Source organism: Paludibacter sp. 221, assembly GCF_010501035.1.
Taxonomy (GTDB): domain Bacteria; phylum Bacteroidota; class Bacteroidia; order Bacteroidales; family Paludibacteraceae; genus QVMH01.
This window is the reverse complement of sequence record NZ_QVMH01000036.1, coordinates 1-52,052: the sequence shown is the minus strand read 5'-3', so window position 1 is coordinate 52,052 and position 52,052 is coordinate 1. Positions and strand designations below refer to the sequence as shown.

42 protein-coding genes are annotated in these 52,052 nt (G+C 39.3%); 29 read left to right on the top strand and 13 right to left on the bottom strand.

What is annotated here, in order from left to right; all coding sequences use genetic code 11:
- The first annotated feature begins 333 nt into the window (after window positions 1-333).
- Window positions 334-1,047 (top strand): YebC/PmpR family DNA-binding transcriptional regulator, encoded by a 714-nt coding sequence (locus D0T49_RS08655; RefSeq protein WP_163630386.1) that lies wholly within the window; start codon window positions 334-336, stop codon window positions 1,045-1,047.
- 83 nt (window positions 1,048-1,130) lie between these two features.
- Here D0T49_RS08655 and D0T49_RS08650 read toward each other — a convergent pair whose 3' ends face one another.
- A complete protein-coding gene (locus D0T49_RS08650; RefSeq protein WP_163630384.1) occupies window positions 1,131-1,868 on the bottom strand; it encodes a prohibitin family protein in 738 nt (245 codons plus the stop codon).
- Between the two features lie 239 nt (window positions 1,869-2,107).
- On the opposite strand from D0T49_RS08650, the gene D0T49_RS08645 reads away from it, so the two are divergent.
- From D0T49_RS08645 to D0T49_RS08635, 3 genes are all read left to right on the top strand, one after another.
- Complete coding sequence (locus D0T49_RS08645) at window positions 2,108-2,731, top strand: LysE family translocator (RefSeq protein WP_163630382.1); 624 nt, start codon at window positions 2,108-2,110, stop codon at window positions 2,729-2,731.
- Window positions 2,732-2,808: 77 nt separating this feature from the next.
- Window positions 2,809-3,330, top strand: coding sequence for a DUF5004 domain-containing protein (locus D0T49_RS08640; protein WP_163630380.1), 522 nt, complete (start codon window positions 2,809-2,811; stop codon window positions 3,328-3,330).
- A 286-nt stretch (window positions 3,331-3,616) separates the two neighbouring features.
- On the top strand, window positions 3,617-4,420 hold the full coding sequence (locus tag D0T49_RS08635) for an aldo/keto reductase (RefSeq protein ID WP_163630396.1): 804 nt from the start codon (window positions 3,617-3,619) through the stop codon (window positions 4,418-4,420).
- A 103-nt stretch (window positions 4,421-4,523) separates the two neighbouring features.
- Here D0T49_RS08635 and D0T49_RS08630 read toward each other — a convergent pair whose 3' ends face one another.
- Both D0T49_RS08630 and rlmH read right to left on the bottom strand, forming a co-directional pair.
- Window positions 4,524-5,777 (bottom strand): competence/damage-inducible protein A, encoded by a 1,254-nt coding sequence (locus tag D0T49_RS08630; protein ID WP_203583455.1) that lies wholly within the window; start codon window positions 5,775-5,777, stop codon window positions 4,524-4,526.
- Between the two features lie 377 nt (window positions 5,778-6,154).
- Window positions 6,155-6,628, bottom strand: a complete 474-nt coding sequence (gene rlmH, locus D0T49_RS08625) for a 23S rRNA (pseudouridine(1915)-N(3))-methyltransferase RlmH (protein WP_163630378.1) — start codon at window positions 6,626-6,628, stop codon at window positions 6,155-6,157.
- A 262-nt stretch (window positions 6,629-6,890) separates the two neighbouring features.
- Between rlmH and D0T49_RS08620 the strand changes: the two genes are divergently transcribed.
- The 7 genes from D0T49_RS08620 to D0T49_RS08590 all read left to right on the top strand — a co-directional run bounded on the left by D0T49_RS08620 (window position 6,891) and on the right by D0T49_RS08590 (window position 15,727).
- A complete protein-coding gene (locus D0T49_RS08620) occupies window positions 6,891-7,292 on the top strand; it encodes a DUF4783 domain-containing protein (protein WP_163630376.1) in 402 nt (133 codons plus the stop codon).
- Window positions 7,285-8,127 (top strand): carboxylating nicotinate-nucleotide diphosphorylase, encoded by an 843-nt coding sequence (gene nadC, locus D0T49_RS08615; protein WP_163630374.1) that lies wholly within the window; start codon window positions 7,285-7,287, stop codon window positions 8,125-8,127. Before D0T49_RS08620 ends, nadC begins: the two co-directional genes overlap by 8 nt.
- Window positions 8,128-8,388: 261 nt before the next feature.
- A complete protein-coding gene (locus tag D0T49_RS08610; RefSeq protein ID WP_163630372.1) occupies window positions 8,389-9,465 on the top strand; it encodes a phosphotransferase enzyme family protein in 1,077 nt (358 codons plus the stop codon).
- A gap of 253 nt (window positions 9,466-9,718) precedes the next feature.
- Window positions 9,719-10,843 carry a glycoside hydrolase family 43 protein gene (locus D0T49_RS08605; protein WP_163630370.1) on the top strand — a complete coding sequence of 375 codons (1,125 nt, stop codon included), beginning with the start codon at window positions 9,719-9,721 and terminating at the stop codon, window positions 10,841-10,843.
- Window positions 10,844-10,904: 61 nt separating this feature from the next.
- Window positions 10,905-12,143 carry a DUF2264 domain-containing protein gene (locus D0T49_RS08600; RefSeq protein WP_163630368.1) on the top strand — a complete coding sequence of 413 codons (1,239 nt, stop codon included), beginning with the start codon at window positions 10,905-10,907 and terminating at the stop codon, window positions 12,141-12,143.
- A gap of 4 nt (window positions 12,144-12,147) precedes the next feature.
- Window positions 12,148-13,386, top strand: a complete 1,239-nt coding sequence (locus D0T49_RS08595; RefSeq protein ID WP_239057047.1) for a glycoside hydrolase family 88 protein — start codon at window positions 12,148-12,150, stop codon at window positions 13,384-13,386.
- 19 nt (window positions 13,387-13,405) lie between these two features.
- Entirely contained in the window at window positions 13,406-15,727 is a 2,322-nt protein-coding gene (locus tag D0T49_RS08590) for a CotH kinase family protein (protein WP_163630365.1), read from the top strand.
- A 112-nt stretch (window positions 15,728-15,839) separates the two neighbouring features.
- On the opposite strand, the gene D0T49_RS08585 is transcribed toward D0T49_RS08590, so the two are convergent.
- From D0T49_RS08585 to D0T49_RS08555, 7 genes are all read right to left on the bottom strand, one after another.
- A complete protein-coding gene (locus D0T49_RS08585; protein WP_163630363.1) occupies window positions 15,840-17,189 on the bottom strand; it encodes a 1-acyl-sn-glycerol-3-phosphate acyltransferase in 1,350 nt (449 codons plus the stop codon).
- Between the two features lie 167 nt (window positions 17,190-17,356).
- Entirely contained in the window at window positions 17,357-17,818 is a 462-nt protein-coding gene (locus D0T49_RS08580; RefSeq protein ID WP_163630361.1) for a regulatory protein RecX, read from the bottom strand.
- 5 nt (window positions 17,819-17,823) lie between these two features.
- Window positions 17,824-19,020, bottom strand: coding sequence for a 3-phosphoshikimate 1-carboxyvinyltransferase (locus D0T49_RS08575; protein ID WP_163630359.1), 1,197 nt, complete (start codon window positions 19,018-19,020; stop codon window positions 17,824-17,826).
- A 128-nt stretch (window positions 19,021-19,148) separates the two neighbouring features.
- Complete coding sequence (locus D0T49_RS08570; protein WP_163630357.1) at window positions 19,149-19,649, bottom strand: flavin reductase; 501 nt, start codon at window positions 19,647-19,649, stop codon at window positions 19,149-19,151.
- A 444-nt stretch (window positions 19,650-20,093) separates the two neighbouring features.
- Entirely contained in the window at window positions 20,094-22,079 is a 1,986-nt protein-coding gene (locus D0T49_RS08565; protein ID WP_163630355.1) for a DUF4954 family protein, read from the bottom strand.
- A gap of 39 nt (window positions 22,080-22,118) precedes the next feature.
- Window positions 22,119-23,330 (bottom strand): GTPase HflX, encoded by a 1,212-nt coding sequence (gene hflX / locus D0T49_RS08560; protein WP_163630353.1) that lies wholly within the window; start codon window positions 23,328-23,330, stop codon window positions 22,119-22,121.
- A gap of 173 nt (window positions 23,331-23,503) precedes the next feature.
- Window positions 23,504-24,187, bottom strand: coding sequence for an energy transducer TonB (locus D0T49_RS08555; RefSeq protein ID WP_163630351.1), 684 nt, complete (start codon window positions 24,185-24,187; stop codon window positions 23,504-23,506).
- Between the two features lie 289 nt (window positions 24,188-24,476).
- Here D0T49_RS08555 and porQ point away from each other — a divergent pair, with 289 nt between their 5' ends.
- From porQ to D0T49_RS08505, 10 genes are all read left to right on the top strand, one after another.
- Entirely contained in the window at window positions 24,477-25,553 is a 1,077-nt protein-coding gene (gene porQ / locus D0T49_RS08550; protein WP_163630349.1) for a type IX secretion system protein PorQ, read from the top strand.
- Window positions 25,554-25,740: 187 nt separating this feature from the next.
- Window positions 25,741-26,439 carry a (d)CMP kinase gene (gene cmk, locus D0T49_RS08545; protein WP_163630346.1) on the top strand — a complete coding sequence of 233 codons (699 nt, stop codon included), beginning with the start codon at window positions 25,741-25,743 and terminating at the stop codon, window positions 26,437-26,439.
- Between the two features lie 79 nt (window positions 26,440-26,518).
- Entirely contained in the window at window positions 26,519-27,382 is an 864-nt protein-coding gene (locus tag D0T49_RS08540) for a 4-hydroxy-3-methylbut-2-enyl diphosphate reductase (protein ID WP_163630344.1), read from the top strand.
- A gap of 3 nt (window positions 27,383-27,385) precedes the next feature.
- Window positions 27,386-28,369 (top strand): 6-phosphofructokinase, encoded by a 984-nt coding sequence (gene pfkA / locus D0T49_RS08535; RefSeq protein WP_163630342.1) that lies wholly within the window; start codon window positions 27,386-27,388, stop codon window positions 28,367-28,369.
- A gap of 674 nt (window positions 28,370-29,043) precedes the next feature.
- Window positions 29,044-29,514: a low molecular weight protein-tyrosine-phosphatase gene (locus D0T49_RS08530; RefSeq protein ID WP_163630340.1), complete on the top strand. Its 471-nt coding sequence runs from the start codon at window positions 29,044-29,046 to the stop codon at window positions 29,512-29,514.
- Between the two features lie 458 nt (window positions 29,515-29,972).
- Window positions 29,973-30,566, top strand: coding sequence for a glycosyltransferase family 32 protein (locus D0T49_RS08525; protein ID WP_203583454.1), 594 nt, complete (start codon window positions 29,973-29,975; stop codon window positions 30,564-30,566).
- Window positions 30,567-30,640: 74 nt separating this feature from the next.
- The gene (locus D0T49_RS08520) at window positions 30,641-31,606 is read left to right on the top strand and encodes a glycosyl transferase family 90 (protein ID WP_163630390.1); all 966 of its coding nucleotides are present in this window, start codon (window positions 30,641-30,643) and stop codon (window positions 31,604-31,606) included.
- A 46-nt stretch (window positions 31,607-31,652) separates the two neighbouring features.
- Window positions 31,653-32,846, top strand: coding sequence for a S41 family peptidase (locus tag D0T49_RS08515; protein WP_163630338.1), 1,194 nt, complete (start codon window positions 31,653-31,655; stop codon window positions 32,844-32,846).
- A 180-nt stretch (window positions 32,847-33,026) separates the two neighbouring features.
- Complete coding sequence (gene uvrA, locus D0T49_RS08510; protein ID WP_163630388.1) at window positions 33,027-35,858, top strand: excinuclease ABC subunit UvrA; 2,832 nt, start codon at window positions 33,027-33,029, stop codon at window positions 35,856-35,858.
- A gap of 59 nt (window positions 35,859-35,917) precedes the next feature.
- Window positions 35,918-36,625: an outer membrane beta-barrel protein gene (locus D0T49_RS08505; RefSeq protein WP_163630336.1), complete on the top strand. Its 708-nt coding sequence runs from the start codon at window positions 35,918-35,920 to the stop codon at window positions 36,623-36,625.
- 921 nt (window positions 36,626-37,546) lie between these two features.
- Here the strand turns inward: D0T49_RS08505 and D0T49_RS08500 are convergent.
- Genes D0T49_RS08500 through D0T49_RS08490 form a run of 3 tightly spaced genes read right to left on the bottom strand, consistent with a single transcriptional unit; the run spans window position 37,547 to window position 42,255 of the window.
- Complete coding sequence (locus D0T49_RS08500) at window positions 37,547-37,822, bottom strand: hypothetical protein (protein ID WP_163630335.1); 276 nt, start codon at window positions 37,820-37,822, stop codon at window positions 37,547-37,549.
- 53 nt (window positions 37,823-37,875) lie between these two features.
- On the bottom strand, window positions 37,876-39,270 hold the full coding sequence (locus D0T49_RS08495; protein WP_163630334.1) for a DUF5723 family protein: 1,395 nt from the start codon (window positions 39,268-39,270) through the stop codon (window positions 37,876-37,878).
- Window positions 39,271-39,300: 30 nt separating this feature from the next.
- Window positions 39,301-42,255 (bottom strand): hypothetical protein, encoded by a 2,955-nt coding sequence (locus D0T49_RS08490; protein WP_163630332.1) that lies wholly within the window; start codon window positions 42,253-42,255, stop codon window positions 39,301-39,303.
- 301 nt (window positions 42,256-42,556) lie between these two features.
- Here D0T49_RS08490 and D0T49_RS08485 point away from each other — a divergent pair, with 301 nt between their 5' ends.
- The 8 genes from D0T49_RS08485 to D0T49_RS08450 all read left to right on the top strand — a co-directional run bounded on the left by D0T49_RS08485 (window position 42,557) and on the right by D0T49_RS08450 (window position 51,766).
- Window positions 42,557-44,083, top strand: a complete 1,527-nt coding sequence (locus D0T49_RS08485; RefSeq protein WP_163630329.1) for a right-handed parallel beta-helix repeat-containing protein — start codon at window positions 42,557-42,559, stop codon at window positions 44,081-44,083.
- A 125-nt stretch (window positions 44,084-44,208) separates the two neighbouring features.
- Window positions 44,209-45,636 (top strand): RNase adapter RapZ, encoded by a 1,428-nt coding sequence (locus tag D0T49_RS08480; protein WP_163630327.1) that lies wholly within the window; start codon window positions 44,209-44,211, stop codon window positions 45,634-45,636.
- A 51-nt stretch (window positions 45,637-45,687) separates the two neighbouring features.
- Window positions 45,688-46,053 carry a four helix bundle protein gene (locus D0T49_RS08475; protein ID WP_163630324.1) on the top strand — a complete coding sequence of 122 codons (366 nt, stop codon included), beginning with the start codon at window positions 45,688-45,690 and terminating at the stop codon, window positions 46,051-46,053.
- A 123-nt stretch (window positions 46,054-46,176) separates the two neighbouring features.
- Complete coding sequence (locus D0T49_RS08470; RefSeq protein ID WP_163630322.1) at window positions 46,177-46,911, top strand: nucleotidyltransferase family protein; 735 nt, start codon at window positions 46,177-46,179, stop codon at window positions 46,909-46,911.
- 234 nt (window positions 46,912-47,145) lie between these two features.
- Window positions 47,146-47,643 carry a DUF4199 domain-containing protein gene (locus D0T49_RS08465; protein ID WP_163630320.1) on the top strand — a complete coding sequence of 166 codons (498 nt, stop codon included), beginning with the start codon at window positions 47,146-47,148 and terminating at the stop codon, window positions 47,641-47,643.
- A 9-nt stretch (window positions 47,644-47,652) separates the two neighbouring features.
- Window positions 47,653-48,606: a glycosyltransferase family 2 protein gene (locus tag D0T49_RS08460; protein WP_163630318.1), complete on the top strand. Its 954-nt coding sequence runs from the start codon at window positions 47,653-47,655 to the stop codon at window positions 48,604-48,606.
- Window positions 48,607-48,631: 25 nt separating this feature from the next.
- Window positions 48,632-49,906 (top strand): DUF2851 family protein, encoded by a 1,275-nt coding sequence (locus D0T49_RS08455; RefSeq protein WP_163630316.1) that lies wholly within the window; start codon window positions 48,632-48,634, stop codon window positions 49,904-49,906.
- Window positions 49,907-49,942: 36 nt separating this feature from the next.
- Window positions 49,943-51,766 carry an Ig-like domain-containing domain gene (locus tag D0T49_RS08450; protein ID WP_163630314.1) on the top strand — a complete coding sequence of 608 codons (1,824 nt, stop codon included), beginning with the start codon at window positions 49,943-49,945 and terminating at the stop codon, window positions 51,764-51,766.
- The last annotated feature ends 286 nt before the right edge of the window (window positions 51,767-52,052 follow it).

Sequence of the window (52,052 nt, the reverse complement as noted above, 5' to 3'; positions counted from 1 at the left end):
ATTTTTTACTCCGCAAAGATATAACCTTTTATCTGCTTCAAGAAAATTTTTAAGAAAATAATTGCTCATAAAAGAAAAATTTCTTTTCCGAACAGTACAATTAACACTTAGAACGGACACATCGAAAGAAATTTAATCCTGATTTTATTAATCAAACTCTGTAGTTTTTAGCAAAAAAAACGCAATTAATACCATATACTATAGCATCAAATAAATGGTATATAGTATATGAGTTTATTTTTTTATCTAAAATGACTGTTTTTACACTTGTTTTTAATAATTTTGCATCCTGAATTTTATTTATAAAACCTCTTTTGAATAGAATAAGTTACAATGGGAAGAGCATTTGAATATAGAAAGGCAACAAAGCTTAAACGCTGGGGCAACATGGCCCGTGTATTTACAAAGTTAGGTAAACAAATAACTATAGCAGTAAAAGAAGGTGGTCCTGAGCCAGAGTCAAATCCACGTTTGCGTGTATTAATGCAACAGGCAAAAAAGGAAAACATGCCAAAGGAAAACGTTGAGCGTGCCATAAAGAAAGCAACTTCGAAGGACGAGGCCGATTATAAAGAAATGGTATACGAGGGGTACGGACCTAATGGCATTGCAATTGTAATAGAAACGGCAACTGACAACCCTACCAGGACAGTTGCCAATATCCGTAGTTATTTTAATCGTCATGGAGGCTCTTTGGGAACATCCGGCTCGCTGCAATTTTTATTCGACCACAAGTGTGTTTTTAAAATTGCGCCAAAAGAAGGGGTTACCTTAGATGATTTGGAATTGGAGTTGATTGATTATGGTGTAGACGAAGTGGGGGAAGATGATGGCAACGTAATACTATATGGCGATTTTCCATCATACTCGACAATACAAAAATACTTGGAAGAAAACGGATTTGAGATATTCAGCGCCGAGTTTGAACGTATCCCTAACGATATGAAAGAGCTTGATGAAGAACAAAAAGCACAAGTAAACAAACTAATTGAGAAAATAGAAGATGACGAAGATGTGCAAAATGTTTTTCATAACATGATGGAATAACACAGACATAATATGAAACACAAAAATGGCCGGAAGATTTTTTCTTCCGGCCATTTTTGTATAATACTATTTTCAATATAACCTTATTTAATTGTAATGAAAGGCAAATTGGCACCGCTGAAATATTGAGGCATTTTTCCATCCCATTTGTTTATTGCCATTTCCTGCAATACCATATCCGACAAAGATGCTTGTTTTATCTTTTGCGCCTCGGCTTCCAGTTTCATCCTCTCTAAGGTAAATTTTGCTGCCAAAGCTCCCTGCTCAGCAATCTTTTTATCCTCAATAGCTTTATTAAACTCGTCGCTAAAATCGTGGTTTGTTATCAATAGGCTTTTTACCATAATTCCACTCCCTGCTACCTGAGCAGCAAATGTATTGTTTATCCGGTTTGATATTTCAGCACGTTTCTCAACAAAAGCCTCGATAGGATACTCCGCAATCACCGCGTTTATTTTTTCGGACAATGTAGGACGGATAAGCGTATTTTCAATATTGGTTCCATAAGTCTGGAATACACGGTCGACCTGCTTGGGGTCTAAAGAATAAACCAATCCTACCTCCACTGCGATGGTCTGAATATCGCTGGACGACACTTCCGACCGCATGGTAAGATTATGATCCCGTATCGACATTTTTTTCACTTCATCAATAAATGGTACTTTTATATTCAACCCTTCGTCTGCAATAGCGGTCAAACGGCCAAATCTTAATACAACTCCCCTCTCGCCGGTATCAATTGTATAAAAACTATTGAATAAAAAAACTACCAGCACAAAAGCCACTACAATAAGAATAACATGTTTTGCATTTATTTTCATCTTCTATTTTTTAATTATTTAGATACAATGATATGAAAATATTTATACACAATCAAAAGTAAGCTGATTTTTTAAGAAAAAGAAATAATCTGCAACTCATTAAATAAAATATATTACCAGCCTCCAACATAATAGTTTTAGAATATGTTAATTTCTATATAGAAATGCTTCAACAACAAGTAATACGCAAAATAGTACTAAAGAAAAAGACTATATTTGCAAAATAAATTAGGTAATAAATGCTGGATTTAATTATTAAAGGTATAATCATCGGGCTATGCATTTCAGTTCCTCTGGGACCTATTGGGATGCTCTGCGTACAAAGAACTCTTAACAGGGGGCGTAAATATGGAATTGCCACAGGCTTGGGAGCAACTACTTCCGATTTGGTTTACACTGTAGTCATGCTGTTTTTTCTACAATTCGTAATTGGGTTTATCGAGGAGCACCGCATGGTTTTTCAGATTATCGGAACTGTAATTGTTATAATTTTTGGGTATTTCATATTCAAAAGCCACCCGTCGGCACAACCCCACCCCAACGAGCGTTCCAAAGGCAATATATTCAGCGATTACATTACGGCTTTCGGGCTGACTTTTTCCAACCCATTGATTCTTTTTGTGCTGATGGCATTATTTGCCCGTTTCAGCTTCATACCCGAAAACAGCCCTTTATCAACTTATATCATTGGAATATCATCTATTCTTTTAGGTGCTTTCGCATGGTGGTGTTTACTGACTTATATAGTAAGTCATTTCAGAGATAAACTAACCATAAGGGGGCTACGGACTATTAATATAATCACAGGTTGCATAATCATGACTATCGGATGCGTAGGCCTGATTGCGAGTTTTATAAAATAATTGCAGAAAAGTTACAACTACTAAAAAAAACATCACTGCTTTCTATATTGTTTCTAACAATTTAAATACCTCTCATCATGAAACTTAAAAACCTGATTTTTATCGCCATAGCTTTCTCGCTCTGTTTTGCATCGTGCAAAAAAGAGGATACTGAAATTATTATAGGCAAATGGGCTTACTCCCAATCAACAGCATCTATCGACCCCAAAAATGATATTGTAAACGGCATGCTTAATGGCGCACTGTCACAATATAAGCCGGACCAGTTGTCAATCACTTTCAATAAGGACAATACTTACATCATTGTAATGGCATTCGGAGGCGAAAATCCGATTACGTTTTCCGGAATATATACACTCGAAAACGGCAAAATTAACATAGCCCTTTATCAAGACACCAAGATTGGCGTGAACTATTCTTTGTCTAAAAAGGAAATGACTCTGACATATATTGTGAATACAAACGATATTGTAGGATTGTATGATATGATAAAAGAATTTTTGGACGAAGAATCTGTTGTCAGCTTGGATAATATCATTAAACGACTGAACGGCATCAACTCCATAACCCTGACTTCTGATTTTAATAAAGAAAAATAAAGCAAGAAAATCTTAACTATATAAGCAATGGAATCAAAAACTTTATCATTCAAGAATGGGGATAAAATTCCCTTATTCGGATTAGGTACCTGGTTATCAAAACCATTGGAAGTATACAATGCTGTTTTGGAAGCACTTGAGATTGGATACAGGCATATCGACTGTGCCTATATTTATGGTCATTAGTGTCCCATTAAAAATGGAAATTACCTCTTCAAGCGATTGAAATATAGTTNGCTATGTTTATTTAATTAAACTTTAATCGTTTTATTTTAATGGGACACTACTGATTTATGGTAATGAAGCTGAAATTGGGAAAGCACTTAACGAAGCCTTTTCTTCGGGGCTGGTAGCAAGAGAAGACCTGTTTATTACATCTAAACTCTGGAACAGCTATCATGACCCTGAACATGTAGAAAAAGCCATCCAGCAATCACTACAGGATTTACAAATTGATTACCTCGATTTGTATCTAATGCATTGGCCTATTGCATTCCGTACCGGATATGACCAAGCCGAAAATGCTTCTGAACTTGTTTCGCTTGATGAACAGCCGTTATCTACCACTTGGGAGGCAATGGCAAAACTACAAGAGAAAGGCCTGACAAAGCATATAGGAGTTTCTAATTTCAATATCCCGAAAATACAAAAGCTGATAAATGACACCTCAATCGTTCCCGAAATGAACCAGATTGAGATACATCCTTATTTTCAGCAAAATGAATTAGTCACTTTCTGTCAAAAGAATGAAATCTTAGTAACAGCATACTCGCCTTTAGGAAGCAGGAAGTTAACAAGCACAGGAAAAGGCCCAGACAAAGAAGATATAATTCTCAGCATTGCCAAAGAACACAACGCAACACCTGCTCAGGTAATGCTTGCCTGGGGCATGGAAAGAAATACCATTGTAATACCAAAATCGGTAAATAAAGAACGGATTAAAGAGAATTTCGGCTCGGTAAATGTGAAACTAAATGACGAAGATATGGCGAAGATAGCAACCCTCGACCGCAATCAGCGTCTTTCTACCGGAGCATTCGCCGTTTTTGCAGACGGGCCATACACGCCGGAAAGCATTTGGGAGGAATAAAAATTATTTTGGACACATTAGGACACATAGAAAAGCATTTACAATCTATGTGTTCCTATGTGTAAATTAACTACCCTCATGTGGCATAGTCTGAAAAGACTTTTCAGACCTCTTCTCCAAGAATTTCGCGAACCATTAACAACGCTGCTTGTGTTGCTCTTTCTATATTCTGTTCGCGTTGGTTATTGAACTGAAATTTGCGACTGATTACTTTCCCGTTGTAGCAAGCCGCAATCCAAACCGTACCTACCGGTTTTTCGTCAGTACCACCATCAGGCCCCATTATTCCCGAAGTAGCTACTGCTACATCTGTACTCAGCAACTGCTGAACTCCCTGCACCATCTGCTCCACCACTTCTTTACTTACAGCTCCACACTCCTCAATATCATTGGCTGAGACTCCTAAAACCTTCGTTTTCACTTCGTTGGCATAAGACACAACCGAACCTTTAAAATAAGCCGAACTTCCAGAAATAGTAGTTATTAGATGGGCTATATTTCCTCCGGTACAACTCTCGGCTGTAGCAAGGGTTAAGTCCTTCTTTTTAAGTATTTTTCCCACCAATTCTTCTACTGAAACATCCTCGTCGCTCACTACAGCATCGCCCAGTATTTCTTTTACCTTGTCTATTTGCTGGTTCATCATCAATTCCAACGTAAGAACATCATCAGAAACGCCACTCAATCTTAAGCGGATAATACCATAGTGGGGTAAATAAGCCAAATGTAAATTTGAGAGTAAAGCGTCCTCCCAATCGGCAATTTTTATAGCTAAAGCAGATTCAGGATATCCGTATATCAACAAGGTTTTATGCAACAACACTGAGGCTTCAAACTTTTCTTTCAGACGGGGGATAATATCAAAGTTCATGGTTTGCTTCATTTCATACGGCACTCCGGGCATAGAAACTACTACTTTGCCATCTTTCTCAAACCACGTTATAGGAGCTGTCCCTGCCTTATTCTGAATCACCGTAGCCGATTGGGGAACCATAGCCTGCGCTTTGGTCAATTCATTCATAACGCCCTTGCGGTTTACCAACAACCGTTCGATATTGTGGTATACCGACTCGTCGAAAACCAGTTTAGTACCGAAAAATTCGCACAAGGTTTGTTTTGTAATATCATCTTTAGTAGGCCCTATTCCGCCTGTAATCAAAACAATATCAGCCCGTTCCAGAGCATTCCCTAACGAGGTGAGTATTTGTTCCCTATCATCATGAATGGATGTGATTTGCACTATATCAAATCCGGCTTTATTCAGTTCTGCCGACATCCATGCCGAATTGGTATCAACAATCTGACCTATTAGTATTTCATCACCAATTGTTATTATCTCAACTTGAATATTTTTCATATCTCAAATAGTTTTTAGGAAAAAGGGAAAAGGAGAAAGTACCTTACATTTTCATCTCTTATCACTTACCTGTTACTTTTACCTTTATACTTTACACTTTTTACCTCAGTACATGACAAAAAATGTCGAATATTTTTGCAATCTGTTAATAGGAACTCTTTTGACCTTGTCCGGTGAGCCGAAAGATAAGAGCAGTCGGCGTTAAAAAATCTTCCCTGTTTGAGCGACGTGAGGAGCGAGTTTGGAAGATTNTTTGTTCCTTTTGCATCAAGGCAAAAGGAAGTAGATAACTTAAACAAAATCATTTAATGTCAGCAAAATACTGATTGCTATTCAGTTTTTTGTCATGTAACTAAAACTTTTTACCTTTTACCTTATTATTCGTGATGATATGGCTCGCCTTTTAATATTGTCATGGCACGGTAAAGCTGTTCCACAAAAATCAAGCGTACCATTTGGTGTGAGAAAGTCATCTTCGAAAGTGAAATTAATTGGTTAGCACGTTTGTACACACCATCGGAAAAGCCATAAGGCCCTCCAACCACAAATACAATACGTTTTACAGACGATAACATTTTCCGCTCCACCTGTTCCGAAAAAGCGACAGACGTAAACTCTTTTCCTTTTTCATCCAACAGAATCAGTTCATCACCATTTTCGATTTGTTTCAAAATCAGCTCCCCCTCTTTCTCCTTTTGTTCGGCAACGGATAAATGCTTTGTGTTTTTAAGCTCAGGAATAACCTGCATGCTGAAAGAAACGTAATGAGCAAGCCGCCCCTGATACTCATCTATCAATTTCAGTAAATATTTATCGGTAGTTTTACCTAACACTAAGAAATTAATTTTCATCTGTTTACAATTTATTTTTAGTCTTTTGGTTTCATCCGTTTACAAAACCATAACAATTAAATATCCGTAAATAGTTTGCAGCAAACAATGATTTAATTTATATTTGTAGAATATAGGATGCGCCTTAGCATAGCTCCAATATGCGTTCGGCTTTCACTATATTTGCTCGATTATAAGACCTTAATTTTAAAAATGCAAAGATGGCATTTTTTAGCCAAAAAACATTTTCAAAAAATTATTTTTGGAACAAACATAATAATTTATGAAAAAATCACTCTCATTATTATTTTCACTTTTTATCATAGCAGGCACCCTTACAGCCTATTCCAGAACAATGGATGTTCCATCCGAGATTATTAATGCTTTAGGCAAAGGTGATGCGTCAACTATTTCGACATACCTAAATACTAACGTAGAACTGGTGATTGATAATAAAAACGACATCTTTAGCAAGCAGCAGGCCGAAAGTATTATTACTGATTTCTTTCGCCGGAGCCCGGTAAAGAAATTCGACCTTATACATAAGGGAGAAAAGGAATCTGCCAGCTTTGCAATAGGAACATTGAGAACTACGAATGGAAACTTCCGGGTATATGTGCTTACCCGCAAAAACGGAAGCAAAGACGCGATACAACAATTAAGAATTGAACCATCCAATGACTAGAGACGATTATAAACAATTTATCCCCATGTGGTTTGCCGAAGATATAGGCGATGGCGACCATACTACCCTATCAAGTATTCCCGAAACAGCTGTTGGCAAGTCGCAATTAATCGTGAAAGAAAACGGTGTTTTGGCCGGAGTAGAAGTGGCAAGGGAAATTTTCAAATCTTTCGACCCTACCCTTAAAATGACCGTATTCATCGAAGATGGCACCGAAGTTAAAGTAGGCGATATAGCTTTTGTTGTCGAAGGTAAAACCCAGTCATTATTACAAACCGAACGCCTGATGCTCAACATCATGCAACGTATGAGTGGAATTGCAACCACTACCCGGAAGTATGTAAAAGCATTGGAGGGAACTAAAACACGTGTATTGGACACGCGAAAAACCACACCCGGACTTCGCCTGTTAGAGAAAGAAGCAGTACGCATCGGCGGAGGTGTAAATCACCGTATAGGGTTATTCGATATGATTCTGCTTAAAGACAACCATGTGGATTTTGCGGGCGGAATAGAACAGGCAATTCGGGGAGCACAAAAATACCTTAAGGAAAAAGGCAAAGACCTGAAAATAGAAATAGAAGTACGTAACTTTGACGAACTGGAGCAAGTAATGAGAACAGGCGGCGTAGACCGCATTATGCTTGATAACTTCACTCCCGAAAATACGTGCAAAGCCGTGAAAATGATTAACGGCAAGTATGAAATAGAATCGTCGGGCGGAATAACATTCGACACATTGCGCGATTATGCCGAATGTGGTGTTGATTTCATTTCGGTAGGGGCATTAACCCACTCCGTCAAAAGTTTGGATATGAGCTTCAAAGCTGTTTGATTATTTCAAAAAAACACAAGAGACTAACTGTAGGTTTCCTATCGTAAAAGACCACTAATTATTATAAAATGCCTGTTGTTTTATCGAAACACAACAGGCATTTGTTATTTAAACATATTCCGGCTATCCGATATCCTTTCGTATACATAAGATTTTACTACCTTTATTATAGTTAAAATATTCTTTTTTCGATTCCAGGTTATCTCATTTTTTACTAACTTAGCAAACTCTTAGAAAAAATATAATCTATAAATAAAAATCATGGAAAATATCGTAAAAAAATTTGACATCAGTACTGAAACTGGCAACATTCGTCCATTAAAAATTGGTCATATCAATGACTCATTCATTATCGAAAGTAAAAATCCGGGAGAACCTTCTTATTTTTTACAAAAGATAAACCACCATATCTTTAAAGATGTGGAAGGATTGCAACGTAACATTCAGTTGGTAACCGACCATTTACGCAAAAAATTATCTGAACGTGGAGAAACTGACCTGGACAATAAAGTACTGCGCCTTGTTCCTACTAAAGACGGCAAATTATATTACAAAGATGAAAAAGGCGAATATTGGCGTATATATATCAATATAGAAAACACCCATAGTTACGATGTTATCAATCCAGAGTTAGCATACAAAGCAGGTGTTGCTTTTGGCGATTTCCAGTGTATGCTGTCCGATATTGACACAAAACAACTTATTGAAACTATTCCTGATTTCCATAACATGGAGTTCCGCCTGCAACAGTTCCGCGATGCCGTAAAAGACAATGCTGCGGGGCGCCTGGCCGAAACTCAATGGATGGCCGACGAAATAGAAAAACGTGCTGAGGAAATGTGTGCACCCGAAAGGCTTTACCGCGAAGGTAAATTGGTAAAACGTATCAACCACTGCGACACTAAGGTAAACAACATGCTGTTCGACAAAAACGATAACGTTACCGCTATTGTTGACTTAGATACCGTTATGCCGGGATTCGTTTTGTCCGACTTTGGTGATTTCATGCGCACAGGAGCTAATACAGGTGCCGAAGACGATGCAAACCTGGATAATATAGGCATCAATCTCGACATTTTTGAAGCATATACAAAAGGGTATTTGGCAAAAGCTACTTTCCTAAGCCCTATTGAACTGGAATATCTGGCTTTTGGTGCTAAACTGTTGAGCTATATGCAAACCGTGCGTTTCTATACCGACTATCTGAATGGAGACACCTACTACAAAATAGGATTCCCTGAGCACAACTGGCAACGTACAAAAGCACAGTTCAAACTATTGCAAAGCCAAGAAGAAAACTTTGGCAAGATGCAAGCAATCGTTCTGAAATATAAATAAGTTTTTTTATTTATTGGGGATGTAGCCTCTATGGCTATATTCCCAATTTTTATTTTTTTGCGAAAAATACCTTAAATACATAATACACATGGGAAAAGACAGCATCTGTGTTCGTCCTACCCTTATTTTTATATCCATATTATTTTTCTTTGAGCTTATTTAAATAGATGCCAAATCAATAAAATTATATGATTTGACACAATATAATGCGCTCAATGCCTTGTGTATAAATAATACAGACTTAAATACACTTATGAAAAACAAACTTTTTTCACTCCTTATTGCGGCTATTATATTACTGTCATGCGACAATAGTAACAAAATCAGATCTTTCGAACCGGGAGAAATATGGCCCGACAATAATGGAATACATATAAACGCACACGGTGGAGGAATCCTGTTTCATAAAGGCAAATACTATTGGTTTGGCGAACATAAGACAGAGGGAAATACAGGAAATGTAGCCAATGTAGGGGTACATTGCTATTCGTCGAAAGACCTATACAACTGGCAAGACGAGGGAATCGCACTCGCTGTAATGCCCGAAGGCTCCGGCTCGCCAATCGAAAAAGGCTGTATTCTGGAACGCCCTAAAGTCATTTATAACAAAAAGAACAACAATTATGTCATGTGGTTTCATCTGGAGCCTAAAGGCGGCGGCTACACAGGAGCTTTAAGCGGAGTGGCAGTAAGCGATAATATTACAGGGCCGTATGCTTTTTTACGAGCAGCGCGCCCTAACGCAGGTCATTGGCCGCTTAACGCTTCGGAGCAAATGAAATCCGGAGCAATACCCTCAGAAGGAAAGTATTACGGTGGGGGCAGTTTACCGGCCCATCCGGACAGCCTTAACCTGGTAGCCCGCGATTTCGGAGGTGGACAAATGGCACGGGATATGACCCTTTTTGTAGATGACGACCAAAAAGCATATCACATATATTCATCTGAAGACAATAGTACACTACATATTGCTTTGCTGAATGACGACTATACAGACCATACCGGAATATATACACGTCAGTTTTTAGGACGTTTTATGGAAGCTCCCGCCATGTTCAAAAAAGATAGCAAATACTACCTGATGATGTCGGGCTGTACAGGGTGGGCACCAAATCAGGCACGGTCGGCTGTAGCAGATGATATTTTAGGAGAATGGACTGAACTGGGCGACCCATGTATTGGCGACAATGATAAAAAAACGTTTCACTCACAAAGTACTTTTATATTACCCGTTCAAGGCCGAAAGAACCAATATATTTATATGGGTGACCGCTGGACTCCGAAAAATGCTATCGACGGACGTTATATATGGTTGCCATTAGAGTTCGAAGGAGATAAATTCTTCATACGCCAGCACAACGAATGGAGCTTAAAATAATATCGGCACAGCTTCTATATCTTACTTGAAAAACAAAATAATAACGCATACAAATTTAATTATGAAAAAGAAAACTCTTTTATTGGTGATTGCCTTTTTTATGGTAATACCTTTATCTACTTACGCAAAAAACAAAAAAAACAAAACACAGACCGACCGCGAATACTGGGTAGAAATAGCAACCCGGATATCAACTCCTATCCTAAGCAATATGAGCAAAGGCGAGTTGAAACAAAACATGACCATAGAGTTAAGCCCCACGTGGGATGGCCGCAACAAAGATGTTACTTACATGGAAGCCTTTGGGCGTTTGATGGCCGGAATAGCTCCTTGGCTAGCATTGCCCGACGATGACACAAAAGAAGGAATAATCCGCAAACAAACAAGAGAATGGGCATTGGCAAGTTATAAAAATGCTGTCGACCCTGCAAGCCCCGATTATTTGTTGTGGAAAGGGTCGAGTCAGGTTTTGGTAGACGCCTCGTACATCGCACAAAGCTTTATCCGTGCTCCCAAAGCATTGTGGGAACCACTGGACAACGAAACTAAAGAAAGATATATAAATGAATTTAAACGATTAAGGAAGATACGGACTCCTTATAACAACTGGGTGCTTTTTCGGGCTACTATCGAAACTTTTTTCCTGTTTGTAGGAGAAGGATATGATGGTTATGCACTGGATGTTGCCATCCGAAAAATCGAAGAATGGTATTTGGCTGATGGCTGGTATAGTGATGGTCCCGAATTTTCATTAGACTATTACAACAGTTATGTAATACACCCTATGCTGGTAGAAATACTGGAAGTGATGAGGGATAAAAAAGTAGGGGCACCTATCGGATTCGATTTAGCATTCAAGCGTATGCAGCGTTACAATGAATTGCTGGAACGGTTGATTTCGCCTGAAGGCACATTCCCTGCTATGGGACGTTCGATGACATACCGGATGGGAGCTTTTCAGACTTTAGCCTTATCGGCTTGGAAGTATGAATTGCCTCAAAGCATATCCAACGGACAATTAAGAGCTGCCCTGACCGCCGTTATGAAACGTATGTTCTCGATGGAGGGTAACTTTAACAAGGAAGGCTTTTTACAACTGGGATTTGTAGGGCATCAATCGAATCTGGCTGATTATTATACAAATAACGGAAGCCTTTATATCACATCGCTGGTATTTTTACCGTTAGGTTTGGATGCCAATCACGAGTTTTGGACATCGCCAGCCGAGAAATGGACATCGCAAAAAGCATGGGGAGGAGAATCTTTTCCAAAAGATTATCATAGATCTGTAAAAAAGTAAATATATGAAAAATTTAGTCGAGAAGCTTATTTTATTAAACATTGTATGTATGTTCTTCGCTTTTTCGTCGTGCGATAGCGGAAAACAAAAATTTATCGAAGAAAATATCAATTTTGCTACCGGTCAAACTAATATACTATTAGATAACGTAGGAGAAGCTACCGGAAAAAATTACCCACGCACCACAAGAAGCGATGGCAGATTATCAGTAACAAGCATGTACGACTGGACTCCGGGATTTTTCCCCGGTTCACTATGGTACTTATACGAGCTGACAAACGATGAGTACTGGAAAAACGAAGCCGCTAAATGGACTGAAAGCCTTGAACCGCTGAAAACATTTACAGGACATCACGACTTAGGTTTTATGATGTATTGCAGCTATGGAAATGCAGAGCGCTTAGCACCTAAAGCAGGATATAAAGATATTTTGATAGAAAGTGCTAACTCGCTTGCCACACGCTTCAGCGATACTACAAAGACCATCAAATCGTGGAACTATCGTAAAGCATGGAACGGTGTCGACGAGTGGTTCTACCCTGTCATTATCGACAATTTGATGAATCTGGAATTGTTGTTTTATGGAGCTAAAGCCAGTGGCGACGAGAGACTTTACAACATAGCAGTTACCCACGCCGAATCGACACTGAAAAACCACTTCAGAAACGATTACAGCACATACCATGTGGTAAATTATGACATTGAGACAGGGGATGTATTACATCAACAAACATGTCAGGGCTTTAGCGACAACTCCACATGGTCGCGCGGGCAAGCATGGGCTATATATGGATTTACAATGGTGTATCGCGAAACCGGAGATGAAAAATATCTGGATGCAGCCGTTAAGGCAACCGATTTTTATTTAAGCAAATTAAGCGACAACGACTTAATTCCTCTTTGGGATTTTAATGTAGCAGAAGAAGGATATGCCCCGGAGGGAAAATCGTATGCAGTACAGTTTCAGGAAAAGCTAAAAGATGCTTCGGCTGGTGCTATTGTTTGCTCAGCCCTGTTTGAGTTAGGCGAGTATACAAAAAACAAAGAATATACCGATATAGCTATTAAAATGCTTCAAGAATTGGCATCTCCTAAATACAGAGCCGTAATGGGTCAAAATGCGGGATTCTTGTTGGAACATTCGGTAGGCAGTATTCCGCATCATGTAGAAATAGATGTACCGCTGGTATATGCCGACTATTATTTCTTAGAAGCTATGGTACGCTACAAAAACCTGCAATAAAATCACATAAATTCATTTTATGAGAACAAAACTAACTTTTATATTTCTTCTGTTTCTTCCGTTCGTCTCTTGGGCAGGTTTGTTCGACCCTCAGGAAACGTACATGATTGCCTGCTACAACACAGGCAAAGGAGGAGTAGAACAAGCCTCATCGGGTACATATCCGCTCATATATAATGCAAGTGCCAATGGTACTACCACCCGTGCACTTTGGATTATAACGGAGGAAAAAACAGGAAAATACTCTTTCAAAAACGCATCGACAGGACAATATATTAAACACGACTTAAGTGGTGTAAAATATGTAAAGATGGTAGATGCTATTGATGGAGATTTCTGTCTCTTTACACTAACAGAGGAATATAAAAATGGCGACCCTTATTATGTGGTTACCTCGGTTGGAAATCCGACTCATGTATTTAACAAAAGAAGCGATAACTCATTTGGCACATACGCCACTACAGGCACCAGCGACAACGAGTTGTTCTATTTTGTAAGCCAAGACGCAATCATTTCCTCCAATGGAAAATTATATACATATTTAAACTCATTTACCATTGGAGGAAAACCCGTTATTACAGACAAGCGAAAGAATGAATACTATTATTCGGTACCCATCGATATGATGAATACCGATATACAAAGAACCATTGCTTTCGAGCCTAAAAATTCGGATTACAAGGTAAAAATAAGCAAACAGGAAGTTGCATCCGGTACTGATTTTACTTTCGAAAATGTAACTGCGAATAAAACATATGTCATTGAGATATTGCAAGGAACAAATAGTCTTACTACTGAAAAATTGATATTTACAGGGCTCCCGATAGTGCAGTTATACAGCAATGGAAACACGTTGAGCAGCACATTTAGTTCCGGTAAAATATGCGTTCACGAGCCGGAAAAAATAATAACAGGCGAGTTGCTTAATTCAGATATAAGATATAGAGGCGCAAGCGCTCTTGGATTCGATAAAAAATCGTTTGCTGTTAAACTTAAGGATGAAGCAGGACTGAAAATTGAAAGAAGTTATTTTGGACTGCGCAACGACAACTACTGGGTATTGGATGCAATGGCTGTAGATAAAAGCCGCATGAGAAACAGGCTCAGTACCGACTTATGGAACGATTTTTCGAGCGACCCACATTACAAATCACTTGAAAAAAACCTGATAAACGGTACCAGAGGACTATTTGTTGAAGTGTTTTTAGACGATGAATACTGGGGATTATATTGTATGACGGAAAGAATTGACAGAAAACAACTGAAACTAAAAAAATATGATGACACATACGATGTTATTAACGGAGTATTATATAAAGCAACCGGATGGAGTTATTCTGTTTTGATGGGTTATGTACCCAACCAAGGACCAAATCCATATTACAGCATACCTGCGTATAGCAACCTATGGAATACATGGGAGAACTACGAAATGAAATATCCGGATATAGAAGACGGGCAAGTTATAGACTGGGAACCGTTGTATGATGTTGTATCAATGGTTGCTGCAAGTAGCGACAACACTTTTAAAAACTCTGTTTCGCAGCAAATAGACTTACCTGTTTGGCTCGACTACTACCTGTTTTCCGAGTTGATATTAGCTACCGATAATCATGGTAAAAATGCTTATTTCAGCATGTACAATATCAATCTGGATAAAAAATTAGGCATTACCCCTTGGGATTTAGACGGAGTTTTAGGTCGCCGTTGGGATGGTACCGAAGTAGAAGCCGCGCAAGATTTCACTGAATTTATTGTTAAGAACGAACATGGCGAACATAATCTCTACCGTCGTTTAAAAGCTACAAATGCAGCTGATTTCAATACGCTTCTGAAAAGACGATATGATCAGATACGCTCTAATTATTTCTCGGCCGAAAGCCTACAGACACGTGTCAATACATATAAGGAGACTTTTGACAGGAGTGGTGCCGGCAATCGTGAGGAAGCACGATGGAGTGGAAACAACCGCGTATCACTAAACTTTGACAATGAAACAGTTTACTTAATCAACTGGATAAAAGACCGGATAGATTATTTGAATGGTGAATATGGAGAACCTATTTTGACCGACTCGAACAATACTTTACAAGCAAATATAAGCATCTTTCCCAATCCTGCAAGCGACTATGCTTATATGACATTAGCAGGTATCCAAAACGAATATGTAAATCTGGTTATATATGATTTGGCTGGTAAACATGTATATAGCGAAAATGTATACGTATCAGGAAATCAGGGAATAACCATAAATGTAAAAGATATTGAACCCGGAGTTCATTTCGTTTTCGTAAAAACAAATACGGGTGAAAGCCTAAAAGGTAAGCTGATAGTAAAATAAATAAGAATAAAAGATTACACACAGAATCCCAAAAACAATTGTTTTTGGGATTCTGTGCTTTAAGAAAAATATTTTTATAACAGAGCAATTAAACCTCTGAAACAATATCTTATTACTTCAAATTCACATACGATATAATCTGATTCCTCAAAGTTTGTAATTCATTTATCATCTTTGACTTACTAACCTTCAACCAAGCGTAACGCAGTTTATTAAAATACTTACTTGCCGACTTAGCCCAACAAAAAGCCCAAGTGCCCAAAATATATTGCGCTACCGCAAAGATGGGAACTACCCACCACGGAGTAGGAGAAAAAACAGCAAAGAGAACAGTCTGTAGCAGATAAAAAATAGGGAAAGTAATAATAGCCCCCAGCACAAAATCAAAAGAACTAAAAAATCCCCGATATTTAACTCCCATTTTTTTACGGATGATTCCGGGCAAAAAGAAAGGAAACATATTTAGAAGAAAGCCGGCGATAAATACAGGCAAAGTAACCAGCAAGCCCAAAGTCTTTACCAAAAAACCTCCAAAATTCATAGGCTTCTCCAAAGTTTGGGTTGTCAGCTTTGATTTTTCTTTCAAGTCTTTATATTCTGCACAGATATTATCCAATCTCTCTACCTTTTCCGGCTCGGTAGCTTCCAGCTCTACTAAATAATTTCCCGTTTTCTGACGGGCATAAAAACGGGAAACCGTATTGTTTTTCATTCCAAGCTGTGCTACCGCAGCAGTATTAGCTGTGTAGGCAGTGGTTTCAAAACAATCATAATATTTTTCGGTAGCAAGGTCTACCGTCAGTCCATGCAGCTCCTCACTCAATCGGCTTCTTAACTGATTCATTGCAAGAGCAGGATTCTCCTGAAAAAGAGGCATATACTCATTTACATATATCGGTTTCCCAAAATTAACTATCACCTCTTCTCCAAAACGGGTAATATCGCTATAGTCGAGCCCTACAGGTACTATTTTTACCTCGTCTTTATCGCCAATTTGCTCCTGCGAACTGAATGCAATACGGAATATGCCTTTCACCATGGGGCGTAACTTACGCTGCTCTCCCTGATTGCCCTCAGGCATAATACCTAAGGCATTTTTTTGCTCAAGCACCTCCCTTGCTTCGTCAAATGTCTGGTCGTTTTTACCCAGATTTTCATATCCATCACGAATACGGAAGGCAGGAAGAATCTTTAAAAAACGAAGCGCCTTGGCGGCAAACTTATTTTTAAATATATCCGAACGGGCAATGAATACATCCGAGTACTTACGTGGAGTTGATAGCAAAACCACCAAGGCATCCATCAAAGCATTGAGATGGTTAGGTGCAAAAATAACAGGCCCTTCGGATGGGATATTTTCTTTTCCTAAAACTATGAATTTTGAGTAAAAACGTTTGAATGCAAAATTCACATACCTACGACCGGCCCTATACGAAGGTGTCAAATCATATATCTTAGACATATTATAAAGATTAAATTTATATTTATTTGAACAAAATTGATAAAGATAGAACAAAGTTGAGCAAAAGATATAAAAAGAATAAACCAGATGTCTCTTTCATCCATTTTCTTCCTTTGTTCTCTTTTTTTTATTTCTTTTATTCCATTTTGTTCCTTTTATTCATAAAATCACATATTACGCAAAACACATTCTATCACATTGTTTTCAAATCCGCGGCTTTGCGCAAAACGATAGAGTTTTCCTTGTTTTTCGTATTCGAAATTATACTTAAGGGATGATAATTTTGTTTTCAGAATGGCTGACAACATTTCTTCATACTCACCTTCGTCAATAATACTGAGTGCTTCTGAAATTACCACATCATCCACTCTTTTAGCTTTCAGTGCCAACGATATTTTTATCTTACCCCATTTATTAAAGCGGAATTTATCTTTCACAAAGGCCTTCGCATACCTCTCTTCGTTTATAAAATCCTCGGAAACCATGCGGTTTATAATTTTCTCCCTGTCGGCAAAGGAGACCTCCCATTTCTGTAATTTCTCATCCACTTCAGAAATACAATGCTCCGATATCGAACAGTATGAAGCCACCTTATGCAACAGCTCTTCAAACGAGTATTCCTTTTTCATAATCATTAAGGTTTTATTTTTCCAAAATCATTCCAAAAACTTGGATATGACTTGCTCACTACTTCAGGATGCTGTATTTCTATTTCTCTCGTCAACGCAACAGGAGCAAAAGCCATAGCCATGCGATGGTCTTCGTAAGTTAGTATACTAATTATCTTCTCTGCTTCTACCCTCTCCCCATTCCACGAAAGACCACCATTTTCTGATTCTTCCAACACATAGCCCAATTTACGCAGTTCGCAAATCAATGCTGCAATACGGTCTGTTTCCTTTATCTTAAGACTTTGTAAGCCCGTGAAAATAAAAGGAATACCTTTCAGACAACAAGTAACTGCAAAGGTTTGAGCCAAATCCGGCTCATTAATAAAATCATATTCCATTTTCGAAGCCTGCTGCCCATTAGCAGTAAGCACAGCTCCATCCGGCTGATATTCAGTAGTTACTCCTAAGTTTTCAAACAATTCAGCTACCTTGCTATCACCCTGATAACTATTTTGCCTTAGTCCTTTCAAAAAAACCTGCCCTTGTCCTGTAATGGAAAGAATCTCATACCAATACGATGCAGCCGACCAGTCAGATTCTACCGTAAACCGAACAGGCTTATATACCTGCGGCTTAATATCAATCACATTGCCCGAAAAATCAACGTCCACCCCAAAGTCCTTCATCATCCCCAAAGTCATATATATATAAGGCTTGGAAATTATAGTACCTTCGAGTGTAATTTTCAACCCATTCTGCATATAGGGCGCAATCATCATCAGTGCTGAAATATACTGGCTGCTCACTCCCCCATTCAAACTGATATTGCCACCCATCAACGCGCTTCCATAAATCCGCAAGGGAGGGAAACCTTCTTTTTCGATATACTCTATCTTAGCTCCTAAGCTATTGAGTGCATCTACCAGTATTTTTATAGGACGCTGTTTCATCCGTTCGCTACCGGTTATAGTCCATTCTCCCAGCGTTTTCGAAAGAAAGGCCGTCAGGAAACGCATCGAAGTGCCTGCTGCACCAATATCAAAATCCCTACTATTGGAGTCTAAAGCTGCATACAATACTTTAGTATCGTCGCTATCCGAAAGGTTAGCAACCTCGTAAGGGCTATACGACAAAGCATTCAGAATCAAAGCACGATTGCTGATGCTTTTCGACGCAGGAAGCGAAATATTTATGTTTATATCTTTTACAGGTAAATACATTGCCCAAAATTATTTTTCAACTAATTTATTATTCGGTTTATTATGTATAATATTCTAATATCACATCGCGCCACCCTGACACTCACACAACAAGGCTTGTAACTCGTAACTAAATACTTGTAACTACTTTATTGTTTTATCAATACTTTATCTATTTCCGCAATATAAAGCACATGAAAGTCTTTTTGAGAATACCAGTTTTCTATCACTTTCTTATCAATGAAAGAGTCTTCAGTTATTGGCTGGGCAAACAGTTTTTTTGCAACAACAACCGTTTCCGCCTCATCAAAATACGGAATACCCTTATCCATAACAACAGTCAAACCTACTTTTTCTATTTTATTTTCATCCCTACCGGAAGTGCTGCCCAAATAACTCAACTGTTTTTTATATTCATCTCCGAAAAAAGACAGCGAAAAGCTATCAGCACTATCAACAAACTCTTTGGTATAACGCTGAGGACGGATAACCACAAAAGCAACTTCCTTGTTCCACATAATGCCAAACCCGCCCCAACTGGCAGTCATAGTATTAACTTTACCATCTTTTTCGGCCGTTATCAACATCCATTTGTTTTTCAACTCAAAAACCGGAAACGGGATTTCACTCGCCTTTATTTGTTTAAACATAATAAGTTCTGATAATAATTTAAAAATATTTCTTTAAAAAAACAGGGTGTGTTTTACAAAGCATGCTTCTGCCTGAAAGGCAGTATTTATGGGTTATTCTCTTCCGCAGGTCGTTGACCTGCAGTTATGAAAATCCGACTTTTCAAGTCAGCATACTTTGTAAAACACTTTCAAAAAATATACTGTTATAAGTATTTAACAATAAATACAAAAACCTTATTTCTGTATTATTACACCTTAGTAACAAATGATAGAAATCAATATTTCTAACCTTATTACCTTATTTCTCTGTTATTCAATAAGCTAATAAGGTGTAGCTTATTGAAGTATTGAAGTTACTAAGGTTCACTTCTGAAAATAAGGTTTTATTGGCAGGCTAATGGTGCTAATACACATAAAACACCTACAATTTTCAGAAAAAAACACACTTGTAACTATTCGTATCTATTTAACTCTCTCAAGTTGTTTAATAACGTTATTTCCTAAATTAGTTTTACGTTCGATATGATTCAAAACCTCCACAACAAACGGGTTACTGTCAAAAGAACCCCGCACACACTCAAAATCACGATGTTTCTGTTCCTCGTCACCATCTACGCCAAAACCTGTTTTTGAGTTCAGGTTAAATTCCTTTTTGGCATCATCATAAATCATCCGGTCGAGCTTTACTACAGAATCTTTCCACAGCTCAATCATCTTCACAATATCGTCATAAGTAAGCTCACTCAGAGGCTTACTCCAATGCTCTTCCAACTTATCCGCAGCCCATGTCCACTCGTAATCGTAGTAATCAGCATGAATTTTTTGTAATCTTTTCTGGATTCCTTGTAAATCAATTTTGCCGGCCTCTATATCCTCCAACAAACTTTCTATCTCACTTTTCGGAGCAATCAATCCCGAAAGGTCAATCCACTCTCCCAGTCCTGCTTTTACAGTAGGTTTCAGTCGGTCGCGAACTTCATCTATACTGGTATATTCCTTATTTCCCAAGCGGCTTATCAGCGAGTTTCCCAGAAATTTGTAAATAGCTATATTGTAAAGATTAATACCTTTAACGAGAGAAGAACGCTTTATCTTACAACTCTGATAAGTATAAACATCAGTCGTCTCGCCCGCAATACTCTGCAATTTCTTCAAAATCTCTACCCCTTTCATCATCTTATGAATGGTATAAGGGCTTAACAAGTTGAAATTTATGGGGTCTAACTTCCGGCTGTCTTTGCGCCCATCGCGCTTAGGCCACTTCTGTGCATCACGTATTGTACCCACGCTTCGCAGGTTTATGGCAGGCACTAAATAACTTTCAGTCGCATTCTCTATAAGATAAGAAAACGGCAAATCGGAAGTATCCGAATGTTTTGTGTGCCGCCCCATCACAAGCGTAAAAGCCCCTATCTTAGCCGGCCACAGCAGGTACGAATTACTTGTAGTTTTAGCTCCCCGCTCGGCAATACCCTGATGGATAGGCCCTAATTTATACATGTGGTTGCTCTGGTTCGAGCCGCTCCCCGCATTGAGGAAAGAGAACATCCCGGCAATCAGAAGGCTTGATTTATGATGCGAAACGGTATAAGGCCCAGCAAAAATAGCTGTAGCCTCGCCGTGCATCCCCTGACAATTAGAGAAAAACAGGGAATCCAAAGCCGAATAATGTTTTCCCAAAATACAGCCCTGCCCTATAAAGCATCTCGAAACAAGGGTAGAATCGGTTACTGAAACTCCCGAACTTAGTATAAAGTCGTTACACTTTACCCCCGACCCTATTTCCACAGGAGCTTCTATATTACTGTTTATTGAACCATTTTCAAGAATTGATGCTCCCCGCAAAGTAGCATAATCACCAACACGTACATTCTTTACTGTTCCGCAGTTTACAATCTGTACTTCTTTGCCAATATAGCCCATGTCCGATTCTTGTTCCCACACGTATTTATCAATCAGGGTATGTAATTGCCGGATAAGCTCAGGACGATGGCGGTACAGCGTCAATATATAAGCTAAAGGTGCCGACAGATAATCAAAAATAGGAATATCACGCCCACCTCCCTCATTCATCACAGGCACCGTTACCCCATTGCCAAAGAATGATTTTCCATCTACAAGAATCAAATTTACATTCTCTATGTATGTATCGTCACCTATACTGTAGTTTGCTATATAATTATGCACCTTGTCGATAAAGACATTATTGCCGATATTGCAATTATGAATACAACAACCATTAAGCCCCGAATGCCGCCTCAGCCCTCCCGGAAGCTCATATATCTTCTCGAAAAAGCCCAGTGTTACATTTCCCGAAAAATGAACATCTGATACAAAATCCGGCTTAAATTCATCTGCTACCTTCACTTTCTTCCAGTCTTCGGCACTACAGCCATATACCATTAAGGTTGCAATTTCTTTCTCTGTAAGATTCCGGACGTTTCCCATCTGCAAATAATTAATATTTTTAGTTTTTAAACCAAAAGTCTATTCTTCATCGTAATTCTGGAACAAAAAGTCATTGTACGGATAACGCTCCACATGTATCTCTTTCACTTTTTCGTACACCAACTCTTTCAATTCCTCTATATTTTGCTTCTCCTTGGCCGAAATGAAAATACAGTTGTCATGCATCTTTGCCATCCATGTTTTTTTCAATTCCTCCAGACTTATATTTTCACGCTTAACAGGCGACAGGTCATCCTCATCTTTCGGAACATACGAAAAAGCGTCTATCTTATTAAAAACCAAAATAGTAGGTTTTTCTTGCGGGTCTATTTCTTTCAAAGTCTGTGTTACCACCTCTAGCTGTTCCTCGAAGTTAGGGTGCGAAATATCCACCACATGCAACAGCAAATCCGCTTCACGTACCTCGTCCAAAGTAGATTTGAAAGACTCTACCAAATGGTGTGGAAGTTTACGGATAAACCCCACCGTATCCGACAACAGAAACGGCAAATTATGAATAATCACCTTGCGCACTGTAGTATCAAGCGTGGCAAACAATTTATTCTCGGCAAACACTTCGGACTTACTCAATAAGTTCATCAGTGTAGATTTACCCACATTGGTGTAACCAACCAACGCTACACGCACCATCTTTCCCCTGTTTTTACGTTGGGTAGCCATTTGCTTATCAATCGACTTTAGTTCCTCTTTAAGCAACGATATTTTGCGGGTAATGATACGGCGGTCGGTCTCTATCTGCGTCTCACCGGGTCCGCGCATACCAATAATACCCCCTTGCTGGCGTTCCAGGTGAGTCCACATACGTGTCAGCCTTGGCAATAGATACTGATACTGCGCCAGTTCCACCTGCGTTTTAGCATTAGCTGTTTGTGCCCTTTTTGCAAAAATATCCAGAATCAGATTGGTACGGTCAAGGATTTTCACATTCAGCTCACGCTCAATATTCCTCAACTGGCTTGGCGAAAGTTCATCATCAAATATCACCAATCCTATTTCATTATCTATAATAAAAGCCTTAATTTCATCCAGTTTCCCTGAGCCAACATACGTTTTAGGATTGGGATAATCCAACCGTTGAAAAAACAACTTTTCGGGGCTTGCCCCGGCTGTATCAGCCAGAAAAGCAAGCTCATCAAGGTATTCTTTTGCCTTATCCTCGTTCTGTTCCGGTGTAATAAGCCCTACCAAAACAGCTCTTTCCTCATATATTTCAGTTACTTCTATCTTCATACTCAAATTTAAATTCTACAAACAGATTTTTTTCATATTATTTTCGTTTCAGGTCTCCTTTTTCCAAACAGTAAAAAAGCCGTTTGGTTACTTCCAAACGGCTTTTATATTCTTTAGCATGGTTCAATTTATACTATTTATAACGTTAAGCAGTTTGATGAACCAGTAAGTTTTTATTGTAATTTAAAATTAACGGGCAAAGTATATTTCACACGCACCGACTTTCCACGTTGCTGGCCGGGATTCCATTTTGGCATCGACTGGATTACACGGATTGCCTCCTTATCCAAACTTGGGTCAATACTTTTCACTACCACAATATCAACGATAGAGCCGTCACGATTCACCACAAACTGGCATATTACACGCCCCTGAATACCGTTTTCCTGTGCAATAACAGGGTAACGCATATTTTTATTCAAGTATTCAAACAATGCTTGCGGTCCGCCCGGAAATTCGGGCATTTTTTCTACCACCTGAAAAATAACTTCCTCTTCTTCTTCTACAATAGGAGCAGCAACAGGAATTTCAATCACAATTTCTTCATTCTTATCATCTTCTGAGGTAAAGTCAATATCTTCAACTTCTTCAGTATCGTCTACAACATTCAGTACCTCAACAACAACCGGTGCCGGTGGTGGAGGTGGTGGAGGTGGAGGTGTCTCTGCTGTTTGAATAATATCTAACTCTTCTTCAAAAACAAATTCAGTATCAGCTACCTCGTACACTGTTACTTCCCTGTCTGTCCATTCAAACGCAACATATACGAATGAAAGGGCAACAATAAATCCCATCAAAAGATAAATGAATTTTTTATCTTCCAACGAGGCTTTTGGTGATTTTTTTACGTCTAACATAATTATATAATGCTTTTCATTTTTCAGTTTGGCAAATGTAGTATAATTTTTTTAAAGTTCATTTGCCGAAACTAAAAAAATTATTTTTTTTACGATTTACTTTACCAATTTATACTTTTTGTAATTAATAAACGTTTTACTCTAAAATAAATTGTGTTGCCCGCTTTAGTCATTATAAAAATCAGCGTATCTTTGAATACTTTTTCAGGATAAAGAATAAACCGTTTTTCAATAAGTAAGCAGTACAAAAATAATACCCAAGTTTATTCTTTTTGCATAAAAACCAAATATGATAAAAAACCGAATACTCTTATCAATACTAATTTTTCTGCCTTTCATAGCCTTTTCTCAGGCCGGAAAAGGCGTATATAATTTTCTCGACCTCCCTGCCTCCTCGCGATTGGCGGCGTTAGGCGGAAGCAATGTATCCATCTCCGACCACGATATAAACTTTGTATTCCGCAACCCCGCATTACTTACCGAACAAACAAACAAGGTAGTAAGTCTGAACTATGCCAATTACCTTGCCGATATAAATTTTGGAAGCGCAGTGTACGGAATGACGTTTGGCGAAAAAAATCACATGTCGTTCGGCATACAATATATTGACTATGGCAAATTTCTGGAAAAAACAGAAACAAACGAAAATCCAAGCGGCGACCCCAATGTAAACACCTATTTCAATGCAAAAGATTTAGGCATATACATATCCTATGCACGCCCCCTGTCCGACCGGTTTACCGTAGGAGGCACTTTTAAGCCTATATTTTCATCTTACGAACGGTACAATAGTTTTGGCTTTGCCATAGACGCAGGAGTAAGCTATACCAACAAAGACATACTTTTTTCAGCAGGCCTTGTGTTGAGAAATATGGGTACACAACTAAAAGGATATTACTCTGACGAGGAAGGCCAACATTACGAGCCGCTTCCCTTCGACATACAGCTGGGAGCAACGCAAAAATTAAGACATGCACCTTTCCGCTTCTCCTTAACATTGCACAATCTGCATAAGTGGAATTTGAAATACCAGTCCACCAACCAGAAAAGCACTACAATATCGTCGGTGGACGAAGATACAAGTAAGAAGAAAGACGAGCCCGGATTTTTCGACATGGCGTTCAGGCACACCATTATAGGAGTAGAGTTCGTTCCCAACAATAATTTTTATGTAGCTGTAAGTTACAATCATCGCCGCAGGCAGGAACTGAGCATGAACGGATTCAAAAGCCTGGCGGGGTTTGCGTTCGGAGCAGGAATAAAAGTATACAAATTTCACGTAGGCTTCGGAATGACCCAGTTTCAGGTGGGGCTTAACTCTTATCAGTTTTCTATAGCCACTTCATTAAACGAATTTAGATTATAAGATTTATTATTTGTAAATTTGTAACTTCAGTATTTTTGCTCACACAGGGCACACACGAAAACACATAGAACACAATAGAAATTACTGATAAGCTATATGTACCTATGTGGGAACTAAATGAACCTATGTGGCTAAAAACAAAAACTAATTAAGAGCTTGTACTTATAGTTTAAAACGCCTAATTCAAATGAAAAAAATTATAGTTGCAATAGATGGATTTTCCTCAAGCGGTAAAAGTACTATGGCAAAGGAGCTTGCCCGCACAGCAAACTACATATACGTAGACACAGGAGCCATGTACAGGGCTGTAGCATTACATGCTATTCGCAACGGTTGGATGACTGAAAATGAGATTGACACCATTGCCTTAGAAAAGCACCTGCACGAAATCTCAATAAAATTCAGGACTAATACCGAAGGAAAAACCGAAACCTACCTAAACAATAAGAATGTAGAAAAAGAAATACGGACGTTAGAAGTAGGCAACGCGGCAAGCCGCATAAGCACTCTCCCTTTCGTTCGCCGCGAACTGGTACGCCAGCAGCAGGAAATGGGTAAAAACAAAGGCATAGTGATGGACGGGCGCGATATAGGAACAGTTGTTTTTCCCGGTGCCGAATTAAAACTATTCGTAACAGCATCGCCCGAAGTGCGTGCCAAACGCCGGCTGCTCGAACTGGAAGAAAAAGGCACAAAAGATAGCTATGCTGAAGTGTTGGCAAACATCGTTGAGCGGGATGAGCGGGACGTAAACAGGGACGAAAGCCCTTTACGAAAAGCGGATGATGCCATTGAAATAGACAACTCCAACCTAACACCCGAAGAACAACGGGAATTATTGTGGAAACTCTTTTCCGAAAAAGCGATAATCACAAACAACGATTAATTAACCGAAAACCACAGACCCAAAGCATAAAACTTAACACCTCAATCTTCATTTTTCAATTTTCATTCTTACTCACTAAATGCCGAATATAAAAATAGATAAAAATTCAGGTTTCTGTATGGGCGTGGTAAAAGCCATACAAAAAGCCGAAGTCGAATTGCAGAATGGTGAAACCCTCTACTGCCTGGGCGATATAGTCCACAATGGGCAGGAAATGGAGCGGCTTGCCAAAATGGGATTAATCACCATTAACCACGAAGAATTTGAAAAACTGCACAACGTAAAGGTATTGTTACGTGCGCACGGTGAGCCTCCCAGTACTTATGAGATTGCAAAAAAAAATAATATAACCCTTATTGATGCCTCTTGTCCGGTAGTGCTGGCACTCCAGAGAAGAATAAAAAAGGCTTACGAAGAATCTCCAAATAAAACACAAATTGTAATATACGGCAAAAAAGGACATGCCGAAGTGAATGGGCTTGTAGGTCAAACCCACGACGAAGCCATTGTAATAGAAAATGAAGATGACCTAAACAAGCTGGATTTTTCAAAAGACATTTTCTTCTTTTCGCAAACAACAAAATCACTCGACGGATTTAAAGATTTAGTACAGAAAATATCCGCCAAAATGGAAGACGGGGCAACCTTTAAATATTCAGATACAATTTGTCACCACGTATCGAAAAGAATGCCGAATATTATTAAATTTGCAAGCGAGAATGATATTATCCTTTTCGTCAGCGGCAAGAAAAGTTCAAACGGAAAAGAACTGTATGAAAAATGCCGGATGAAAAATCCAAACACGTTTTTCATATCAGCCCCTGGCGACATGGATGATTTAAAACTTGACTTAACACAAAAGATAGGTATTTGCGGTGCTACTTCAACGCCTGCGTGGCTTATGGAAGCTGTTGCCGAAAAAATAAAGGAAAAAAAAGATTGAGTTATGCAGTACAAAATTAAATGTATCGGGCTGCTTACTTCCGGAGGCGATGCTCCGGGTATGAATGCAGCAATACGCGCGGTAACAAGAACCGCCATCTTTAACAACATCCGTGTAAAAGCAATATACCGCGGATATAAAGGGCTTATTGCTGATGAAATTGTAGATTTCCAGACACAGCATGTCAGCAACATTATCCAACAAGGAGGAACTATACTGAAAACGGCCCGAAGCCAGGAATTCAAAACAATAGAAGGAAGGCAAAAAGCCTACGAAAACATGCAAAAGCATGGCATTGATGCTTTAGTAGTCATTGGAGGAGACGGTACGTTTACGGGAGCACGTATTTTCGCTCAGGAATTTAATATCCCTATCATTGGCCTTCCGGGTACTATCGACAATGATTTGTGCGGAACAGACTCTACCATCGGGTACGATACTGCATTAAATACAATTATCGAAGCCGTAGACAAGATACGCGATACAGCATCTTCACACGAACGTCTTTTTTTCATCGAGGTGATGGGACGCGATGCAGGGTTTTTAGCGCTCAACAGTGCATTGGCATCGGGAGCAGAAGCAGCTATAGTTCCCGAACTGGAAACGAAAGAAGACCAATTGAAATCACTGATTCAGAACGGATTCCGTAAATCAAAAAACAGCAGTATTGTTATTGTTGCCGAAAGTGAAATAACAGGAGGTGCAAACGGGCTGGCCGAACGTATGCGTATAGAGCATCCTGAATACGATGTACGCGTGACTATATTGGGACACATACAGCGTGGAGGCTCTCCTACTGCTTACGACCGTATTATAGCAAGTCGCATGGGAGTTGCCGCCATCGATGCCCTGATGGATGAACAGCGCAACATTATGATTGGAATTGTGAACAACGAAATAGTACACGTACCATTTACCAAGGCAATAAAGGACGATAAACCATTAGACCAAAGCCTGCTGGGTGTGTTGCATGTTTTATCAATATAAGTAGTGTAACAAGTATTTAGTTACAAGATTTGCTAAACGCTCGCGCAGATATTTATCTGTGCGTTGTTCGTCAGAACAAAAATTTTATTCTTTCTGCTTTTCAAGCAGGACACGGACTACAAGTCCGCGCCAGCAGAGGGAGCGGATTTTAATCCGCAGTGATTGGAAGATTTCAGACGTTAGAAGAATACTGATTTTAAGGGCTGTAAGCCCGTTTCAATTCAGCCCAATGGCAAAGCGAAGCGTTGCCGTCTCATCGGATTTGCAATCCGATAAAAGCTAAGGGCGGATTTTTAATCCACAGCGGTCGGAAGATTTCAGACGTTAGAAGAATACTGATTTTAAGGGCTGTAAGCCCGTTTCAATTCAACCCAATGGCAAAGCGAAGCGTCGCCTTGGGTTAGTTTGCAATAGCAAACTTAGCGGGCTGAAAGCCCAAGTTAAGATTTAACCTGAGCTTTCAGCGCACAGAATGGAGATGTTTCTTCTGTCTCATCGGATTTGCAATCCGATGATGCTCTAATAGCGGATTTAAAATCCGCAGTTAACTAATCACGGGATTACAAATCCCGTGAAACAAGACATAGCTTATAGGTAATTTCTATGTGTCCCTACTGTGTTTTCGTAGGTGTCCTATGTGAGTCAAAATTTCATTCAAATACTTAAGTACGCTGATGGAAAAGAAAAAAATACTTTTTGTATGTCTCGGTAATATATGCCGTTCGCCAATGGCCGAAGGCACTTTTCAAAAAATATTGGAACGTGAAGGAAAAGAAACGAATTTTGAGATAGACTCGGCAGGATTGATTTCATCCCATTCGGGCGAACTTCCTGATGCCCGAATGCGCCGACATGCACAAAGGCGGGGATACGAACTGACACACCGCTCGCGTCAGGTAAAAAGAGAAGATTTCGACCGATTCGACTACATTATCGGAATGGATGCCCAAAATATCAGAGGACTGAAAGAACTTGCCGGAACTGCCGAAAACATCGGCAAAATTTATCGTATGACCGACTTTTGTCAACGAATGAACGATAGCGAGGTTCCCGACCCTTACTACGGTGGCGATTCGGGTTTCGAGTACGTTATCGACCTGCTCGAAGACTCTTGCGAAGGATTATTCAAATTCTGTAACGAATAAGAGATATAAATAAACACTTCATAGGCGAAAGTAACTTTTCCGCCTCATCTGGTGAGCGTCAAGAAATTCAGCGTAACGCAGCGTTAAACAGGATTTGCTGTTTGACGAGCGAAGCGAGGAGTTTCAAAGCCTGTAGCGTAGTGTAGCTGAATTTTAGCGAAGCAGGTNGTAGGTGCTTCAACAAGGTTAATTTTTTGTTTACTTTTTCAGCTATAGGAAAAAGTAAAAGCCTGTCCGGCTTGAGGACGAAAGAACAAAGGAATGAGAGTATCAGAACTCTCCCTAAATCCCTCTCTCAAAGAGAGGGACTTGAAGATTGCAGAACAATTGAGATAAATATGATAAAACAAATAAGTCATATTTTCTGATAATATCAAAATAAGAAATTAAACCATAATACCCCTATTTATGGCCATACCAAAACAAATTTTCCAGACATTCAAGACCAATGATTTACCTTGGGTCACAAGACATCATATCAAGAAAATGCGGAAAAAAATCCTGAATATGAATATCATTTCTACGATGACGATAAAATTCTGGAGTTTTTCGCAGAAGAGTTTCCTCCCGAATATCTGGAAGCCTATAAGCGCCTTACCATAGGCGCGGCTAAAGCCGATTTTTTCCGTTATGCAGTATTGTACAAAAAAGGAGGCGTATATCTCGACATTGATAGCGGAGTGAAAAGCCCGTTCCGCAACTTTATACGCGAAGACGACGAGGCTATTATTACCAACGAAGGCAATCCGGGATTGTACGTACAGTGGGCTTTAATATTCAACAAAGAGCACCCGTTTCTTAAGCGCACACTCGAAATGGTGTTGGATAATATACAGACACACCGTTACCCGCACGATGTACACGCCACCACAGGCCCTGCTGCTTATACAAAAGCAGTGAATGAGTGTATTGCAGAGAATCCGCACATCCCCCACCGTTTCTTAGGAACGGATTTCGAAGGGCATCTACAATTTAAGTATAAACTGGGAAAATTTTTCTTTACAAAAAGAAAACAGAACACTGGAAAGATAAACAAAAAGCACAAGATATAATAAAACAGCTATCTTTTCGCCACTATTTATACAATTATAAAAGCAAAAACACAACATTAAAAACAAATCTGACCATGCTACAGGATATTAAGAGGGCATCATTTAAACATAAAAACAATAAACTCGCCTATTATGTTAAAAACTATGTGAGATTATGTAGACCTTTTGTAATATTCCGGCGTAAACCGGATAAAAAATTAACAGAATTCTCACCTGCCGACAAAGAATACATTGAACAGCGGGTTAACTACTACAACAAGCTGACACAAGTTACCAACTTGCCCGATAGTGCCATACAATTAGGCGACTTTAAACTGAAAGAGCATCAAAAAACCTATTTCTTCGATACCTACGAATATACAAGATATTTTTCTCAGAATCTCAGAATATGCCCCTTATATGGCGACATAACACATGTACCGGATTATCCGTGCATAACCAAAAGCCGTCCTATCTCTGAAGACAACGCAAATTCGGTTTTATTAAAACTCGATAAAATAAGGCATTTCCTGTTTTTAAAAGACAAGAATGACTTTATCGGGAAAAAAGATATGCTTGTAGGCAGGTCTAAGGCACACCAGGAACACCGGGTGCGCTTCCTCAATATGTACCGCAACCACCCAATGTGCGATGTGGGGCAAGTAAACCGCGATAAAAACCACCACCTCATTGCCAACCGGCTTACTATGGAAGAGCATTTGAAATACAAATTCATCCTTTGCCTCGAGGGTAACGACGTAGCCAGCAATTTAAAGTGGGTAATGTCGTCCAACTCCCTTGCCGTGATGCCTAAACCGAAATATGAGACCTGGTTTATGGAAGCCCAGTTAATTCCCGATTACCACTATGTGCTGATAAAAGATGATTTCTCCGACCTCGAAGAAAGGATGCGGTACTATATCGACCACCCTGATGAAGCATTGCAAATAATTTCGAATGCCCACAAATACATCGAACAGTTTAAAGACAAAAAAAGAGAAGACCTCATCTCGCTTTTAGTATTAAACAAATACTTCGAAATGACTAATCAAAAACCCTGATTTAGGGGCTGAAAACAGCATCATCAAAATCAAAAATCTATTACAAATGAATAAACCGACTTTACTGCTTGTCTTAGGATTATCTTTCTTCTTTTTATCGTGTGCAAACAAACAACTGACCACACAACAAAAGACAGATGATTTTCTTTATCTATTTGATGCTATGGAAGCTAATTTTCCTTATTTCGGGGTTGCACAACGAAAACAAGGAGTAGATTGGCTCGGTAAAAAAAATGAATATATTGAAAGGATACAGGCTACCGAAAACGATTCAGCATACATTTATGAATTATCGAACATATTAGGTGAGCTTCGTGAAGGACATACTGATTTGGCTCCAGTCGTTATGTGGCATTATTTCCTCGACGCATATAAAGGGATAGCAAAAGAAATGCCGGAATATAAAATATGGAGCAAAACAATGAAAAAATCAACTCCACGTATTGAGTATTGGGCACAAATTATAAATAAAGACACAGAAGAAAATGACTCACACCAGAGCGATGTAAAACCATTGGAATCTGAATACAAAGACACTATCATGCCCGACCAGAACGTTGCCATTATGCATATTCCATCTTTCCTGTCATCGTATATGAGTATAGACGAGCCAAAAATCAATCATTTTTTAAATAGTATTTCCGAAGTAGATAATCTCATCATAGATGTACAAGGAAATGGCGGAGGTGCTACTGACTATTGGTCTAACCTGATTGTATCACGTCTGACAGAAGATACTATCACATTCTCTCAATACTATGCTATAAAAGATGGTGCGCTAAACCGGAAATTTTTCCCGGACGATTTCAACGATAAAAAACTACTGGATATTCACAATTCTTTTTTCAGTAAAATTCCCGAAGAATTTAAAAACGGGAAATACAATATAATAGATAAAGTGGAGAAAATAGCACCGGACAACCCTGTGCCGTTCAATGGAAAAATTTATTTATTAGTAGACCACACTGTATTTTCTTCGAGCGAAGCATTTGCCTATTTTTGCAAAACGACAAAGTGGGCACAAGTAGCAGGCCAACCAACAAGAGGCGACGGAATAGGCAGCGACCCCATACTTATATTACTACCTGAGAGCCATATTGTAGCCCGAACTACCGTAACGGCAGGATTCAATGATGATGGTAATATTAACACCGAAAAAGGAACAATGCCTGACATTATCATCGAAGGTGATACCAAAGAAGAAAGATTAAATAACTTAATAAAAAGAATTGCTTTTTAGTTTTCATAATTAAAGACAGACCTAAAAATATTCGTAAAATTCAAAAACAGTTTCTTAATTTCTCTCAAATATTCTTCAACGCAACACCTTTCTTATCTGGTATGTTTTTTGTATTTTTGCAGGTTCAAAAATTCATTTTACAAGGAGGTTCTTTTGGCAATAAAACATAATATAAATCCCATTGATTCGGTAGAACAAATTGACGTAATCGGTGCACGTGTTCATAACCTGAAAAATGTGGATATTAAGATTCCGCGCGATGCGCTCACCGTAATTACAGGGCTTAGCGGAAGCGGTAAATCATCGCTGGCTTTCGATACCATTTTCGCTGAAGGCCAACGGAGATATATCGACACGTTTTCGGCTTATGCACGCAGCTTTCTGGGAAATCTGGAACGCCCTGATGTGGACGAAATTACAGGATTGAGTCCGGTTATTTCCATAGAGCAAAAAACAACGAATAAAAATCCCCGTTCAACGGTAGGTACTACCACTGAGGTTTACGACTTTTTACGTTTGCTATATGCCCGTGCAGGTAATGCGTTCTCATACGTTACCAACGAGCCGATGATAAAATACACCGAAGACCAGATAGTTGACTTAATAGTGAAAGACTACGAAGGGAAAAAAACATTTCTTCTTGCACCTTTGGTGCGTGGACGTAAAGGTCATTACAAGGAACTATTCGAGCAGATACGCAAAAAAGGATATATGCACGTGCGTGTGGATGGTGAGATACGCGAAGTGCTACCAGGAATGAAAATAGACCGGTACAAAATTCATGATATCGAAGTGGTTATCGACAAGCTACAAGTAAGCCAAAAAGACCGGAAACGTCTCAAAGAATCCATGCAAGAGGCAATGAAGCAGGGAAACGGAACAATTCTTATCCTCGACAAGGATACGGACGAATCCCGTTATTTCAGCAAAAAACTAATGTGCCCTACCAGCGGCATCTCTTACGACGAGCCGGCTCCTCACAACTTTTCGTTCAACTCGCCACATGGCGCATGTCCTCGCTGTAAGGGCTTGGGCGAAGTGAACGAGATTGACATGGAAAAAATTGTCCCGAACAAAAAGCTGAGCATTTACGAAGGTGGAATCGACCCACTCGGAAAATACAAGAATACCACCATATTTTGGCAAATCGAAGCTATCCTTGAAAAATACGACCTGACGATAAAAACACCTATCGAAAAGCTGCCCGAAGAAGCGATTGATGAGATTATGAACGGCACAGACGAACGCCTCAAAATAAAAAATCAATCACTGGGAAATTCAAATTATTTTTTAAGTTACGACGGCATTCTGAAATATATCGAACTGCAACAGGAAAACACGGCTTCGGCTACCGAGCGCAAATGGGCAAGCCAGTACTCAAAATCGATGAAATGTCCCGACTGTAATGGTGCACGTTTGCGCAAAGAGTCATTACATTTCCGCATACACGACAAGAACATTGCGGAACTATCCGGAATGGACATTGCCGAATTATACAGTTGGCTTGAGAATGTAGAGCAATTCCTGTCGGATAAGCAAAAGACCATTGCAACCGAGATACTGAAAGAAATACGCACCCGCCTGCAATTTCTGCTGGATGTGGGGCTTAATTACTTGTCGCTCAACCGCAGTTCCCAATCTCTATCAGGCGGCGAGAGCCAGCGTATCAGGTTGGCAACGCAAATTGGCTCGCAGCTGGTAAATGTACTCTATATTCTGGACGAACCCAGTATCGGGCTGCATCAGCGGGATAATCAAAGATTAATACGCTCGTTGCAGCAACTGCGGGATACGGGCAACTCTGTGATAGTAGTAGAGCATGACAAGGACATGATGATGGCAGCCGACTATGTTGTCGACCTTGGCCCAAAGGCCGGGCGACTGGGCGGCGAAATAGTTTTTGCAGGCACGCCGGACGAAATGCTGAAAGCCAACACTTTGACTTCTGAATACCTCAACGGGAAAAAACGTATTGAGATACCGGAAAAAGTACGTGACGGAAACGGACAATCATTAACTATAAAAGGTGCTACCGGAAACAACCTGAAAAACGTTACCGCTACATTTCCTTTAGGTAAAATGATATGTGTAACGGGCGTATCGGGCAGTGGAAAGTCGACTCTGATTAATGAAACCCTGCAACCTATCCTGAGCCAGCATTTTTATCGTTCGCTCAAAGACCCGCTGCCTTACAAAAGCGTAGAGGGATTGGAAAACATTGATAAGGTGGTAGAGGTTGACCAATCGCCTATCGGACGCACACCACGTTCGAATCCGGCTACATACACAGGTGTTTTTTCGGATATACGGAATGTATTCGCCACCCTGCCCGAAGCTAAAATACGGGGATATAAACCGGGACGCTTCTCGTTCAATACTGCAGGCGGGCGTTGCGAAGTGTGTGGCGGGAACGGGTACAAGACGATAGAAATGAATTTCTTACCCGATGTATATGTTCCATGCGAGGCTTGTAACGGCAAAAGGTATAACAAGGAAACGCTTGAAGTAAGGTTTAAAGGAAAATCCATTGCCGATGTATTGAACATGACAATTAATCAGGCGGTAGAGTTTTTCGAGAACCAGCCTAATATCCTGAATAAGATTAAGACATTGCAGGACGTAGGGCTGGGGTACATTAAGTTAGGGCAATCAAGCACCACCCTGTCAGGGGGCGAAAGCCAGCGCGTAAAACTTGCAACTGAACTTTCGAAACGTGATACGGGAAAAACCATTTACATCTTGGATGAACCGACTACCGGACTGCACTTTGAGGATATACGCGTGCTACTCGGAGTTCTTAACCGATTGGTAGACAAGGGCAACACTGTTATCATCATCGAGCACAATATGGATGTGATAAAAGTGGCCGACTATATTATTGATATTGGGCCCGAAGGCGGACAAGGTGGAGGCAAAGTGATTTGTACAGGAACGCCTCAGGAGGTTGCAAGGCACAAAACAAGCATTACCGGAAAGTTTCTGAAAGAAGAATTGAAAGACGGCATGCAATAATATATTATTTTGTTCGTTTTTTTATGGTAGTTTTGATTCTCTAAAAATAGAAACAACGTATGCGACAAAAATTGTCAAAAAAACACTTGGTTTTCATTCTGTTCATCATCCCCTTTCTGCCGCTAAAGAGTCAGGGCAATCTACCATATTACGACGACCGCCCTATCCATTTCGGTTTCTCATTGGGGATTAACACAATGGACTTCGGAGTATCGCTCAGCCATCAGGCAATAGACGACTTGGGAAATGTGTATCTGGCCGAAACATCGAACCTGATTCCCGGATTTTCGGCAGGGATAATTACCGATTTGCGCCTGAACAGATACCTTAATTTACGGTTTACCCCTACAATTAATTTCTCGGAACGCCGGCTTACCTATAGGCTGGAAGAAGGTACTGAGAAAGAGAAGCAAGATGTATTCTCCATTCCATTGATGCTTCCGTTGCACTTGAAATATAGTGCCGAGAGAGTGCATAACTTCCGCCCGTATATACTTGCCGGAGGGGGCGGCTATATTGATTTTGCAAGAGACCACGAACGCAATATACTACTGAAACCTTTTGACTACTACCTTGAGTTCGGGTTTGGGTGCGACATTTATTTTTCGTTCTTTAAATTCGCACCGGAATTGAAATTTGCTATCGGGTTCAATAACATGCTTACCCCTTCATCAGAACGGGAAGCGGGAAGCTACGACCGTAAATACGTGGATTCTATCTCGAAACTTACCACACGCATGCTAACCCTCACATTCAATTTTGAATAAGCAAAGTTTTAGAAATTGCATATAAAAAATGCTTATAGGGGCGTTGCCCCTATAAGCCCCCACTTCATTTTTGCCTTAAAACTGTTTATGTTTTCGGCACAAGTTGCGCTACGCTAAACTTGCGCCAGTAGAGGAGAAAGCGCAGGTTAAACCTTAACTTGGGCTTTCAGCCCGCTAAGTTTCCTATTGCAAGCTAACCCAAGGCGACGCTTCGCTTTGCCATTGGGCTACGCTCGAACTTGTTCGCTTGGCTTGCCAAGAATTAAAACGGGCTTACAGCCCTTAAAATCAGAATTTTTCTAACGTTTGAAATCTTCCGACCACGACTGACACAAAGCCCTTTTTTTAGATATTATATAATAGCGGATTGTAAATCCGAAAGGAGGAAGGACAAAGAATATCTGCTTTTCAAGCAGGACACGGACTACAAGTCCGCGCCAGCGGTGCTGATATTTTCGGCACAAGTTACGCTACGCTAAACTTACACCAGTAGAGGAAAGTAGAGGGGTAGAATAATCAGTCTTGCTACTTTCGAATTATTACCACTCAAAAATAAGGCAATAAGGTTATTGTTGCCACGATGAATCAGTTACTAAGGTTTTGTTTGAAAATAAAGTTTTTATCAATTACCTTATGTTGACAAATCTTAGTATACTGATGCCTTTGTTGTTATAACGAGAAATGAATATGTTCTTTTAAAGCGCTTTTGCTTCTTCAACCAGGTTTTCTATGGGTAGAATAATCAGTCTTGCTACTTTCGAATTATTACCACTCAAAAATAAGGCAATAAGGTTATTGTTGCCACGATGAATCAGTTACTAAGGTTTTGTTTGAAAATAAAGTTTTTATCAATTACCTTATGTTGACAAATCTTAGTATACTGATGCCTTTGTTGTTATAACGAGAAATGAATATGTTCTTTTAAAGCGCTTTTGCTTCTTCAACCAGGTTTTCTATCGCTGTAAGCCAATCGGTACGAAGTTTTCTGAAGTAAGATTTCACTATCTTACTATCCTTCTTTCCGTCCACGTGGTTAACGCGCGAAATAAACTCGTCTTTTGTGTTTATGGTCTTATCTACAAGATTATCAAGTTTTTCTTCTTCTATTTTTTTAAACAGGCTCATTACATACATTTCTGTAACCAACTCGGACGTTATATAATGAATCGTTTTTTTTAATTTTCTACGGCTTGCCATACTAATTATATTTTTTATGATTTTGAATAGAGAAATCTTATATTATCCGTTCTCTAAAAATTGTCGAGTGAGAAAGACAGCCCAAAAGCCACGTTTACATAAAACTTATTAATCGGAATAAATTGCGGATTGAATTTTTGCGATAAAAAGTCGGAAGCTATAAAAAAGTTGAATCCCAACGGAGACAGATTCATAGCCAAACCAAAACGGTTATAATCTTTATGCAAAAACTCACAAGTTCCAGAGAAAGTAAGCCAAGGCAATGCTTTTGCTGTCAGAGCCAATACCAGTTCGTTTGTATTGCGCGTAACAGGCGTGCTGTATGTTTGCCACAATAGCCCTACTAATATGTCGTGGTCGTCGCGGTTAAAAATACTATACTCAGCCGACAGGTTGAATGTAAACGGAGTTCTTTCCATAATATTTTTCGCATCCGAATCTTCTTTAAATTTAATCAGTTCCATCGCATCATCTGTCAGTTGTTCTATCTGCTGTTCGATACTGCTGCCTATTTCGGCAAACTCGATTTCATTAAATCCTGTAAAATTCACATTGCCAACAGCATGTCCTTTTTGTATAGAAGCGGCTTTCCAACTCATAAATCCAAGGTCATTAAAAGCCAGAGCCAATGTCAGATTCTTTATTGGTTTGTATGTCACTCCTAAATCAACAGCAAACCCATTGCCTGCAGGAGCAAAAGAATCGAAACCAAAATTTATATCATTCAAATTGAAATACCCTTCCTCATCTGTCGAAAATTTTACCATATTCGACATTACAGTAGCTTCTCCCTCTGTTTCTACTTCAAAACGGTCGTGATTCAACGTTACATCAAACCGGTTGTAATTAATACGCTCCGAAGCGATACCATACAGATACTTAACACTACCTCCTACCCTTATCTGCTCGTTAATATCGCGCGAATATCCGGCGGCAAATTGTAAATAGTTGGTTTGCTCTATTCCGAGATTCTTGATATTGAACGAATTGTATGAGTTTGACATACCGTTTTTCATCAACGCAAATAAATCTTTTGGCACCTGAACATTAAGGCGTTCTTTTAGTTTAACATCAAACGAAATAAAGTTCGTGCGCTTAATAAAAAAACCGAAAGATAGAATATCGAGGCTCAAACCCTGATTTACATATACTGACGAATCCAGCTTTTTCAGAAAATCGGCAGAACTCACACTCTCATGCATAAAAGTTACGTACTCCGAGCCATACGGATAAAGGTATGTGGACAATCCCGAATTGGAAGCCGCCATAACTTCGACTCCCCCAATTACAGGCAACGAGAAATATCCATATTCCGGTGCAAATGCGGCATTATGCGTATGCCGCTTACTCCACTCATTAAGAAAATAAGTGGAATGAAGGCTCTTCTGCGAATAAACGCTACCAAAAGAGATTATAATTGTTAGTGCTGATAAAATTGCTTTTTTCATAAATATCTTATGCTTTATAAAATTCAAAGACTAATAAACTAATTGATTCGAGTCCGAACCTCCAATTGTTAATCCCTCAGGAATACGTATTTTCAATTCAATCCGGATAGACTGGTCTTCTTTCAGAGGCATACCTGCAACAGTAGAGTTTTTCGATGCCTTGATAGTAAATTCCAAAGCATCAAGATAAGCCAGCGCGCCTTCTTCTGTTTCCTTCAATCCCAGATTAACTTTACTTTCTCTGGCTTTTCCATCAATGTCGCACGACTGTATTTTCATGTCGGCCGATAACGAAACGCCCTCCAGTAACCGTCCATTATCTTGAAGTGGACGTACACTAAGGTCTAAATCCAAAGGAATACTATTAGCAACTATAGCAATCACATCAATTTTCTTTGCCATTTTCAAGTAATCGGCCAGCCCCGCCTGCAAACCACCAATAGTATCGCAATACTGTATTCTGAAATCTTCGCCAAAATTCAACGGTACATTCACAGCATATCTGAATTCAATATCATTTTCCTGTATATTCAAGTCGACCTTATGATGGTCGCCAACAACTTGTGGGGTAACTTTAATCTCTATTTCGTCCGGCACAGTTTTCAGCAAATTCGGTAAGTTTGGAATTTCAATGGCTGTATATCCTGTTGATACGTGCTCACCATCTTTCGCAAGCCAAAATTTGCTCCAAGTGTGTTCGCCCAACTCCTCGGCTGCTTCAATTGTCAACGGAGTAGATATTTTACCGTTTTCGATTACGCTTCCATTACGCTTTGGCAACAGTTCCAAATTAACCTTTACGGGCAATCCCATTGTATTTCCCACTTCAAGCGTTATCACAGGGTCTATCACATCAAACACGTTTTGTCCGCTGGTAAGCATGTCGGGTAAGTCTGTTAGTTCCAGCTTTTCATTCACAGGGTCTATCTGAGGTTCTACTTTACCCTCGATGGTTCTGATTTTTATTTCACCGATATTCACTCCCGGCGTTATGGTTACGGTACCTACCTGCTCAGCATTCAGCGTAGTTGAGTTTACATAAGCCTTACCACCCAACAGCACTTTTTCATCATACTTGAACATACCGTCAGTAATTTCAATACCGTCAGCACCAAAGTCAAAACCTACCAAATAGATAGTTTTCCTATAGCCATCAGCAACTTTAAATCCGCCCTCAAATACAGCCTTATTCTCATCGTTCACATCACCTGTCCTAAACTTAAATTCGCTTGGGAATTGTATAAACGCATTATCAAAAAACACATCTTCTATCTCTGCGGGCAAACCTTCAACATCAATACTCAGTTCCAACGCCGCAGAACCTCCCAACCCAATAGAGTAAAGTTTTTTCACTTCCTCGGCAATGAACTCATTAATATTAATTTCTTCCTCATTCGTTGTTATAATATCAAAAGCTATGCTCTTGGTATCAATAACAGCATCCACTATTTCTAAGCCTACGGCTCTGAGTTCCAATTCAATCTTTTTTTCGCCAAAACCATTGATGGTATTAAATCTTGCGGTAGTTTCATCCAGCGTTAATCCCGTAACACGGTATTCCACACTTTCTTCTATCTCCACTTTACGGTCAACCACATCTCTGTTCAGCACTATTTCTTCTATCTCCAAGTCATGAGTATTAAACAAGTCGGCAATAGGCAACGTAAGGATATTGGTGTTCACATCCAAATAAGTTCCATAAGGTTTGAAAGAGAAAATCTCAGGCAATTCAATAACACATTCGCCTCCCGCCTTGAAAGTAAACGGAGCTATCGCAGGGTCGTTAATGATTAGCTGTAATTTTGCTCCAGGTGCCAGTTGCAACTTATGAATTTTTGCTACTTCTATAGGAAGGTCTTTTATTGTTTCTTTATAATCTTCCGCACCAATTTCATCTTGAATATCTTTTTCGTTGACAACAATTTCCAGATCGTCTATTTGCGGAGAGGCATTCAGCGAAATAGAAAAATTAACTTCCGACACTGAAGGCAGTTTCGCGGCATCAACATATCCTTGTGCTATTTGATAATGTATTCCGTATGGGATTGTACTATTATAGCTCAAACTTCCGGTTTGGGGATAACCCGACAAATCCACATAATCAATCTTGAACGACGCAACATACTCACCTGTACTAACATCCAAATCTGCATTTTTTATTACAAATGAATTAGTAGTTGCACCCTCAACTATTTGTGTGCCTACTCCTGTGTTTGAGCTAAGTATATATTCTTTAGGAAAATCAATATAAAAATCGACAATTTGGTCTTGCAGACGTTCATTACCGCCAGGAATAGCTCCTTCGTATAACAAACTATTAATTGTTGATTTATCAAACTTGACTGTTACAATGTTATTCTTAAGATATACTTTCTCTATTTTTTTCAGATCCTGAGTAAAATCAAAATTAAGATTAATATCGAAATCATTATCATCTATATAATTATAAGGCCCGAAAGGTATGGGAGCCGATGGCACAGGATCTGAATAATCAACGCCAAAAACATCCATCTTCGAGAATGTTTTTGACAGGCTCTCGTCAACATTAGGTACTGCAAAATCATTCAGATTGGTTTGCGGGATAGTAATAGGGTCGGACGACACCACAACAGGGTCAAACTCAATATCCTGAAAAACAATATCGGAAGCTTCAGTTACAATAGGGGTTATACTCACCGGGTCTAACGTAAAAGCAACAGCTTCGATAGCATCGATAGACGCATTGGATGTATCTTCCAGCCGAAGGGAATACGACCCGTCTTCTGATTTTTTCAGAATATCAGCCGCCTGTTCGTCCACGATAGAACCTAATGTGACAGGCTTGGTAGAACCTAACGGAATTGTCAGAGAATCGCCACCAATGGTCATCTCTGTATTTATGCCTTTTGACAGGTCATAATCTTTTTTCCTACAGTTTGTAAATTGAACTACAATTACCAATAGGGCAAGAAGATAGATTTTTTTTCTTACGATTAATAAACGCATGATATACAATTTTTTAAGAAGTTCGAAACTGAATCTTTTTCTATACGTGTGAAAATATATTTATTTCCCCAAATAAAATTTAAAGGTAAAACTTTTTTCGGGAAAAAAGATAGATTCAAAAGCAAAACTTTATTTTTTAACACTTACTCTATCTATCAGCACTTTAAGCTATTATTCAGGGATATATTAAGTAAAAAAAGTAAAGTTTGAAGCAACTATTATACAATATTCTGTATTTGGTTTACTTTTGCAAAAATAAAATATGTACATTTACGTTTTAGTAATCAAAGTAACTTAAAAAATGCCGTCTATTATTAGGAGCAACATATTTTCAGCCATTATTTTCACCTCTCTTCTCTGCATGGGTTTCCTTTCATCCTGCAATAAAGATGTTTTTTCTTCCGACCCGAGTCACTCACTATCCTTTTCTGTAGATACATTAAGTTTCGATACCGTTTTCACTACCATAGGCAGTGCTACAAAACGCGTCATGGTGTATAACAATAACAATAAAGCTCTGCGCATAAGCAATATAGGATTAAAGGAGAACACCTCATCCGTTTTTAAAATCAATGTAGACGGACACAACTCGCCCAACAACCGATTCAGCAACATTGAAATAAGTGCTAAAGACAGTATGTACATTTTTGTATCGGTAAAGGTAGACGAGCTTGGAATAAATTTACCTTTTTTTATCGAAGACGAACTGTTTTTTCAGCTTAATGGAAAGACACAAAACGTTGTGCTCGAAACCTATGGGCAAGATGTTATATTTTTAAAAGGAGTAGTTTTTGAAGAAGATGCAACGCTGACCGGCGAGAAGCCCTATGTAATACACGACAGCTTAATTGTAGCTCTGGAAAAGACATTGACCTTGGAAGCGGGCTGCCGCCTTTACTTCCATCAGAATGCGGCATTGCGCGTAAGCGGCAACCTGATAGCAGAAGGAACGAGAGAGAAGCCCATTGTGATGCGTGGTGACAGGTTCGACAATATAAACTTCGACAAACCTGTACCTTACAATACCGTTGCAGGACAATGGGATGGCATTTATTTAACCGGAGACAATACCAAACACAGCCTGAAGCACGTACATATAAACAGCGGATATGTGGGCATCTACATACGCAATAGCGAAGAAGAGACCATACCTGCACCCGAAAATATGCCGGAAATAGAAATTGTAAATTGCCGCATACATAACTCCCTGTTTTACGGACTGGCTATCGAAAATGCAAACGTGACAGTTGTAAACAGCGAAATATCAAATTCGGGAAGCTACCTTGTGTATATGAACGGTGGCACGCATACTTTCGTACACACTACTATCGCCAATTATTTCAACAAGGGAGAAAGTTCCGCTCAGTCAAAATTCAGAAATTCGGGCGAGCCGTCTTTCATGATTATGGGATTAGATAAGACTGCCCCTATGAAAACCACATTTCTGAATAGTGTAATTACGGGTAGTTTCGACAATGAATTGACCATAGCTACACGGTTTCCCGAACTGTACGACGGAATTTTTAAAAATTCGTACATACGAAAAAAAGAGCCACTTGAAACTCCCCAGTTCGACGAATCGATACAATGGTATAAGAAAGATGATATAGTATTTACCTCCATAGAGTTTGATATGGAAAAAGATAAGTATTACAATTTCACACCCGATTCCGTATCTCCGCTTCGCAATTTGGGCGACCCTCAAACACTTGACTTACCGGAATATAGCAAATACGACCTACGTTACGATATGAATGGGAACGACCGCAAGGAAAACGAAAAACCCGATGCAGGTGCATATCAATGGGTTCCCAAAAAAGAAGATTAACATTGGTTTCACGCATAGAAACATTATAGTATATAAAACTCCGGCAAATGAAACAGTTATTCCATAGCCAAATCTGCCATTTACTATTTAACGAAAAAGAATCGTAATAATAATTCTGTCCGAATATGAATGAATTAGAAACTCTATTCCAACAGCTCACTAACGAGAAATTATTGATAAAAGAAGAACTGTCGGCCTCCGGCTCCAACCGTAAGTATTTCCGGCTGGAAAGTAAAAATACGGCAGTTATAGGAGTTGAAGGTACTTCGGTCGAAGAGAACAGGTCTTTCATCGAAATATCAAAACATTTTTATAAACTGGGGTTACCTGTACCTGAGTTTCTTTTGCAAAGTTCCGACGGGCTATGTTATATTCAGGAGGATTTAGGCGACACATTGCTTTTTGACTATATTGCCGATGGACGAAAAACAGGATTATTTCATGAAAAAGAGAAGGAAATGCTCCGCAAAACCATGCGAAAACTTGCCAAAATACAAGTGCTTGGAGCAAAAGGGTTGGATTTTTCCCTTTGCTACCCACAGCCGGAGTTCAACGAACGCTCCATCCTTTGGGATTTGAATTATTTCAAATACTGTTTTCTGAAAGCTACCGGATTGGATTTTCAGGAAAATCGTCTGGAAGATGATTTTAAAAAGCTGTCGGACATTCTGTTATCCTCAAAAACAGATACTTTCATGTACCGCGATTTTCAGAGCCGCAACGTGATGATAAAAGACGAACAGCCTTATTTCATAGATTTTCAAGGGGGACGAAAAGGTCCTGTATATTATGACGTTGCCTCTTTCCTTTGGCAAGCCAAGGCGAAATACAGCCCCGAACTGCGCGACGAATTGTTAGAGGTTTATTTGGAATCTCTTAATAAGCTAATGCCTGTTGATAAAACATTCTTTTGCAGCCGGCTCAAACATTTCGTTCTTTTCCGTACGCTGCAAGTACTTGGGGCTTATGGATTCAGGGGGTATTTCGAGAAAAAGCCACATTTTTTGCAGAGCATACCTTTTGCTTTGGAAAACCTACGTGCAATACTCAGAGACAGCGATTTTGAATATTCATATCTGATCGACATTTTAAAGCAAATGACTGAGCTGAAACAGTTTCGCGAGGTGTCCTTACATAAGCCATTGGTAGTAAAGGTATATAGCTTCTCATACAAAAAAGGAATACCAAACGACGATTCGGGCAACGGCGGCGGTTTCGTATTCGATTGCCGTGCCGTAAACAATCCGGGAAAATACGAACGCTATACTCACCTTACAGGATTGGATGAGTCAGTTATCAAGTTTTTGGAAGAAGATGGCGAGATTACCAAGTTTTTGGAGAGTGCATACAGCCTTGTCGATGCCTCAGTAAAACGCTACAAAGACCGTGGGTTTACCAATCTGATGATAAGTTTCGGCTGTACCGGCGGACAACACCGCTCAGTATATTCTGCGCAAAAAATGGCTGAACACATTAATGAGAAATTCGGAGTAGAAGTACAACTTATCCACAGGGAACAGAATAAAGAAGAACTTTTTTGTTCCAGAAATTAGTGCTCCGCACGAGATTGCTTGCTCAAATAAGATATTCGTAAATCAAAGAATATGAAGTTAGAAGATTTGGAAATTTATAATTTATCAATGGATTTAAGTGATAAAATATGGGATATTGTCATGGCATGGGATTACTTTTCCAAGGATACTATTGGAAAACAATGGACTCGCTCTTCCGATTCTGTTAGTGCAAATATTGGCGAAGGTTTTGGTCGAAATTCCTATCGGGATGCACGAAGTTTTTATTACATTACCCGTGGCTCACTATACGAAAGTAAAACATGGCTTGAAAAAGCCAAACGGCGCAGTTTGATTTCATTTGAATTATATGACGATATACTTTCTACCCATAATACTTTAGGAATAAAGTTAAATCGTTTTATAAATGTCCAAACAAAATTAATAGAGAAAAAATAATCTATTTCTCTAAAAATCACATTAGAACTAACCTAATCTTATTTACTTTGCTTGCAAAAAATCTCACAAAGTAAATCTCATACATAGAATTAATCTCGCCCGAAGGGCAAATAACAGATACAGATGAAAGCAATGATATTTGCTGCCGGACTGGGCACGCGCCTTAAGCCGTTGACAGATTCTACTCCAAAAGCACTAATTCCGGTTGCAGGAAAGCCTCTTTTGGAGCATGTAATTTTAAAATTGAAGTCAGCCGGATTTGATGAAATCATTATAAACGTTCATCACTTCCCCGATATGATTATTGAATTTTTGAAGCAAAACAGAAACTTCGGCATACGCATTGAAATCTCGGACGAACGCGATATGCTGCTTGATACGGGGGGAGGAATACGCAAAGCTGCCCGGTTTTTTGATGATGGAAAACCTTTCCTCATTCACAACGTGGACATTTTATCAAATATCAATTTAAAGGATTTATATAATAATCATGTGTCGTCAGATTCATTGGCAACTTTGGTAGTGAGCAAACGGGACACTTTTCGCTATCTGCTGTTTGATGAAGAAAATCGGCTTAAGGCATGGACTAACGAAAAAACAGGCGAAGTAAAACCATCCTCAGTTAAAGATATATCGATGTATAACAAATTGGCTTTTTCCGGCATACAGGTACTCTCTCCTGCCGTTTTCGACCTGATGAAAAATTGCCCCGAAAAATTTCCGATTATGGATTTTTACCTTTCGAACGCAGAATCGCAAAAAATAAGCGGATACATCCCCTGTCATTACCAAATGCTGGATGTGGGCAAACTGGAGGTGTTAGATGCAGCCGACGAATTTGCACGAAGAAACACTTAAGTATTTTATAGTAAGTATTCGCCACAAATTAACTTATATTATTTAGCTCACATAGGGCAATACGAAAACACATAGAAACACAGTAGAAATTACATATAAGCCATATGTACCTATGTGGCAAAAAATAAAAACTAATTAAGACCATGTGCTTAACTTTATCTTTCCTTCACAAATCTCCTTTTTTACATATAAGTGTTTTTTTATACCTTTGTCATTTACTAAAAATGTAAATTTATGCAAATCAACGTTATGAAATCCGCTATGAAAAGCGGCCTTATATTAGGAGTACTATTCTCTATCAATTTTTTCCTTATGTCTGCAAACTTCATCCTTGGAGTAGGTTTAGTAATGGCTATAATTATTGTTGCAACATACCGCGTAACAATACAATTCAGGGATAAAGAGTGTGGTGGCTATATTAATTATGGAAGAGCCTTGTTATTTATCTTACTATCGTTTTTCTACGCTTCGCTTATTTCTGCTGTAATCAAACTTATATACCTTCAGTTTATCAATACAAATTTCCTTCCCAACCTTCATAATGAAGTCCTGCTTTTTTGGGAAAGTGCAAATATACCCATTGATGAAACACTTGAAGAAACCGCAAACAGCATATTCAAACCAGCATCATTTTCAATGTATCTTATTTGGATGAATATGTCGGGAGGAACCTTCATCGGATTGATTATGGCAGCATTTGTGAAAAAGGAAAAAAGTATTTTTGAAGAATAACACACCATTATGGATATATCTGTAATTATACCACTATATAACGAGGAGGAATCGCTTCCTATTCTTTTCGACTGGATAAAGCGGGTGATGCACGAAAATAATTTCACATACGAAGTTATCTTTGTCGACGATGGCAGCTTTGACAACTCATGGGGAGTAATTGAAACGCTAAAAGAGAAATTTCCTGATATTGTACGGGCGCTCAAATTCCGCCATAATTATGGAAAATCGCCTGCGCTGTACTGTGGATTTCAGGTAGCAAAAGGCGATGTAGTAATTACTATGGATGCCGACCTGCAAGACAGCCCCGACGAAATACCGGAACTATACTCCATGATTAAGAACGACGGGTACGATTTGGTATCGGGTTGGAAAAAGAAACGCCACGACTCTAAACTAACAAAAAACCTCCCCTCTAAACTTTACAACGCAACAGCACGTAAAGTAACAGGGCTGAAATTGCACGACATGAACTGTGGGTTAAAGTCGTATAAAAACGAGGTGGTAAAAAACATCGAAGTATATGGCGATATGCACCGTTACATACCCTATCTTGCCAAAAACGCAGGCTATACCAAAATCGGCGAAAAAGTAGTGGAACACCGCAAACGCCAGTACGGAAGCACCAAATTTGGCATGAACCGGTTTGTAAACGGCTATCTGGACTTAATGACAGCATGGTTTTTGGCCAAGTTCGGCAAAAAACCGATGCACCTTTTCGGACTAATCGGTAGCCTTATGTTCCTTATTGGTTTCGTAATGGTGGTAGTGGTAGGAGCAAACAAATTGATAGCCCTTTGGTCGCACGCCGCCGCCCCGTTGGTTACAAACAGTCCTTATTTCTACATCGCGTTGGTAGCTATGATTTTAGGCACGCAGCTTTTCCTTACCGGATTTGTAGCGGAAATCATCGCACGAAACTCTTCCGAACGGAACAAGTACCAGATTGAGAAAAAAATATAGTACATCAGCCTCATAGCAATAAAGCATGAAAGAATCGATTCTGCACTACGTTTGGCAACAAAAGTTATTTCCTACGGACAATTTGAAAACTACAGACGGCGAAGCTGTCGAAGTAATTGATGTAGGGCGTACAAATACAGATGCAGGGCCTGACTTCTTCAATGCTAAAATAAAAATAGGAGATACCGTTTGGGCCGGTAATGTAGAAATACACACCTGTTCATCCGACTGGGAAAAGCATAATCACAGTCAGAATGCTGCTTATGATTCGGTTATCCTGCATGTGGTAAAAACGGCCGACAAAGACACTTTCCGCTCTGATGGGTGTAAAATACCGCAAATGGAACTGACTATTCCTGACTATGTAGAGAAAAACCACCAAAATCTGATTGATGCGGTAAAATGGGTTGCATGTGCTGATAAAATTAATTCAGTACCATCTATCTTTATCCAAAGTTGGAAAAACGCACTGCTTACTGAGCGTTTGGAACAGAAAACGCTCACCATTCAGAATTTGCTTAGCGAAAACAATCAACACTGGGAAGAGAGTTTTTACATTGTATTGGCACACAATTTTGGATTTGGGAACAACGGACAAGCTTTCGAATTGTTATCAAAGTCTATCCCCCTGAACGTGCTTGCAAAACACAAAGACAATTTATTGCAGTTAGAAGCATTCCTTTTCGGACAGGCAGGCTTGCTGCCCGATGAACCGAAAGATGACTACGCCACAAGCCTGATAAAAGAATACGCTTTTCTCAGGTCGAAATATAATTTGAAAACAACTCTGACGGCGTCGCAATGGAAATTGTCACGTATCCGTCCCGTAAATTTTCCACACATACGTATAGCGCAGTTTGCAGCATTAATTCACACTTCAAGCAAACTGTTTTCCAAAATACTGGAAAAACCCGAAGTAGAGTACATCAAAACATTATTCGTAAGTGAGCCATCCGATTACTGGCAAACGCATTATACCTTTTCGGACGCACTAAGCCGTAAACAAACAAAAAAGTTGGGCGAACAAGCCATCAACGTTATATTAATCAATACCGTAGTTCCGTTTTTGTTTTATTACGCATCACAAAAAGGAAAACAGGAATTGAAAGAAAAAGCATTGGGGCTTTTGGAAGAAATTCCGGCCGAGCAAAATTCCATCGTAACAAACTGGGCGGATATCGGTATTAAAAGTAATTCGGCTTACGACTCGCAAGCCCTGATTCAACTGAAAAAACGATATTGCGACGATAAAAAATGTTTGCGTTGCCGGATAGGGCACAAAGTGCTTACGGTTAAATAAAAAACTTTTATCTTTTCTTAAAAGTACATCCATAATATGAAAAACAAAATAGATATTGGCCATTTCATTGTTATATTGCTAATTATGAGTTTCGTATACTCCTGTGCCAACAGGGGATCCGGACCTACCGGAGGCCCTAAAGACGAAACTCCTCCTAAAGTAACAAAATCGAATCCCGTAAATGGCTCTCTGAATTTTGCTAAAAAAGAAATTCAGGTTGAGTTTGACGAAAACATATCATTGGATAAACTGACTGAGAATGTGGTTATTTCTCCTCCTCAACAGAGAAACCCCGACATACGGGCGCAGGGAAAAAGGCTTATCGTGCGCTTTGATGAAGAACTGAAAGAAAATACTACTTACACTGTTAATTTCGGGAACGCGATAGTAGACCTGAACGAAAAAAATCCGTTGGAGAATTACCGTTTTGCTTTCTCTACAGGCAGCAAGATAGACACCTTAAGCATATCAGGCTTTTTGGTAAATGCCGAAGACCTGAATCCGGCTTCGGGAATCATTGTGGGTATATATGCCGAGCACGACGATTCCGTTTTCACAAAAAAACCTTTCCTGCGGATTGGAAAAACGGACGAGATGGGTTATTTCGTCATCGATAATATCAAAGAAGGCACATACCGCATCTTTGCACTGGGCGATAATAACCGTGATTATTATTTTCAGACCGGCGAAGGCCTTGCCATGTACGACTCCTTAATCACTCCCACATTCGAAATGGTGGAACACAGGGATACTATTTGGGCCGACTCACTCACTATCGACACAATACACATTCATCGTCATGCCCATTTCTACCCCAATGATATTGTATTACGGTATTTCAAAGAAAACAAGGTACGCCAATACTTTATTAAATCGGAACGCACCCAACCTGAGAAATTCACATTATACTTCAATACTACTTTAGCCGAACTGCCTAAAATAGAGCCATTAAACTTTGAATGGGAAGATAAGTATATCCTACAACGCAACAACACTTTAGACACGCTAAGCTACTGGCTCACCGACTCCATTACATGGAAAACGGACACCCTGAGAATGGCAATGACCTACTTCAAAACCGACTCCATATTCCAGTTGGAGCAAACCACCGATACTATTAACGTAGTAACAAGAAAAACAAACGCACGAGCAAGAACTACCAGAAAAAACAACGAAAAAGATAAAAAACAAGCTCTTTCATTCAAAACAAACATAAAACCCACTTTTGAAGTATACGACCCCATCATTATTCAGGTAAGCGAACCCCTGATTGATTACGATATTTCAAAAATAAAACTGAACGAAAAGGTTGACACCATTCTTAAACCGCTTGTGTACGAATGGCAACAAATAGATTCAACCAAAATGATTTTTTCGATGAGTTACAAGTGGGAGCCGGAAAAATCCTATACGCTTGAAATTGATTCGGCTGCTTTCACCAGCATTTACAATAAGTCGAATGATGAAAACAAAAGCCCTTTTAAGGTACGCTCGCTCGACGAATATTCCGAAATTAAAATAGTACTGACCGATTACGACTCACGTGCCGTTATCCAAATTCTGGATGCTAAAGACAAAGTTGTACGCACAAAAAATGCCGAAAGCGGAGGCACCTTGTTTCAACATCTGAAACCGACGGATTACTACGTCCGCATGTTTATTGACGAAAACGGAAACGGCAAATGGGACACAGGCGAATTCAGCACACGCCGTCAGCCCGAAGAAGTGTATTATTATCCGCATAAGCTGACCTTGAAAGCCAATTTTGAATTTACAGAAATATGGAATCACAAGGAAATGCCTTTACTGGAACAAAAACCTCTGGAAATACTTCAAGACGTATCCAAAAAGAAGAAATAATGAGGGCATTTAAAAAAACGGAATTCATCAAAAGAAAAGGATTCCGTTAAATATTTGTGCTTAAAAAATTAAGCCTCTATTTTTGTCCTTGCATTCTTCGAGCAAAAATGAAGAATGATTTAGTTAGCTACAAGTTATTAGCTACAAGCTATAAGTCTTGTCCTTTTATCTTTTTTAATACAATATGAATCTTTCTCAGCAAATAACACCTCAAAAAAATGCCTTTGCAAACGTTAAAATGTTTGTAAATAGCATTATTATGTTAGAGAGAGAGAGAGAGAGAGAG

Bases quoted from the DNA above. Each gene is read 5' to 3' on its own strand.
- D0T49_RS08485 (WP_163630329.1), top strand. From the start codon at position 42,557: ATGCCGTCTATTATTAGGAGCAACATATTTTCAGCCATTATTTTCACC.
- D0T49_RS08470 (WP_163630322.1), top strand. From the start codon at position 46,177: ATGAAAGCAATGATATTTGCTGCCGGACTGGGCACGCGCCTTAAGCCG.
- D0T49_RS08455 (WP_163630316.1), top strand. From the start codon at position 48,632: ATGAAAGAATCGATTCTGCACTACGTTTGGCAACAAAAGTTATTTCCT.
- D0T49_RS08650 (WP_163630384.1), bottom strand. From the start codon at position 1,868: ATGAAAATAAATGCAAAACATGTTATTCTTATTGTAGTGGCTTTTGTG.
- D0T49_RS08630 (WP_203583455.1), bottom strand. From the start codon at position 5,777: ATGAAAAATATTCAAGTTGAGATAATAACAATTGGTGATGAAATACTA.
- D0T49_RS08575 (WP_163630359.1), bottom strand. From the start codon at position 19,020: ATGTATTTACCTGTAAAAGATATAAACATAAATATTTCGCTTCCTGCG.
- D0T49_RS08530 (WP_163630340.1), top strand. From the start codon at position 29,044: ATGGAAAAGAAAAAAATACTTTTTGTATGTCTCGGTAATATATGCCGT.
- D0T49_RS08610 (WP_163630372.1), top strand. From the start codon at position 8,389: ATGGAAAATATCGTAAAAAAATTTGACATCAGTACTGAAACTGGCAAC.
- D0T49_RS08540 (WP_163630344.1), top strand. From the start codon at position 26,519: ATGCCGAATATAAAAATAGATAAAAATTCAGGTTTCTGTATGGGCGTG.
- D0T49_RS08605 (WP_163630370.1), top strand. From the start codon at position 9,719: ATGAAAAACAAACTTTTTTCACTCCTTATTGCGGCTATTATATTACTG.
- D0T49_RS08655 (WP_163630386.1), top strand. From the start codon at position 334: ATGGGAAGAGCATTTGAATATAGAAAGGCAACAAAGCTTAAACGCTGG.
- D0T49_RS08490 (WP_163630332.1), bottom strand. From the start codon at position 42,255: ATGCGTTTATTAATCGTAAGAAAAAAAATCTATCTTCTTGCCCTATTG.
- D0T49_RS08450 (WP_163630314.1), top strand. From the start codon at position 49,943: ATGAAAAACAAAATAGATATTGGCCATTTCATTGTTATATTGCTAATT.
- D0T49_RS08645 (WP_163630382.1), top strand. From the start codon at position 2,108: ATGCTGGATTTAATTATTAAAGGTATAATCATCGGGCTATGCATTTCA.
- D0T49_RS08590 (WP_163630365.1), top strand. From the start codon at position 13,406: ATGAGAACAAAACTAACTTTTATATTTCTTCTGTTTCTTCCGTTCGTC.
- D0T49_RS08565 (WP_163630355.1), bottom strand. From the start codon at position 22,079: ATGGGAAACGTCCGGAATCTTACAGAGAAAGAAATTGCAACCTTAATG.
- porQ (WP_163630349.1), top strand. From the start codon at position 24,477: ATGATAAAAAACCGAATACTCTTATCAATACTAATTTTTCTGCCTTTC.
- nadC (WP_163630374.1), top strand. From the start codon at position 7,285: ATGACTAGAGACGATTATAAACAATTTATCCCCATGTGGTTTGCCGAA.
- D0T49_RS08460 (WP_163630318.1), top strand. From the start codon at position 47,653: ATGGATATATCTGTAATTATACCACTATATAACGAGGAGGAATCGCTT.
- D0T49_RS08480 (WP_163630327.1), top strand. From the start codon at position 44,209: ATGAATGAATTAGAAACTCTATTCCAACAGCTCACTAACGAGAAATTA.
- pfkA (WP_163630342.1), top strand. From the start codon at position 27,386: ATGCAGTACAAAATTAAATGTATCGGGCTGCTTACTTCCGGAGGCGAT.
- D0T49_RS08580 (WP_163630361.1), bottom strand. From the start codon at position 17,818: ATGAAAAAGGAATACTCGTTTGAAGAGCTGTTGCATAAGGTGGCTTCA.
- D0T49_RS08495 (WP_163630334.1), bottom strand. From the start codon at position 39,270: ATGAAAAAAGCAATTTTATCAGCACTAACAATTATAATCTCTTTTGGT.
- D0T49_RS08555 (WP_163630351.1), bottom strand. From the start codon at position 24,187: ATGTTAGACGTAAAAAAATCACCAAAAGCCTCGTTGGAAGATAAAAAA.
- D0T49_RS08500 (WP_163630335.1), bottom strand. From the start codon at position 37,822: ATGGCAAGCCGTAGAAAATTAAAAAAAACGATTCATTATATAACGTCC.
- D0T49_RS08600 (WP_163630368.1), top strand. From the start codon at position 10,905: ATGAAAAAGAAAACTCTTTTATTGGTGATTGCCTTTTTTATGGTAATA.
- D0T49_RS08465 (WP_163630320.1), top strand. From the start codon at position 47,146: ATGCAAATCAACGTTATGAAATCCGCTATGAAAAGCGGCCTTATATTA.
- hflX (WP_163630353.1), bottom strand. From the start codon at position 23,330: ATGAAGATAGAAGTAACTGAAATATATGAGGAAAGAGCTGTTTTGGTA.
- rlmH (WP_163630378.1), bottom strand. From the start codon at position 6,628: ATGAAAATTAATTTCTTAGTGTTAGGTAAAACTACCGATAAATATTTA.
- D0T49_RS08640 (WP_163630380.1), top strand. From the start codon at position 2,809: ATGAAACTTAAAAACCTGATTTTTATCGCCATAGCTTTCTCGCTCTGT.
- D0T49_RS08515 (WP_163630338.1), top strand. From the start codon at position 31,653: ATGAATAAACCGACTTTACTGCTTGTCTTAGGATTATCTTTCTTCTTT.
- D0T49_RS08585 (WP_163630363.1), bottom strand. From the start codon at position 17,189: ATGTCTAAGATATATGATTTGACACCTTCGTATAGGGCCGGTCGTAGG.
- D0T49_RS08475 (WP_163630324.1), top strand. From the start codon at position 45,688: ATGAAGTTAGAAGATTTGGAAATTTATAATTTATCAATGGATTTAAGT.
- D0T49_RS08570 (WP_163630357.1), bottom strand. From the start codon at position 19,649: ATGTTTAAACAAATAAAGGCGAGTGAAATCCCGTTTCCGGTTTTTGAG.
- D0T49_RS08505 (WP_163630336.1), top strand. From the start codon at position 35,918: ATGCGACAAAAATTGTCAAAAAAACACTTGGTTTTCATTCTGTTCATC.
- D0T49_RS08595 (WP_239057047.1), top strand. From the start codon at position 12,148: ATGAAAAATTTAGTCGAGAAGCTTATTTTATTAAACATTGTATGTATG.
- D0T49_RS08620 (WP_163630376.1), top strand. From the start codon at position 6,891: ATGAAAAAATCACTCTCATTATTATTTTCACTTTTTATCATAGCAGGC.
- D0T49_RS08520 (WP_163630390.1), top strand. From the start codon at position 30,641: ATGCTACAGGATATTAAGAGGGCATCATTTAAACATAAAAACAATAAA.
- cmk (WP_163630346.1), top strand. From the start codon at position 25,741: ATGAAAAAAATTATAGTTGCAATAGATGGATTTTCCTCAAGCGGTAAA.